This is a genomic window from Micrococcus lacusdianchii, from assembly GCF_023155805.1.
Lineage (GTDB): Bacteria > Actinomycetota > Actinomycetes > Actinomycetales > Micrococcaceae > Micrococcus > Micrococcus lacusdianchii.
In genome coordinates, this window is the sequence record NZ_JAKNUW010000002.1 from 87080 (window position 1) to 141840 (window position 54761).

55 protein-coding genes, 1 tRNA gene and 1 pseudogene (1 of these 57 cut by a window edge) are annotated in these 54761 nt (G+C 73.7%); 35 read left to right on the forward strand and 22 right to left on the reverse strand.

What is annotated here, in order from left to right; genetic code table 11:
- From MA879_RS01740 to MA879_RS01750, 3 genes and pseudogenes are all read left to right on the forward strand, one after another.
- Nucleotides 1-252: pseudogene (locus MA879_RS01740) on the forward strand (hypothetical protein); the annotation flags it as partial.
- Nucleotides 219-734, forward strand: a complete 516-nt coding sequence (locus tag MA879_RS01745) for a hypothetical protein (RefSeq protein WP_248122833.1) — start codon at nt 219-221, stop codon at nt 732-734. The pseudogene MA879_RS01740 and the gene MA879_RS01745, both read left to right, overlap by 34 nt.
- 7 nt (nt 735-741) lie before the next feature.
- Complete coding sequence (locus MA879_RS01750; RefSeq protein ID WP_248122835.1) at nt 742-1272, forward strand: hypothetical protein; 531 nt, start codon at nt 742-744, stop codon at nt 1270-1272.
- Nucleotides 1273-1346: 74 nt separating this feature from the next.
- Here the strand turns inward: MA879_RS01750 and MA879_RS01755 are convergent, their stop codons facing one another.
- From MA879_RS01755 to sdhC, 4 genes are all read right to left on the reverse strand, one after another.
- Nucleotides 1347-2171: a succinate dehydrogenase iron-sulfur subunit gene (locus MA879_RS01755; protein ID WP_248122837.1), complete on the reverse strand. Its 825-nt coding sequence runs from the start codon at nt 2169-2171 to the stop codon at nt 1347-1349.
- Entirely contained in the window at nt 2171-3958 is a 1788-nt protein-coding gene (sdhA, locus tag MA879_RS01760; RefSeq protein ID WP_248122839.1) for a succinate dehydrogenase flavoprotein subunit, read from the reverse strand. The genes MA879_RS01755 and sdhA overlap by 1 nt, the downstream gene beginning before the upstream one ends.
- An 82-nt stretch (nt 3959-4040) precedes the next feature.
- Entirely contained in the window at nt 4041-4517 is a 477-nt protein-coding gene (locus MA879_RS01765; RefSeq protein WP_167736938.1) for a succinate dehydrogenase hydrophobic membrane anchor subunit, read from the reverse strand.
- A gap of 2 nt (nt 4518-4519) precedes the next feature.
- The gene (gene sdhC, locus MA879_RS01770; RefSeq protein ID WP_248122841.1) at nt 4520-4924 is read right to left on the reverse strand and encodes a succinate dehydrogenase, cytochrome b556 subunit; all 405 of its coding nucleotides are present in this window, start codon (nt 4922-4924) and stop codon (nt 4520-4522) included.
- Between the two features lie 248 nt (nt 4925-5172).
- On the opposite strand from sdhC, the gene MA879_RS01775 reads away from it, so the two are divergent.
- The 20 genes from MA879_RS01775 to ilvA all read left to right on the forward strand — a co-directional run bounded on the left by MA879_RS01775 (nt 5173) and on the right by ilvA (nt 28296).
- Complete coding sequence (locus MA879_RS01775; protein WP_248123077.1) at nt 5173-6249, forward strand: mannose-1-phosphate guanylyltransferase; 1077 nt, start codon at nt 5173-5175, stop codon at nt 6247-6249.
- Between the two features lie 64 nt (nt 6250-6313).
- Complete coding sequence (locus tag MA879_RS01780) at nt 6314-7570, forward strand: amidohydrolase (RefSeq protein ID WP_248122843.1); 1257 nt, start codon at nt 6314-6316, stop codon at nt 7568-7570.
- Between the two features lie 192 nt (nt 7571-7762).
- Nucleotides 7763-8914: a BMP family lipoprotein gene (locus tag MA879_RS01785; RefSeq protein ID WP_248122845.1), complete on the forward strand. Its 1152-nt coding sequence runs from the start codon at nt 7763-7765 to the stop codon at nt 8912-8914.
- 111 nt (nt 8915-9025) lie between these two features.
- On the forward strand, nt 9026-10555 hold the full coding sequence (locus MA879_RS01790) for an ABC transporter ATP-binding protein (RefSeq protein ID WP_248122847.1): 1530 nt from the start codon (nt 9026-9028) through the stop codon (nt 10553-10555).
- A complete protein-coding gene (locus MA879_RS01795; RefSeq protein ID WP_248122849.1) occupies nt 10552-11928 on the forward strand; it encodes an ABC transporter permease in 1377 nt (458 codons plus the stop codon). Before MA879_RS01790 ends, MA879_RS01795 begins: the two co-directional genes overlap by 4 nt.
- A 38-nt stretch (nt 11929-11966) precedes the next feature.
- On the forward strand, nt 11967-13262 hold the full coding sequence (locus tag MA879_RS01800) for an ABC transporter permease (protein WP_248123079.1): 1296 nt from the start codon (nt 11967-11969) through the stop codon (nt 13260-13262).
- A gap of 3 nt (nt 13263-13265) precedes the next feature.
- Entirely contained in the window at nt 13266-13691 is a 426-nt protein-coding gene (locus MA879_RS01805) for a cytidine deaminase (RefSeq protein WP_248122850.1), read from the forward strand.
- 96 nt (nt 13692-13787) lie between these two features.
- Nucleotides 13788-15149: a thymidine phosphorylase gene (locus MA879_RS01810; protein WP_248122852.1), complete on the forward strand. Its 1362-nt coding sequence runs from the start codon at nt 13788-13790 to the stop codon at nt 15147-15149.
- A gap of 4 nt (nt 15150-15153) precedes the next feature.
- On the forward strand, nt 15154-15801 hold the full coding sequence (locus MA879_RS01815; RefSeq protein WP_248122854.1) for a DedA family protein: 648 nt from the start codon (nt 15154-15156) through the stop codon (nt 15799-15801).
- Nucleotides 15802-15840: 39 nt separating this feature from the next.
- A complete protein-coding gene (locus MA879_RS01820; protein ID WP_248123081.1) occupies nt 15841-17055 on the forward strand; it encodes an adenosine deaminase in 1215 nt (404 codons plus the stop codon).
- A gap of 25 nt (nt 17056-17080) precedes the next feature.
- The gene (locus MA879_RS01825; RefSeq protein ID WP_248122856.1) at nt 17081-17860 is read left to right on the forward strand and encodes a MazG nucleotide pyrophosphohydrolase domain-containing protein; all 780 of its coding nucleotides are present in this window, start codon (nt 17081-17083) and stop codon (nt 17858-17860) included.
- Nucleotides 17861-17972: 112 nt separating this feature from the next.
- A complete protein-coding gene (eno, locus tag MA879_RS01830; protein ID WP_248122858.1) occupies nt 17973-19250 on the forward strand; it encodes a phosphopyruvate hydratase in 1278 nt (425 codons plus the stop codon).
- Between the two features lie 190 nt (nt 19251-19440).
- Nucleotides 19441-20217, forward strand: coding sequence for an FtsB family cell division protein (locus MA879_RS01835; RefSeq protein WP_248122860.1), 777 nt, complete (start codon nt 19441-19443; stop codon nt 20215-20217).
- A 38-nt stretch (nt 20218-20255) separates the two neighbouring features.
- Entirely contained in the window at nt 20256-21833 is a 1578-nt protein-coding gene (locus MA879_RS12355; RefSeq protein WP_282447489.1) for a DUF501 domain-containing protein, read from the forward strand.
- 52 nt (nt 21834-21885) lie between these two features.
- A complete protein-coding gene (locus tag MA879_RS01850) occupies nt 21886-23298 on the forward strand; it encodes an NAD(P)/FAD-dependent oxidoreductase (RefSeq protein ID WP_248122862.1) in 1413 nt (470 codons plus the stop codon).
- Nucleotides 23299-23376: 78 nt separating this feature from the next.
- A tRNA-Leu gene (locus tag MA879_RS01855) sits at nt 23377-23450 on the forward strand.
- Nucleotides 23451-23648: 198 nt separating this feature from the next.
- A complete protein-coding gene (locus MA879_RS01860; protein ID WP_248122864.1) occupies nt 23649-24542 on the forward strand; it encodes a Bax inhibitor-1/YccA family protein in 894 nt (297 codons plus the stop codon).
- A gap of 180 nt (nt 24543-24722) precedes the next feature.
- The gene (locus MA879_RS01865; protein WP_248122866.1) at nt 24723-25748 is read left to right on the forward strand and encodes an aldose 1-epimerase family protein; all 1026 of its coding nucleotides are present in this window, start codon (nt 24723-24725) and stop codon (nt 25746-25748) included.
- Entirely contained in the window at nt 25745-27007 is a 1263-nt protein-coding gene (locus MA879_RS01870; RefSeq protein WP_248122868.1) for an AI-2E family transporter, read from the forward strand. Before MA879_RS01865 ends, MA879_RS01870 begins: the two co-directional genes overlap by 4 nt.
- A complete protein-coding gene (gene ilvA / locus MA879_RS01875) occupies nt 27004-28296 on the forward strand; it encodes a threonine ammonia-lyase (RefSeq protein WP_248122870.1) in 1293 nt (430 codons plus the stop codon). The genes MA879_RS01870 and ilvA overlap by 4 nt, the downstream gene beginning before the upstream one ends.
- A 6-nt stretch (nt 28297-28302) precedes the next feature.
- On the opposite strand, the gene MA879_RS01880 is transcribed toward ilvA, so the two are convergent.
- The 3 genes from MA879_RS01880 to MA879_RS01890 form a co-directional block, all read right to left on the reverse strand.
- The gene (locus MA879_RS01880) at nt 28303-28947 is read right to left on the reverse strand and encodes a GPP34 family phosphoprotein (RefSeq protein ID WP_248122871.1); all 645 of its coding nucleotides are present in this window, start codon (nt 28945-28947) and stop codon (nt 28303-28305) included.
- Between the two features lie 73 nt (nt 28948-29020).
- Nucleotides 29021-29515: a transcription elongation factor GreA gene (gene greA, locus MA879_RS01885; RefSeq protein ID WP_248122873.1), complete on the reverse strand. Its 495-nt coding sequence runs from the start codon at nt 29513-29515 to the stop codon at nt 29021-29023.
- 180 nt (nt 29516-29695) lie between these two features.
- Nucleotides 29696-30133: a DUF4307 domain-containing protein gene (locus MA879_RS01890; protein WP_248122875.1), complete on the reverse strand. Its 438-nt coding sequence runs from the start codon at nt 30131-30133 to the stop codon at nt 29696-29698.
- Between the two features lie 134 nt (nt 30134-30267).
- On the opposite strand from MA879_RS01890, the gene mca reads away from it, so the two are divergent.
- Together mca and MA879_RS01900 are read left to right on the forward strand one after the other, a co-directional pair.
- Entirely contained in the window at nt 30268-31188 is a 921-nt protein-coding gene (gene mca, locus MA879_RS01895) for a mycothiol conjugate amidase Mca (protein WP_248123091.1), read from the forward strand.
- 57 nt (nt 31189-31245) lie between these two features.
- Nucleotides 31246-31647: a hypothetical protein gene (locus tag MA879_RS01900; RefSeq protein WP_248122877.1), complete on the forward strand. Its 402-nt coding sequence runs from the start codon at nt 31246-31248 to the stop codon at nt 31645-31647.
- 28 nt (nt 31648-31675) lie between these two features.
- On the opposite strand, the gene trhA is transcribed toward MA879_RS01900, so the two are convergent.
- Nucleotides 31676-32392: a PAQR family membrane homeostasis protein TrhA gene (gene trhA, locus MA879_RS01905; protein WP_248122880.1), complete on the reverse strand. Its 717-nt coding sequence runs from the start codon at nt 32390-32392 to the stop codon at nt 31676-31678.
- Nucleotides 32393-32469: 77 nt separating this feature from the next.
- Here trhA and MA879_RS01910 point away from each other — a divergent pair, with 77 nt between their 5' ends.
- Nucleotides 32470-33243, forward strand: coding sequence for an isoprenyl transferase (locus MA879_RS01910; protein ID WP_248122882.1), 774 nt, complete (start codon nt 32470-32472; stop codon nt 33241-33243).
- 31 nt (nt 33244-33274) lie between these two features.
- On the opposite strand, the gene MA879_RS01915 is transcribed toward MA879_RS01910, so the two are convergent.
- Nucleotides 33275-33931, reverse strand: a complete 657-nt coding sequence (locus MA879_RS01915; RefSeq protein ID WP_248122884.1) for a rhomboid family intramembrane serine protease — start codon at nt 33929-33931, stop codon at nt 33275-33277.
- A gap of 204 nt (nt 33932-34135) precedes the next feature.
- Here MA879_RS01915 and MA879_RS01920 point away from each other — a divergent pair, with 204 nt between their 5' ends.
- Together MA879_RS01920 and MA879_RS01925 are read left to right on the forward strand one after the other, a co-directional pair.
- The gene (locus MA879_RS01920; RefSeq protein WP_248122886.1) at nt 34136-35596 is read left to right on the forward strand and encodes a PhoH family protein; all 1461 of its coding nucleotides are present in this window, start codon (nt 34136-34138) and stop codon (nt 35594-35596) included.
- A 399-nt stretch (nt 35597-35995) separates the two neighbouring features.
- Entirely contained in the window at nt 35996-36499 is a 504-nt protein-coding gene (locus tag MA879_RS01925; RefSeq protein WP_248122888.1) for a prepilin peptidase, read from the forward strand.
- An 84-nt stretch (nt 36500-36583) separates the two neighbouring features.
- Here the strand turns inward: MA879_RS01925 and MA879_RS01930 are convergent, their stop codons facing one another.
- Nucleotides 36584-38005 carry a class II fumarate hydratase gene (locus MA879_RS01930; protein WP_248122890.1) on the reverse strand — a complete coding sequence of 474 codons (1422 nt, stop codon included), beginning with the start codon at nt 38003-38005 and terminating at the stop codon, nt 36584-36586.
- Between the two features lie 94 nt (nt 38006-38099).
- On the opposite strand from MA879_RS01930, the gene MA879_RS01935 reads away from it, so the two are divergent.
- A complete protein-coding gene (locus tag MA879_RS01935) occupies nt 38100-38726 on the forward strand; it encodes a methyltransferase (protein ID WP_248122892.1) in 627 nt (208 codons plus the stop codon).
- Between the two features lie 42 nt (nt 38727-38768).
- On the opposite strand, the gene MA879_RS01940 is transcribed toward MA879_RS01935, so the two are convergent.
- From MA879_RS01940 to MA879_RS01955, 4 genes are all read right to left on the reverse strand, one after another.
- The gene (locus tag MA879_RS01940; protein WP_248123093.1) at nt 38769-38987 is read right to left on the reverse strand and encodes a CDGSH iron-sulfur domain-containing protein; all 219 of its coding nucleotides are present in this window, start codon (nt 38985-38987) and stop codon (nt 38769-38771) included.
- Nucleotides 38987-39925, reverse strand: a complete 939-nt coding sequence (locus MA879_RS01945; RefSeq protein ID WP_248122894.1) for an iron-containing redox enzyme family protein — start codon at nt 39923-39925, stop codon at nt 38987-38989. Before MA879_RS01945 ends, MA879_RS01940 begins: the two co-directional genes overlap by 1 nt.
- Before the next feature lie 122 nt (nt 39926-40047).
- Nucleotides 40048-40722, reverse strand: a complete 675-nt coding sequence (locus tag MA879_RS01950; RefSeq protein WP_248122896.1) for a carbonic anhydrase — start codon at nt 40720-40722, stop codon at nt 40048-40050.
- Entirely contained in the window at nt 40719-41303 is a 585-nt protein-coding gene (locus MA879_RS01955) for a DUF4245 domain-containing protein (RefSeq protein WP_248122898.1), read from the reverse strand. The genes MA879_RS01950 and MA879_RS01955 overlap by 4 nt, the downstream gene beginning before the upstream one ends.
- A 110-nt stretch (nt 41304-41413) precedes the next feature.
- On the opposite strand from MA879_RS01955, the gene glpX reads away from it, so the two are divergent.
- On the forward strand, nt 41414-42430 hold the full coding sequence (gene glpX, locus MA879_RS01960; RefSeq protein ID WP_248122912.1) for a class II fructose-bisphosphatase: 1017 nt from the start codon (nt 41414-41416) through the stop codon (nt 42428-42430).
- Between the two features lie 41 nt (nt 42431-42471).
- On the opposite strand, the gene manA is transcribed toward glpX, so the two are convergent.
- The 4 genes from manA to MA879_RS01980 form a co-directional block, all read right to left on the reverse strand.
- Nucleotides 42472-43746, reverse strand: coding sequence for a mannose-6-phosphate isomerase, class I (gene manA, locus MA879_RS01965; protein ID WP_248122914.1), 1275 nt, complete (start codon nt 43744-43746; stop codon nt 42472-42474).
- 38 nt (nt 43747-43784) lie between these two features.
- The gene (locus tag MA879_RS01970) at nt 43785-45401 is read right to left on the reverse strand and encodes an LCP family protein (protein WP_248122916.1); all 1617 of its coding nucleotides are present in this window, start codon (nt 45399-45401) and stop codon (nt 43785-43787) included.
- A 4-nt stretch (nt 45402-45405) separates the two neighbouring features.
- On the reverse strand, nt 45406-45897 hold the full coding sequence (gene purE / locus MA879_RS01975; protein ID WP_248123095.1) for a 5-(carboxyamino)imidazole ribonucleotide mutase: 492 nt from the start codon (nt 45895-45897) through the stop codon (nt 45406-45408).
- A 62-nt stretch (nt 45898-45959) separates the two neighbouring features.
- A complete protein-coding gene (locus MA879_RS01980) occupies nt 45960-47138 on the reverse strand; it encodes a 5-(carboxyamino)imidazole ribonucleotide synthase (protein WP_248123097.1) in 1179 nt (392 codons plus the stop codon).
- 210 nt (nt 47139-47348) lie between these two features.
- Here MA879_RS01980 and MA879_RS01985 point away from each other — a divergent pair, with 210 nt between their 5' ends.
- Complete coding sequence (locus MA879_RS01985) at nt 47349-47924, forward strand: GtrA family protein (RefSeq protein ID WP_248122923.1); 576 nt, start codon at nt 47349-47351, stop codon at nt 47922-47924.
- Nucleotides 47925-47973: 49 nt separating this feature from the next.
- Here MA879_RS01985 and MA879_RS01990 read toward each other — a convergent pair whose 3' ends face one another.
- Entirely contained in the window at nt 47974-48630 is a 657-nt protein-coding gene (locus MA879_RS01990; protein ID WP_248122925.1) for a TIGR03089 family protein, read from the reverse strand.
- A 146-nt stretch (nt 48631-48776) separates the two neighbouring features.
- Between MA879_RS01990 and MA879_RS01995 the strand changes: the two genes are divergently transcribed.
- A complete protein-coding gene (locus MA879_RS01995) occupies nt 48777-49307 on the forward strand; it encodes a WhiB family transcriptional regulator (RefSeq protein WP_248122927.1) in 531 nt (176 codons plus the stop codon).
- 38 nt (nt 49308-49345) lie between these two features.
- Here MA879_RS01995 and MA879_RS02000 read toward each other — a convergent pair whose 3' ends face one another.
- Nucleotides 49346-49837, reverse strand: coding sequence for a hypothetical protein (locus tag MA879_RS02000; protein WP_248122929.1), 492 nt, complete (start codon nt 49835-49837; stop codon nt 49346-49348).
- Between the two features lie 73 nt (nt 49838-49910).
- Between MA879_RS02000 and MA879_RS02005 the strand changes: the two genes are divergently transcribed.
- From MA879_RS02005 to MA879_RS02015, 3 genes are read left to right on the forward strand one after another with little or no spacing between them, the layout of a single operon-like run.
- Nucleotides 49911-50156 (forward strand): DUF3499 family protein, encoded by a 246-nt coding sequence (locus tag MA879_RS02005; protein ID WP_248122931.1) that lies wholly within the window; start codon nt 49911-49913, stop codon nt 50154-50156.
- A gap of 55 nt (nt 50157-50211) precedes the next feature.
- Nucleotides 50212-51771: an adenosylhomocysteinase gene (gene ahcY / locus MA879_RS02010; protein ID WP_248122933.1), complete on the forward strand. Its 1560-nt coding sequence runs from the start codon at nt 50212-50214 to the stop codon at nt 51769-51771.
- A 43-nt stretch (nt 51772-51814) separates the two neighbouring features.
- A complete protein-coding gene (locus MA879_RS02015; protein WP_248122935.1) occupies nt 51815-52993 on the forward strand; it encodes a TIGR01906 family membrane protein in 1179 nt (392 codons plus the stop codon).
- 23 nt (nt 52994-53016) lie between these two features.
- On the opposite strand, the gene MA879_RS02020 is transcribed toward MA879_RS02015, so the two are convergent.
- Nucleotides 53017-54090 (reverse strand): alkene reductase, encoded by a 1074-nt coding sequence (locus tag MA879_RS02020; RefSeq protein WP_248122944.1) that lies wholly within the window; start codon nt 54088-54090, stop codon nt 53017-53019.
- 112 nt (nt 54091-54202) lie between these two features.
- A protein-coding gene (locus MA879_RS02025; RefSeq protein ID WP_282447511.1) for an AMP-dependent synthetase/ligase crosses the window boundary here: on the reverse strand, nt 54203-54761 show its final stretch. Its footprint extends 1232 nt past the window's final position; the window shows 559 of its 1791 coding nt (coding positions 1233-1791); its start codon lies off the right edge, out of view — the gene reads right to left on this strand; it ends in the stop codon at nt 54203-54205.

The following is a 54761-nucleotide window of genomic DNA, read 5'->3' on the forward strand; positions in this document are numbered from 1 at the left end:
GGCCTCGATCTGAGCAGCCCCCTCGGGATCCTCGGCGCCGTGCTCTCGCTGGCCGCCCTCGTGGTGAACATCCTGTGGCTCGTGAACGCCTTCAACAAGGATGTCGCCGCCTACACGCAGCAGGGCCGCCGTCGTGCCGGGGGAGGGGTGTTGCGCCGGTGGCGAGACCACGCGGCCGCACCTGGCCGGACCCCGTCCCGGACCGCCAGCATGGAGGCATGTCCCCCCAGACCCCGGTCCCGTCGCCCCTGACCGCCCCGTCCGCCCTCCCCACGACGCCGGACGAGGTCGCCCCGCGCGTGCGCCGCATCCGCAGCGTGCTCGCCGTGCTCACCGCCGTGATCGGGCTGGTCGCGGCGGCGCGGCTGCTGACGGCGCCCGGGGCGGGGATCGGCCCCGTGCCGCAGGATCCGTCCCGCGCCGCGCAGGCCTCGCTGCTCACCGCCGCGGGGATCCTCGTGGCGGTGCACGTCGGGCTGGCCGTCGGCGTGGCCCGGTACAGCGAGGCCGCCCGACTGATCGGGGCCTTCGTGGTCGGCGGCGTCACCCTGTCCACGCTGCTCACCACCATCCGGATGTTCGCCTTCCCGCCCGCGCAGTGGCCCGTGCTCGTGGCCCTGGCCGGGCTGCTGGCCGCCGCCGCGATCGGCTGGTTCGTCTGCGCCTTCCATCGTCCGTTCGGGGACGCCTGCAAGGGGATCAGCCGGGCCCGGGCCGGCCGCGGTGCGCGATGATGGACCCATGCCCTCCCGTCGTGACCCCATGATCCGTGCCGCCGAGCGGCCCGTCGGCCTCGACGAGCCCGCCGTCCGCGGCCCCGTCCGTCGGCTCCAGGTCACCACGCTCGGCACGGGGGCGGTGTCCGCCCTGGCCGCCGCCGGAGTGCTCGCGCTGCAGTCGGACCCCGGCTATGTCCGCGCCGTCCTGCAGGCGCGCTCGTGGGGTGCCGTCGAGGTGACGGACACGGACGTGGCCGCCTTCCTCACCCCCGCCGGCGGCGTGCCCGCGGCCGTTGGCGGGATCCTCGCGCTCACGGCGCTGCTGGTGTGGGGGATGCAGCGGCTGTGGCGGCCCTCGCGGTGGGTCGGCACGGCGGCGGCCGGCGTCGGCATGCTCTCCGCCGCGTTCTGGAACGTGGACGGCGGCCGCATGGTGGCCGCCGGGGCCGGGGGTGTCCTCACCCTGCTGGCCGTGTTCGCCATGCTCGTGCTCTGCGCGGTCTGGCTGCTTGTGGCGCACCGCCGCTCCACCCGGGACGCCTTCGACGGCTGACCCCCGCGGGCCTCTCCACGACGACGGCGGCCCGCCTCCCCGCGTGGGGGAGACGGGCCGCCGTCGTCGGTCGATCAGAAGGTGCGGGCCAGGATGGCCTGCTTGACCTCGGCGATCGCCTGGGTCACCTGGATGCCGCGCGGGCACGCGTCGGTGCAGTTGAAGGTCGTGCGGCAGCGCCACACACCCTCCTTGTCGTTCAGGATCTCGAGGCGCATGTCCCCGGCGTCGTCACGCGAGTCGAAGATGAAGCGGTGCGCGTTCACGATCGCGGCGGGACCGAAGTACTGGCCGTCGGTCCAGAACACCGGGCACGAGGACGTGCACGCGGCGCAGAGGATGCACTTGGTGGTGTCGTCGTAGCGCGCGCGGTCCGCCTGGGACTGGTAGCGCTCCGTCGTGGGCTCCTGGCCCTTGGCCACCAGGAACGGCATGACCTCACGGTAGGACTGGAAGAACGGGTCCATGTCCACGATCAGGTCCTTCTCCACCGGCAGGCCCTTGATGGGCTCCACCACGATGGGCTTGGACAGGTCCAGGTCCTTGAGCAGGGTCTTGCACGCCAGGCGGTTGCGGCCGTTGATGCGCATCGCGTCCGAACCGCAGATGCCGTGCGCGCACGAGCGGCGGAAGGACAGGGTGCCGTCGTGGTCCCACTTGACCTTGTGCAGGGCGTCCAGCACGCGGTCCGTGCCGTACATGGTCAGGCGCCACTCGTCCCAGTAGGACTCCTCGGAGGCCTCGGGGAGGTAGCGGCGGACCTTCAGGACGATGTCGAAGGACTCGATCCCACCGGCGCCGCCCTGGGAGGACTGGTCCGCCGGACGGGTGTCCGAGGTCTCCTCGGCCACCGGGGTGCCCGCGGCGGGGGCGGCGGTCTCGTTTGCTGCGTGGCTCATCAGTACTTGCGCTCCATCGGCTGGTAACGGGTGACGATCACGGGCTTGGTCTGGAACCGGTTGCCCTTGACGCCCTCGAACTCGGCGTTCTCATCACGGTAGATCATGGTGTGGGCCATGAAGTTGGCGTCGTCGCGGTCCGGGTAGTCCTCGCGGTAGTGGCCGCCGCGGGACTCCTTGCGGCCCAGTGCCGCGAGGGTCATCGCCTCGGCGATGTCGAGGAGGTACCCCAGCTCCATGCCCTCGAGCAGGTCGAGGTTGAAGCGCTGGCCCTTGTCCTGGACGGAGACGTTCTCATAGCGGCGGCGGAGCTCCTCGATCTTCGCCAGAGCACGGCGGATCGACTCCTCGTCGCGGAACACCTGCATGTCCGCGTCCATGGACTCCTGGAGCTCGGCGCGGATGTCCGCGACGCGCTCGTCGCCCGTGGCCGAGCGCAGGCTCTCGATGTGCCGGCGGGTGCGCTCCTCGCCGTTCTCCGGCAGCTCCACGAACTCGGCCTGCGCGGCGTACTCGGCCGCGTAGATGCCGGCGCGGCGGCCGAACACGTTGATGTCGAGCAGGGAGTTGGTGCCCAGGCGGTTGGAGCCGTGCACGGACACGCACGCGACCTCGCCCGCGGCGTAGAGGCCCGGAACCACGGTGTCGTTGTCCTGCAGGACCTCGGCCTTGACGTTCGTGGGGACGCCGCCCATGAAGTAGTGGCACGTCGGGAACACCGGCACCGGCTCGGTGTAGGGCTCCACGCCGAGGTAGGTGCGGGCGAACTCGGTGATGTCCGGCAGCTTCTCGTCGATGTGGGCCGGCTCGAGGTGCGTGAGGTCCAGCAGGACGTAGTCCTTGTTCGGGCCGGCGCCGCGGCCCTCGCGGACCTCCAGGGCCATCGACCGGGCGACGATGTCGCGCGGGGCGAGGTCCTTGATGGTGGGGGCGTAGCGCTCCATGAAGCGTTCGCCGTCCGCGTTGCGCAGGATGCCGCCCTCACCGCGGGCCGCCTCGGAGAGGAGGATGCCCAGGCCGGCCAGGCCGGTCGGGTGGAACTGGACGAACTCCATGTCCTCCAGCGGCAGCCCGGAGCGGTAGGCGATGGCCATGCCGTCGCCCGTCAGGGTGTGCGCGTTCGAGGTGGTCTTGTACACTTTGCCGGCGCCGCCGGTGGCGAACACCACGGACTTGGCCTGGAAGGTGTGCAGCTCGCCGGTGGCCAGCTCGTAGGCCACGACGCCGGCCACGCGCTTCTGCGCGTAGGGGGTGCCGTCCTGACGGGTGGCCTCCTCCTCGACCATGAGCAGGTCCAGGACGTAGAACTCGTTGTAGAACTCCACGTCGTGCTTGACGCAGTTCTGGTAGAGCGTCTGGAGGATCATGTGGCCGGTGCGGTCCGCGGCGTAGCACGCGCGGCGGACAGGGGCCTTGCCGTGGTCGCGGGTGTGACCGCCGAACCGGCGCTGGTCGATCTTGCCCTCGGGCGTGCGGTTGAAGGGCAGGCCCATCTTCTCGAGGTCGAGCACCGCGTCGATGGCCTCCTTGGCCATCACCTCGGCGGCGTCCTGGTCCACGAGGTAGTCACCGCCCTTGACGGTGTCGAAGGTGTGCCACTCCCAGTTGTCCTCCTCGACGTTGGCGAGGGCGGCGCACATGCCGCCCTGGGCCGCGCCGGTGTGGGAGCGGGTGGGGTAGATCTTGGTGAGCACGGCCGTGCGGGCGCGCTGACCGGACTCGATGGCGGCGCGCATGCCCGCGCCGCCGGCGCCGACGATCACCACGTCGTACTTGTGTACCTGCATTCAGGTGTCTCTCTCTCAGTGTCAGTGGCCGGCGTGCACGTGGGGCGTGCACGCCGGCGTCCGGGACGGCGGATCGGGCCGGTCAGCGGCAGATCGCGGGGGAGTTCTCGAGCAGGGCGCCGGTGGCGTCCACCATGCAGGGCTCGAAGGTGAAGATCACGAGGGTGCCGAGCACGATGATCGCGGCGGTGGCCACGTAGAGGATCATCGAGAGCCAGAAGCGCACGCCGTCACGCTCGGCGTAGTCGTTGATGATGGTGCGGACGCCGTTGGCGCCGTGCAGCATGGCCAGCCACAGGAGGGCCAGGTCCCAGAACAGCCACAGCGGGTGCGCCCACTTGCCGGCCACGAAGCCGAAGTCGATCCCGGAGATGCCGTCCCCGACCATCAGGTTCGAGAAGATGTGCACGAACACGAGCACGACGAGGATCACGCCGGACACCCGCATGAACAGCCACGCGAGCATCTCAAAGTTGCCCTTGCCCGACTCGCCGCGGGTGTACTTGGGATCGATGCGGCCGGTGCGCGGGGCCGCGATGGTGGTCTCAGGGGTGCTCATGATCAGTGACCTCCGAAGGCGAGCGTGAGGTGACGGACGGAGAAGCCGATCAGCAGGACCGCCCAGAGGGCCAGGACGACCCACAGGAGGGTCTTGTGGTGGCGGGTGCCGCCCTTCCAGAAGTCGACCAGGATGATCCGCAGACCGTTCAGCGCATGGAACAGCACGGCGGCCACGAGGGCGGTCTCACCCAGAGCGAAGTACCACGTCTTGTACGACTCCATGACGGCGTCGTAGGCCTCGGGCGACACGCGCACCATGGCCGTGTCCAGCACGTGGACGAGCAGGTAGAAGAAGATGACGACGCCGGTGACGCGGTGGCCCACCCAGGACCACATGCCTCCGTGGCCCCGGTACAGGGTCCCGCGGCCGTTCTTGGCCGGGGCCTGCGCAGTGGCGCTAGACACGGTTGATACCTCCAGGGGGAATGCTCCGAACGGGGGCGGGGTCGCGTGAGGGCCCCGACCGGGCGGATGCGAGTGGATTCCTGCTGTCCAGGGTAGACCCTCCACCGTGGTCGTGGGGCCCCGGGAATGCATGTGTCCGCGCCATTCCCTACGCTGAGCCCGTGAACACCGAATCCGCAGCGGCCACGGCCGCCTCCGCCCCCGCGCGCGACGCCGCGTCCGCGCCCGCCCTCGAGCGCTTCCACGCCGTGATCCCCGCCGGCGGCGTGGGCACCCGTCTGTGGCCGCTCTCGCGTGCTGCGGCGCCGAAGTTCCTCCACGACCTCACCGGGTCCGGCCAGACCCTCATCCGCGCCACGTGGGACCGCCTGGCCCCGCTCGCCCGCGGCGTCATGGTGGTCACGGGGGAGGCCCACGAGGACGCCGTCCGCCGGCAGCTGCCGGACCTGGAGGAGCAGGACCTCGTCCTCGAGCCCGAGCCCAAGGACTCCGCCGCGGCGATCGGCCTGGCCGCCGCGATCCTCTCGCTGCGTGACCCGGACACCATCATGGGGTCCTTCGCGGCCGACCAGGTGATCGGCCCCGTGGACGTGTTCCAGGATGCCGTGGCCCAGGCTGTGGCCACCGCGGCCACGGGCCGGATCGTGACCATCGGCATCACCCCCTCGCACCCGGCCACGGGCTTCGGCTACATCCGATCCGGTCGTCGGCTGCGCGTCGAGGGCGCCCCGGACGCGCACGACGTCGCCGCGTTCGTGGAGAAGCCCGACCAGCGCGTGGCCGAGCGCTACGTGGCCTCCGGCCGCTACCTCTGGAACGCCGGCATGTTCGTGGCCCCCGTGGCACTCATGCTGGAGCACCTCGCGGCCAACGAGCCGGAGCTGCACGACGGGATCATGGAGATCGCCCGCGCCTGGGACACCCCGCAGCGGGACGAGGTCATGGCGCGGGTGTGGCCGGGCCTGAAGAAGACCGCCATCGACTACGCGGTCGCCGAGCCCGCCGCGACCGCCGGCGACGTGGCCGTCATCCCCGGCACGTTCACGTGGGACGACGTGGGCGACTTCGCCGCGATCGCCCGCCTGAACCCCGCGCGGGACGCGTCCGGCATCACCGTCATCGGCGACACGCCCCGCGTCTACTCCTCGGACGCCTCCGGCGTCGTCGTCACGGACACCGACCGCGTGATCGCCCTGATCGGGATCGAGGACGTGGTGGTGGTGGACACCGGTGACGCCCTGCTGGTGACCACCACGGAGCACGCCCAGGACGTGAAGAAGGCGGTCGAGTCGCTCAAGGCGCGCGGCGCCGACGACGTCCTCTGACCCGCCCGGCTCCGCCCGCCCGGCTCCGCACGCGCCCGGGCGGGCCGGAGTAGGGTGCTGGGCCATGAGCACCTCCGAGTCCGTCGTCAGTGAGCCCGCTCCGCGCGTGGTCCTTCCGTCCGTGGCCTCCGTCGTGGCGCAGCTGGAGCGGGAGGTGACCGGGGTGCGGCGGGATCTGCACCGCCACCCGGAGCTGTCCTACGAGGAGTACCGGACCACGGACCGGATCGTGGAGGCGCTCGCCGAGCACGGGCTCTCCCCGGTGCGCCTGCAGGACACCGGTGCGTACGTGGACGTCGGGGAGGGGCCGATCGTGCTGGCCCTGCGCGCGGACATCGACGCGCTCCCGGTGGAGGAGGAGACCTCCCTGCCGTATGTCTCCGTGAACGACGGCGTGGCGCACGCCTGCGGACACGACATGCACACGGCCGTCATGGTCGGCACGGCCCTGACCCTCGCCCGGATCCTGCGCGGCGCCACCCCGGACCCCGCGCTGCGGGCCGCCGCGGACCGCGCCCATGGCCGGGTCCGCATCATCTTCCAGCCCGCCGAGGAGCGGCTGCCCGGCGGCTCGCTCGCCGTCATCCGCCAGGGCGTCCTCGAAGGCGTCCCGCGCATCCTGGCCGCGCACTGCGACCCGCACTTCGACGTCGGCACGATCGGCACCCGCATCGGCGCCATCACGTCCGCGGCGGACACTCTACGCATCACGCTCACGGGCCGCGGCGGCCACACCTCGCGTCCGCACCTGACTGAGGACATGGTCTTCGCCCTGTCCCAGATCGCCGTCAACGTCCCGGCGGTGCTCTCCCGGCGCATCGACGTGCGCTCGGCGGTGTCCGTGGTGTGGGGGCAGATCGCGGCCGGGTCCGCGCCCAACGCGATCGACAACACCGGCTACCTCGCGGGCACCATGCGCTGCCTCGACGCCGGCGTGTGGGAGGAGGCTGGCGCCCTCCTGGACGAGGTCGTCGGCCAGGTGGCCGCGCCCTACGGCGTGGACGTCCGGATGGACCACATCCGCGGCGTGCCCCCCGTGGTCAACGCGGAGGCGGAGACCGCGCTGATCGAGGCCGCCGCGCGTCGGGAGCTGGGGGCCCGGGCCATCCAGCTCACGCCCCAGTCCATGGGCGGGGAGGACTTCGCCTGGATGACCCAGGAGGTCCCTGGCTCCATGCTCCGCCTCGGCACCCGCACGCCGGGCGGCACCACGTACGACCTGCACCGGGGCGACTACGCCCCGGACGAGCGGGCGATCGGGGTGGGCATGCGCGTGTTCGCCGCCGCGGCCCTCGACGCGCTGACCGCTGGCGGGGAGTGACGGGGCCGCGGGGACCGGACCGGCGGGGGGCTCCCGAGGCCGATCGGCACCACGCGCCAGGCGAACTTTGGGTAAACTCCCACCTAGGATGCCTGTGACCCGTCCCACGCCCCGTGCCGGTCGGGGACACGGCATCGGCCCTCCGCCTCCGGAGGGACCTTCGCACCGCGCCTTCTCGAAATGAGGATCCCCATGGGCATCGTCTCCCCGTCGTCTGAGCGTCGCCGCTCCCTCCTGCTCCCCGCCGCGCTCCTGGGCGCCTCCGGCCTGCTGCTGGCCGGCTGCGGCGCCCCGCCCGCCGAGTCCGGCTCCTCCGCCTCGGGCGGCTCCGCCGCCGTGACCGCCGACGCCGCCGCCGGCTCGGACAACGAGGACTACAAGGCCTGCATCGTCTCCGATCAGGGCGGCTTCGACGACCGCTCCTTCAACCAGTCCTCCTACGAGGGGCTGAAGGCCGCGGAGGAGGCCTACGGCATCGAGACCAACGAGGCCGAGTCCCAGGACCCGGGCGACTTCACCCCGAACGTCAACTCCATGGTGCAGGCCGACTGCGACTCCGTGATCGGCGTGGGCTTCCTGCTCGGCGACGCGATCAGGCCGATCGCCGAGGCCAACCCGGAGACCCACTTCCTCGGCGTGGACGTCACCGACGACGGCTTCTCCGACAACGTCAAGAAGCTCACCTACGACACGGCCCAGGCCGCGTTCCTGGCCGGCTACGCCGCCGCCGCGACCACCGAGACCGGCACCGTGGCCACCTACGGCGGCATGGAGATCCCCACCGTGACGATCTTCATGGACGGCTTCGCCGCCGGCGTGGAGCACTACAACGAGACCAAGGGCGAGGACGTCAAGCTCCTCGGCTGGGACCGTGAGGCCAAGACCGGCTCCTTCACCGGCGACTTCGAGAACCAGGCCAACGGCAAGACCAACACCGCCAACTTCATCAACGAGGGCGCGGACATCGTGATGCCGGTGGCCGGGCCCGTGGGCCTGGGCACCATCGACGCCGCCAAGGAGGCCAACGCCGCCGGCAAGGACGTCAAGGTCATCTGGGTCGACTCGGACGGCTACGAGTCGACCGAGGCCGGTGACATCATGCTGACCTCCGTGGTGAAGAACATGGGCCAGTCCGTGACCGACGTGCTCGGCCAGGACGTGCAGGGCGAGTTCGACAGCACCCCGTACGTGGGCACCCTGGAGAACAAGGGCGTGAAGCTGGCCCCGTTCCACGACTTCGAGGACGAGGTCTCCCAGGAGACCAAGGACGAGCTGAAGACGCTGCAGGAGCAGATCATCTCCGGCGAGCTGACGGTCGACTCGGAGTACTCCCCGACGTCCTGACCCTCTGCCGCTCCGGACTCCGGCAGACTGGGGCCGGCGCCGACCCTCCACAAGGGGGACGGTGCCGGCCCCGGCCCGCGTCCGACGCACCCCGCCACAGGAAGGCCCCCCATGAAGCTCGAGCTGCGCGGCATCACCAAGCGCTTCGGCTCCTTCGCCGCCAACGAGGACGTCCATCTGACGGTGGAGTCCGGCCGCGTCCACACCCTGCTGGGTGAGAACGGCGCCGGCAAGTCCACCCTGATGAACGTCCTCTTCGGCCTCTACGAGCCGACCGAGGGGGAGATCCTCCTGGACGGGCGGTCCGTGCGCTTCTCCGGCCCCGGGGAGGCCATGCGCGCCGGCATCGGCATGGTGCACCAGCACTTCATGCTCGTCCCCGTGTTCACCGTGGCGGAGAACGTGGCGCTGGGCGACGAGCACACGCGCGCCGCCGGCATCCTCGACCTCGAGGCCACCCGCCGTCGCATCCGGGAGATCTCGGACCAGTACGGCTTCCACGTGGACCCGGACGCGGTGGTGGAGGACCTGCCCGTCGGCGTCCAGCAGCGCGTGGAGATCATCAAGGCCCTCGTGCGGGACGCCCGCATCCTGATCCTCGACGAGCCCACCGCCGTGCTCACGCCCCAGGAGACGGACGAGCTGTTGGAGATCATCCGCCAGCTGCGCGCGGACGGCACCGCGGTGGTCTTCATCTCCCACAAGCTGCGCGAGGTCAAGGCGATCTCGGACGACATCACCGTGCTGCGCCGCGGTCGCGTGGTCGGCACCGCCGACCCCACCGCCGACGCCGCCGAGCTGGCCGCGCTCATGGTGGGCCGCGACGTCGTGCTCCACCGCGCCAAGGCCGAGCCGCGCCTGGGCGAGGAGACCTTCCGGGTGGAGCACCTGACCGTGGTGGGCCCGACCGGCCAGGTGCTCGTGAACGACGTGTCCTTCGGCATCCGTCAGGGCGAGGTGCTCGCCGTGGCCGGCGTCCAGGGCAACGGCCAGACCGAGCTCACCGAGGCGATCATGGGCCTGCAGCCCAAGGCCACGGGGTCCGTCCGGCTCGACGGCGAGGAGCTGCTGGGCCGCAGCACCCGCAGGATCATCCGCACCGGCGTGGGCTACGTGCCCGAGGACCGGTCCACCGACGGCCTCGTGGGCTCGTTCTCCGTGGCGGAGAACATGGTGCTGAACCGCTTCGACACCGCCCCGGCGGGCACGGCCGTGCAGCTGCGCCCCCGCGCCATCCGCGAGCTCGCCGAGCGCCGGGTCGCCGAGTTCGACGTGCGGACCCAGGGCGTGGACCTTCCCGTCTCCTCGCTCTCGGGCGGCAACCAGCAGAAGGTCGTCATGGCCCGAGAGCTCGTGGACGGGCTGCGCCTGTTCATCGCCTCCCAGCCGACGCGCGGCGTGGACGTGGGCTCGATCGAGTTCCTCCACGACCGGATCATCGCCGAGCGGGACGCCGGCACCCCCGTGCTGATCGTGTCCACCGAGCTGGACGAGGTCATGGAGCTCGCCGACCGGATCGCCGTGATGTACCACGGCCGGATCGTGGACATCGTGCCCGGGGACGCCTCGCGCGACCGCCTGGGCCTGCTGATGGCGGGGCAGACCGCCGGGGACACCGACCAGGAAGGACCGCGCGCATGAGCACCGCCGTGGCCGAGCGTCCCGCCGGGACGTCCACACCCCGGGGGGAGTCCGCGTTCCGGCGGATCGTCTCCGGCAACGGGATGGTCACCCTGCTGGCCGTCCTCCTGTCCCTGATCATCTCCGCCGTCCTGATCGTCCTCACGGACGAGGACGTGCAGGAGTCCGCCGGCTACCTCCTCGCCCGGCCCGCGGACGCCCTGGGCGCGGCCTGGGAGGCCGTCTCCGGCGCGTACGCCGCCCTGTTCCGCGGCTCGATCCTGAACTACCGGGCGGACACGGCCGCGGACATGGTCCGGCCCCTCACCGAGACCCTCACGGTGGCCACCCCGCTGATCATCGTCTCCCTCGGCGTGGCCATCGCGTTCCGCGCGGGGCTGTTCAACATCGGCGCGCAGGGCCAGTTCATCTTCGGCGCCATGTTCGCCACCTGGTTCGGTGTGCACCTGGACCTGCCCCTCGGCGTCCACCTGCTGCTGGTCATGACCATGGCGGTCCTCGGCGGCGTCCTGTGGGGCGGCGTCGTGGGCATGCTGAAGGCCTGGACCGGGGCGCACGAGGTGATCCTCACCATCATGCTCAACTACGTGGCCGTGAACCTCCTGGCATACCTGCTGAACACGCCGGTGCTGCGCCGGGCGGGCACCACGAACCCGGTCTCCGAGTTCCTGCCGGCCACCGCGATGTTCCCGAAGCTGCTCGGCGACGGGTTCCGCCTGCACGCCGGCTTCCTCGTGGCCCTGCTGGCCACCGCGTTCGCGTGGTGGCTGATGTCCCGGTCCACGCTCGGCTTCCGCCTGCGCGCCGTGGGCGCCAACCCCGACGCCGCGCGCACCGCCGGCATGTCCGTCAAGGGCACGTACGTGGCCGCCATGGCCCTCTCCGGCGGCCTGGCCGGCCTGGCCGGCATGGCGCACGTCTCCGGCACGGAGGGCTCCCTGAACACCTCGGTGGCCGGCTCCTTCGGGTTCGACGCGATCACGGTGGCCCTGCTCGGCCGGTCCCATCCGGTGGGGGTGCTCTTCGCCGGCCTGCTGTTCGGCGCCCTGCGGGCCGGCGGCGTGACCATGCAGACGGAGACGGGTGTGCCGATCGACATCGTCCTCGTGGTGCAGTCCATGATCGTGCTGTTCATCGCCGCCCCGCCGCTGGTGCGCGCGATCTTCCGCCTGCCCGCCCCGGGTGGGGCCCGCGCCCGCGGCACCGCTGATCCCGTGACCCAGCCGGCCGTGGCCGGCGCGGCCGTCACCGGCGCCGCCGGCCAGGCCGTCGCCCCGTCCGCCCAGACCCAGGACGCCGCCGTGTCCGCCACCGCCGCCGCGGCGGGGGAGCAGGACGGCGACCCGCACCGTGAGAAGGGACAGGCCCTGTGAGCACCGCCGCCCCCCAGCCCGTGACGCCCCGGCCCGCCGTGTCCGGCGCGGACCGGACCGCCGTCCGGCCCGCGGCCGCCGAGCCGCAGACCGTGGCGGTCCGGAACTGGTCCGTCCCGATCCTGCTGAGCGTCTTCACCCTGGTCTCCCTCCTGGTGTTCTCCCTGAACGCGCCGGCCGAGACCGCCACGTTCCGCATCTCCAACCCCTCGGACGCGGTCGTCCTGCCGGACCTGGCCGCGCCCGCCGGGCCCACGGCGTGGGTCCTCACCGCCGTGCTCGCGGCGGCCACCGCCGCCGCGTGGCTGCTCACGGTGCGGGGGCGCCGCGTGCCCGGCTGGCTGGCGGGGCTGTTCGCCCTGGCCTTCGTGGCGGCGTTCCTCGTGTGGGTGGTGGGCTCGGCGGACAACACCACCGTGTTCCTCACCGGACTGATCGCCGGCTCGTTCACGCTGGCCGTGCCACTGATCTTCGGCTCCATGGCCGGCATCCTCTCCGAGCGATCCGGGGTGGTGAACATCGCGATCGAGGGCCAGCTGCTGGCCGGCGCGTTCCTGGCCGCCGTCGTCGGGTCCCAGACCGGCAGCGTGTGGGCCGGGCTGATCGCCGCCGTCGTGGCCGGTGTGCTGGTGTCCTGGCTGCTGGCCGTGTTCTCCATCACCTACCTGGTCAACCAGGTGATCGTGGGCGTCGTCCTCAACGTGCTCGTGGCGGGGCTGACGAGCTTCCTGTTCTCCACGGTGCTCTCGGACAACTCGTCCACGCTGAACTCCCCGCCGCGGTTCCCGCAGATCCGCATCCCGGGGCTGGCCGACATCCCCGTGATCGGTCCGATCCTGTTCGACCAGACGATCCTCGGGTACGGCATGTACCTGATCGTGGGCCTGCTCTGGTTCGGCCTGTTCCGCACCCGCTGGGGCCTGCGCGTGCGTGCCGTGGGCGAGCACCCCAAGGCCGCGGACACCGTCGGCATCGCCGTGAACCGCACCCGGTACCTCAGCGTCCTGCTGGGCGGCGCGGTGGCCGGCATGGGCGGCGCGTTCTTCACGCTGGTCTCCGCCTCGTCCTTCTCCAAGGAGATGACGGCGGGCCAGGGGTTCATCGCCCTCGCGGCGGTGATCTTCGGACGGTGGAACCCGATCGGCGCGTTCTTCGCGGCGCTGCTGTTCGGCTTCGCCACCAACATGCAGTACGTCCTGGCGATCCTCGGCACGCCCGTGCCGAGCCAGTTCATGGCCATGCTCCCGTACCTGGTGACGGTGTTCGCCGTCGCCGGCCTGGTGGGACGCTCCCGCGGGCCCGCCGCGGCGGGCGTGCCCTACGTGAAGGAGTGAGGGATGGCCGAGGCGGGCGCCGTGCCGGCGCATGAGGTGACGGAGGCGGACTGGGGGCGCCTGCGGGCGGCCGCGGCCGACGCGCTCGAGCTGGCGTACGCGCCGTACTCGGGCTACCGGGTGGGTGCCGCGGCGCTCACGGAGGACGGGCGGACCGTGCGCGGCTGCAACGTGGAGAACGCCTCCTTCGGCGTGACCCTGTGCGCCGAGTGCGCTCTCGTGGGGGAGCTGCACATGGGCGGCGGGGGCCGGTTGACGGCCTTCGTGTGCGTCGGCGGGGACGGGCGGCTGATCATGCCGTGCGGCCGCTGCCGGCAGCTGCTCTGGGAGCACCACGCCCCCGGCATGGTGCTGCTCACCCCGGCCGGGGTGCGCGGGATCGAGGAGGTCCTCCCGCAGGCGTTCGGCCCGGGGGACCTCGAGGCCTGACCGGCCCGTCCAGCGGACGCCCCGGGTCCGTGGCTAGGCTGGGGCCGCCGACGGCGCGCGCCGTCGGCGAGCCACGACGCCGGAAGGGACCCTCCCATGACCATCTCCTCCCCGTCCGCCGCGGGCGGCGCGGCCGCGCCCGAGTCGTTCGACGCCATCGAGGTCATCCGCCTCAAGCGGGACGGCCACCGGATCGACGACGCGCGGATCGACTGGGTGGTGGACGCGTACACCCGCGGCGTGGTGGCCCCCGAGCAGATGTCCGCCCTGGCCATGGCCATCCTGCTCAACGGCATGGACCGAGACGAGATCTCCCGCTGGACCGCCGCCATGATCGCCTCCGGTGAGCGCATGGACTTCTCCGGCCTCACGGCCCCCGACGGCCGACGGCTGGCGACTGCGGACAAGCACTCCACCGGCGGCGTGGGGGACAAGATCACCCTGCCCCTGGCCCCGCTCGTGGCGTCCTACGGCGTGGCCGTCCCGCAGCTCTCCGGCCGGGGCCTCGGCCACACGGGCGGCACCCTCGACAAGCTCGAGGCCATCCCCGGCTGGCGCTCGGACCTCACCACCGAGGCGATGCTGCGCCAGCTCTCCGAGGTGGGCGCCGTGATCTGCGCCGCCGGCTCGGGCCTGGCCCCGGCGGACAAGCGCCTGTACGCCCTGCGCGACGTCACCGGCACGGTGGAGGCCATCCCGCTGATCGCCTCCTCGATCATGTCCAAGAAGATCGCCGAGGGCACCGGCGCCCTCGTGCTGGACGTCAAGTGCGGCTCGGGCGCGTTCATGAAGGACGAGGCGTCCGCCCGCGAGCTGGCCCGGACCATGGTGGACCTCGGCCGGGACGCCGGGGTGGACACCTCGGCGCTGCTCACGGACATGTCCGTGCCCCTGGGCCGGACGGCCGGCAACGCCCTCGAGGTCCGCGAGTCGGTGGAGGTGCTCGCCGGCGGCGGCCCGGCCGACGTCGTGGAGCTCACCGTGGCGCTCGCCGCCGCGATGCTCGCCGGCGCCGGGGTCACGGACGTGGACCCGGCCGAGCACCTGGCCAACGGCCGGGCGATGGACGTGTGGAACCGGATGATCGAGGCCCAGGGCGGCGACCCGCGCGCGGCCCTCCCGACGGCGGCCCACACCGAGGACGTCGTCGCGGAGACGGACGGCGTCCTCACCGAGCTGGACGCGATGGCCGTGGGCCTGGCCGCGTGGCGCCTCGGCGCCGGGCGCGAACGTCAGGGCGAGGCCGTGCAGGCCGGGGCCGGCGTGGAGCTGCACGCCCGCCCCGGCGACCGCGTGGTCAAGGGCCAGACGCTCATGACCCTGCACACGGACACCCCCGAGCGGTTCGACCGGGCCCGCCAGGCCCTCGAGGGCGGCTGGGCCGTCTCCGCGGCGCCGGACGCCGCCGCCGCGGCGGCCCTGCGCGAGCGCTCCGTGGTGCTGGACCGGATCGGCTGAGCGCGTGCTGGAGCAGGTCGAGGCCCTCATCCTGTCCGCGGCGTCCCAGCCCTGGGTCCTGCCGCTGGCGGCCGCGCTGTGCCTGCTCGACGGCGTCGTGCCCGTCTTCCCCTCGGAGTCCGTCCTCGTGGCACTGGCCTCGATCGTCCGCGACGGGGAGCCCTTCCCGCTCGCCGCGCTGTGGCTGGCCGGGTTCGCGGGGGCGTTCCTGGGGGACCTCAGCGCCTACGGGATCGGACGGGCGGTGGGGACGTCGCGCTTCGCGTGGATGCGGCAGCCGCGGGCGCAGGCCTCCGTGGCCGTGGCCCGCCGGAACCTGGACGCCCACGGGGCGTTGCTGCTCTTCACCGCCCGGTTCATCCCCGGGGGCCGGGTGGCCGTCAACCTCACCGCGGGAGCGATGCGCTATCCGCTGGCCCGCTTCATCCCGCTGGACCTGGTGTCCACGGGGCTCTGGGCGGCCTACTCGATCGCCATCGCGCGCCTGACGGCCGGATGGCTGGACAACGCGGTCCTGCAGATCGCCCTCTCGGTGTCCGGCGCAGCCCTCGTCGGGCTGTTCCTGGACCGCGGGGTCAAGGCCGTGCTGCGCCGGCGGCTGGCCCGCGCCGGCGGGACGCTGGGGCCCGCCGAGCACGCGGTCCTGGACTGAGGCCGGCCGTGGCCCTGCCGTAGAGTGAGGCCCGTGACCATGACCTCCCCGCAGCTCTCCGCCGACGCCCCCTCGCCCCTCGAGACCGACCTCGGCTCCCTGCCGAAGGTCTCCCTGCACGACCACCTCGACGGGGGCCTGCGCGTGGCCACCGTCCTCGAGCTGGCCCGCGAGGCCGGCGTCGAGGTCCCCGCCGACACCGTGGACGGCCTGGCGGACTGGTTCGCCGAGCACGCCAACGGCGAGTCCCTCGAGAAGTACCTCCAGACCTTCGCCCTGACCACCTCCGTGATGCAGACCCGCGAGCAGCTGCGCCGCGTGGCCCGGGAGTTCGTGGAGGACCTCGTGGCGGACGGCGTGGTCTACGGCGAGATCCGCTGGGCCCCCGAGCAGCACCTGGCCGGCGGGCTCACCCTGGACGAGGCAGTCGAGGCCGTCCAAGAGGGGCTCGACGAGGCGGTGGACGCCGCCGACGCCGACGGCCACATCATCCGCGTGGGTCAGCTGGTCACCGCGATGCGCCACGCCGACCGCGCCCAGGAGATCGCCGAGCTGGCCGTGCGCCACCGGGACCGCGGGGTGGTGGGCTTCGACATCGCCGGCGCCGAGATCGGCTTCCCGCCCTCTCGCTTCGCGGACGCCTTCACGTACCTGGCCCAGCAGCACCTCCCGGTCACCGTGCACGCGGGCGAGGCCGAGGGCCTGTCCTCCATCCAGGACGCGCTCGTCTCCGGCCGGGCGCTGCGCCTGGGCCACGGCGTGCGCATCGCGGATGACATCCGGGTGGAGTTCGGCGGCCTGGACGAGGACGGCGTCCCCGTGGACGCGGACACCGGGATCGTGGACCTCGGCCCCACCGCCGCGTGGGTGCGCGACCGCCAGATCGCCCTGGAGGTCTGCCCGTCCTCCAACCTGCAGACCGGGGCGGTGGACGCCGAGTCCGGGATCGCCGGCCACCCGATCGACCTGCTCGTGCAGCTGGGCTTCCGCGTCACCGTGAACACGGACAACCGCCTGGTCTCGGACGTGTCCCTGACCGACGAGCTGTACCTGCTGGCCGAGACCTTCGGCTACTCCCTCTCCGAGCTGCTGGACCTGCAGCTCAACGCCGCCGAGGCCGCCTTCCTGTCCGTGGACGAGCGCGAGGAGCTCGCCGAGATCCTCGTGGCCGGCTGGAGCGAGGCGATCTCCGGCGCGTCCGGTCCCGTCCTCGAGGCGCTGCCGGCCGAGGACGACGACGAGGCGGACGCCTGATCCGCATGCGGCGGACGGGGACGCGGTGAGCGACGCCGTCGACCGCCTCGTGGCCACGGTGGAGGCGCTGCGCACCCACTGCCCGTGGACGCGCTCGCTCACCCACGGCGCCCTCACGGAGTACCTCGTGGAGGAGGCCTACGAGGCCGTCGAGGAGATCGGCGCCCGCACGGACGCGCAGTGGGCCGACACCGCCGCCCGTCGCGCGGACGGGGCCTACGCGGCACTCGCGGGGGAGCTGGGCGACGTCCTGTTCCAGGTGGTCCTGCACGCCGCGGTGTCCCGGCATCCGGACGCCCCTGCGTCCGAGGCCGGATTCCGCGTGGCCGACGCGGCCGAGGCGCTCACCGCCAAGATGGTGCGCCGCAACCCGCTCGTGTTCACCCCGGACGGTCGCGTGCGCCCGGCCGAGGAGCTCGCCGGGATCACGCCCGAGGACGTGGAGCTGGCCTGGGAGCGGGCCAAGCGGCGGGAGCGGGCCACGGCGGACGCCCCGCACGGCGACGCCGCCCCCGCCTCCCCGGCCGACGCCCCTGACGCCGGGTTCGGCGGGATCCCCGCCCGCCTGCCGGCCCTCGCCGCGGCGGCCGCGGTCGTGGACCGCGCCGGGCGCCAGGAGGCGGACCCGCTGGCCGCCCACGCGCCGGTGTCGGACACCCCGGCCGCGTGGGCGGACGAGGCCGCCCTCGGGGCGGAGCTGTTCGCCCTCGTCCGCCGGGCGCGCGCCGCGGGGCTGGACCCGGAGCGGGCGTTGCGCGACGTCGTCGCCCGGGTCCGTACGGGGGACTGGGGCGCCCTCGGCTGAGCACGGGGCGGGCGATCAGCAGGCCCCGCGACGGGGTGCGGACGCTACGCTGAACGCGTGCCGCGACGACGCGCGCACGCGACGTCGACCTCGACTGAAGGAGACCCGTTCCATGGCCCTCATCGACGCCATCCACGCCCGCGAGATCCTGGACTCCCGCGGCAACCCCACCGTCGAGGTGGAGGTCCTGCTGACCGACGGCTCCCTGGGCCGTGCCGCGGTGCCCTCCGGCGCCTCCACCGGCGAGTTCGAGGCCGTGGAGCGCCGCGACGGGGACACGGAGCGCTACCTGGGCAAGGGCGTGCTCGACGCCGTCGCCGCGGTGGAGGAGATCGCCGAGGAGCTCGAGGACGAGGTCGCCGCGGACCAGCGGGCGATCGACCGCCTCATGCTGGACATCGACGGCACGGAGAACAAGGGCAAGCTGGGCGCCAACGCGGTGCTCGGCGTCTCCATGGCGGTGGCCGTGGCCGCCGCCCAGTCCGCCGACCTGCCGCTGTACAGGTACCTGGGCGGCCCGAACGCCCACGTGCTGCCCGTGCCGATGATGAACATCCTCAACGGCGGCGCCCACGCGGACTCCAACGTGGACATCCAGGAGTTCATGATCGCCCCGATCGGCGCCCCGTCCTTCCGTGAGGCCCTGCGCTGGGGCGCCGAGGTCTACCACACGCTCAAGAAGGTCCTCCAGGAGAAGGGGCTGTCCACCGGCCTGGGAGACGAGGGCGGCTTCGCCCCCTCCCTCGAGTCCAACCGCGCGGCCCTGGACCTGATCTCCGAGGCCGTGAAGAAGGCCGGCTACACCCTGGGCGAGGACATCGCCCTGGCGCTGGACGTGGCCTCCTCCGAGTTCTGCGAGAAGGGCTCCTACACCTTCGAGGGCGAGAAGCGCTCCTCCGAGGACATGGCCGCCTACTACACCGAGCTGGTGGACAACTACCCGATCGTCTCGATCGAGGACCCGCTGGACGAGAACGACTGGGAGGGCTGGCGTCTGCTCACCGAGGCCCTCGGGGACCGTGTGCAGCTCGTGGGCGACGACCTGTTCGTCACCAACGTCTCCCGCCTGCAGCGCGGCATCGACGAGCGCTCGGGCAACGCCCTGCTTGTGAAGGTCAACCAGATCGGCTCGCTGACCGAGACCTTCGACGCGATCGCCCTGGCCCAGCGCCACCAGTTCCACTGCATGATCTCGCACCGCTCGGGCGAGACCGAGGACACCTTCATCGCGGACCTCGCCGTGGCCACCAACGCCGGCCAGATCAAGACCGGCGCCCCGGCCCGCTCGGACCGCGTGGCCAAGTACAACCAGCTGCTGCGCATCGAGGAGGACCTGGGCGACGCCGCCGTGTACGCCGGGCGCTCCGCGTTCCCGCGCTTCCGCGGCTGACCGCCCACCACGCCGCCGCGGGCCCGTCCGGACATGCTCCGGGCGGGCCCGCAGCGTCCGGGGGTCGGCGCCGCCCCGCAGTCTCCGCCCAGGCGGGGCGACTACCCTGGGAGGGCACGCCCGTCGCCTCCGACGGCGGACCGTCCCGTCCGTCCGCCGAGGACGGCCGCCCGACCCGAAGGAGCCCGGCATGAGCCCTCGCCGCCCCCGTGTGCCCCGTGTGGCGGCCGCGGAGTCCGAGGCCGGCGCCCCCGCGCCGCAGCGCCGCCCCGCAGCCCGTCCGGCGCCGGAGCCGCGCCCCGCGGTCGTCGAGCCGACGACGTCGGCCCCCGAACCCGACGAGGCACCCGTCACGCCCGCGTCGCGGGACGGCGGCGAGGTCATCGACCTGCGCCGCGCCCAGCGGCGCCGCGAGGAGGAGACCGCCCGGCATGCGGAGGCGCACCGGCGGATGCAGGAGCGCCGGGCGGCGGCCCGGGCGGCCCGCAGCCGCCTCGAGGACGACCGAGCGGAGGATCGGGCGCGTGCCGCGCGCGCGGCCGAGGCCCGGCGTCGGGCTCCGTTGCCCGAGCCCGTGCCCGCCCGGCAGATCACCGGCCGCTCGCTCGTGGTGGTGGCGGTGCTGCTGATCGCGGCCGTCCTGGTGGCGCCCACCGCGCGGCTCCTGCTCAACCAGCGGCTGGAGATCGCGGCCACGGAGCAGGACATCGCCGAGCAGGAGCGGCTGCACGCGGAGCATGAGGAGCAGATCCGCCGCTGGGACGACCCGCAGTACGTGGCCCAGCAGGCCCGGGAGCGGCACGGCCTGGTGATGCCGGGTGAGACCCTCTACACCGCCACGCACCTGCCCGAGGAGGAGCCCGCGCCGGAGGAGCCCGCCGGGAGCCCCACGGCCGACGGCGTGAACGCGCGCCTGCCGTGGGTGGAGGGCCTGTGGGACTCCGCCGTCCGTGCCGCCACCGAATGACCCGACCGCAGCCAGCCCCCCCCGACCCGGAGGACGTCATGACCGAGAACCCCCGCACCGTCACCGAACAGGATCTGGACACGCTGTCCCGCCAGCTCGGCCGACCGGTGCGCGACGTGGTGGAGATCGGTGCGCGCTGCGTGTGCGGGAACCCCCTCGTGGCCACCACCGCCCCGCGCCTGTCCAACGGGATCCCCTTCCCCACGACCTTCTACCTCACCCACCCCGTGCTCACCTCCGCCGTGTCCCGGCTCGAGGCCGCGGGGGTGATGGCGGAGATGAACGAGCGCCTCGCGCAGGACGAGGCCCTCGCCGCGGCCCACCGCTCCGCCCACGAGGCGTACCTGGCCGAGCGGGAGCGGGTGGGCCGGGAGGCCGGCACCGGAGAGGTCCCGGAGATCGCCCACGTCTCCGCGGGCGGCCTGCCCGAGAGGGTGAAGTGCCTCCATGCGCTGGTGGGCCACGCGCTGGCCGCGGGCCCCGGCGTCGACCCGCTCGGCGACGAGGCGCTGGCTGCCGTCCGGGAGTGGTGGACCCCCGAGGCGTGCGCGTGCGCCGGGGCGTGGGACGAGTCCGCCCCCGTCCCCTCGAAGGACCTGTCCCGGCATGTCCGGCACTTGGCCCGGGTCGAGGCCCTGGAGAGGGTCACCGTGGCCGCGGTGGACTGCGGCACCAACTCCCTCCGTCTGCTGATCGCCCGCCCCGCGGGCGCGGAGGACGCCGACGGCCCGGCGCCGGACGCCCCGCTGGAGGACGTGGTCCGGGAGATGCGCGTGGTGCGCCTGGGTGAGGGCGTGGACGCCACCGGCGCCTTCTCGGCCGCCGCGCTCGAGCGCACCTTCGCCGCGGTGGACGAGTACGCCCATCTCGTCAAGCGGCACCACGCCGGGACCGTGCGCTTCGTGGCGACCTCCGCCAGCCGCGACGTCTCCAACCGGGAGGCCTTCGTGGCCGGGGTGTCCGAGCGCCTGGGCGTGGCGCCCGAGGTGGTCTCGGGCGACGAGGAGGCGCGTCTGTCCTTCGCGGGCGCGGTCTCCGCGGTGGACGTCACCGCGCTCGGCGCCGAGGACCTGGTGCTGGTGGTGGACCTCGGCGGCGGCTCCACGGAGTTCGTGGTGGGCACCCCGGACGGGCGCGTGGCGGACGCGGTCAGCATGGACATGGGGTGCGTCCGCTACACCGAGCGCTTCGCGCTCTCCGACCCGCCCGCGGAGGACGAGCTCGCCGCCGCGCGCGCGTCCGTGTCCGCCGTCCTGGACGACGTCGCCGCCCGGCTGCCGCTGGAGCGGGTGCGGGCCGTCGTCGGGGTGGCCGGCACGGTCACCACCGTGACGGCCGAGGCCCTCGGGCTCGCGGAGTACGACGCGACCGCCCTGCACGGGGCCGAGCTCTCCGTGGCGGTGGTCCGGGCGGCGGCGGACCGGCTCGTGGCCGCCACCCGGCAGGAGCGGGCCGCGCGCGGCTTCATGCACCCCGGGCGCGTGGACGTGATCGGCGCCGGCGCGCTGATCTGGTCGCAGGTGGTGGAGCGGGTGGCGGAGGTCTCCGGCACGGACCGGGTGGTGACCAGCGAGCACGACATCCTGGACGGGATCGCCCTGTCCCTGCGCCGCTGACGGGGCCGCCGGGCGTGGGACCGCCCGGGGCCGCGGGCATAGGATGGGCCCCATGTCTACCACTCCTGATCTGTCCCCGAAGCCGCGCCTGCTGATCGTCGGCGGCGGCTACGCCGGGTTCCATGTCGCCCGCGAGCTGCAGAAGAAGGTCGCCGAGCGCGGCGGCATCGTGACCGTCGTCGACCCCCGCCCGTACATGACGTACTACCCGTTCCTGCCCGAGGTCGTGGGCGGCCACATCGAGGGCCGCCACGTGAACGTGGACCTGCAGACGCACCTCAAGGACGCCGAGGTCGTCCGCGGCGCCGTCGTGTCCGTGGACCACGCCGGCCGCACCGCCGTGGTGCGCGGCGAGGGCGGCGACGAGTTCGAGATCCCGTACCAGGACATCGTGATGACCGCGGGCGCCGTGACCCGCGTGTTCCCGATCCCGGGTCTGGGCGAGCAGGGCATCGGTCTGCGCTCGGTCGAGGAGGCCGTCCAGCTGCGCAACCAGATCCTGGAGCGCCTGGACGCCGGTTCCCTGATGACGGACGCCGAGGAGCGCAAGCGTGCCCTGACCTTCGTGGTGGTGGGCGGCGGCTTCGCCGGGATCGAGGCCATCGCGGAGATGGAGAACCTCATCCGCAACGCCGTGGAGCGCAATGAGCGCCTCTCCCAGTCGGAGATCCGGATCGTCCTCGTGGAGGCCATGGGCCGGATCATGCCCGAGGTGTCCGAGGAGCAGGCCGCGGGCGTGGTGGAGCACCTGAAGTCCCGCGGCATCGAGGTGCTGCTGAACACCTCCCTGGGGGACGCCACCGACGGCGTCATGAAGCTGGTGGCCATGCCCTCCAAGGAGGAGGCGGACACCTTCGCCGCGGACACCCTCGTGTGGTGCGCGGGCGTGGTGGCCAACTCCGTGGTCAAGAGCACCGACTTCCCGGTGGACGACCGCGGCCGCGTGGAGGCCACCCCCACCCTGCAGATCAAGGACGGCGAGGCCGGCGCGCTCGAGGGCGCGTGGGCCTGCGGCGACGTCTCCGCGGTGCCGGACCTCACCGGCGCCGGCCCGGGCGGCTTCTGCGTCCCGAACGCCCAGCACGCCATCCGTCAGGCCAAGCGCCTGGCCGCCAACTACATGGCCGTGCGCCACGGCGAGGGCGAGGTGCAGGAGTACGTGCACAAGTCCCTGGGCACCGTGGCCGGCATGGGCTTCGGCCGTGGCGTGGGCAACCCGCTGGGCACCAAGATCTCCGGCATCCCGGCGTTCCTGGCCCACCGCGGCTACCACGGCTATGCGATGCCCACCCTGGAGCGGAAGTTCCGCATCCTCTCGGGCTGGGTGGCCGAGACGCTGTTCGGCCGCGACTCCACTTCCATCGCCGCGCAGGACACCCCGTTCAACGAGTTCCGCGCCGCCGCCGGCGTGGAGCTGGAGCCGGGCAGGTTCACCAAGCCCGAGCTCGAGGCCGCCAAGGCCTGACCTCCGTACCGCACGGCCCCGCCCGCGATCCCTCGGGCGGGGCCGTGCGGCACCCCCGGCGTCCGAGGGCGCCGGCCAGCCCCCGTAGCCCAATCGGCAGAGGCATCCGACTTAAAATCGGCGTGGTGCGGGTTCGAGTCCCGCCGGGGGCACGCACGGGACCCGTCGCTCTCAGTGTGTCCCCAGGAAGTCGGCCCTGCGTGAACAGGGGGCCGGGAACGGCTCCGGGGCGGTGCCTACCCGTGGCGGGCCGGGGCCGCCCCGGTAGACTGGACCGCGACCCCCGGAACACGAGTGAAGTGCACCTCACGCCGTGTGTTCGGGCCGATCATGACCCGAAGGAGCGAGCCGTGGCCAACCCGGTGATGAACTCGAAGAACTTCCAGCAGCAGATGCACGCCGGCGCCCCGCAGCCGGGGTGGTACCAGGGCGGCGGCCAGCAGACCGCCCCCGGCCCGTACGGGCAGCAGCAGAGCCCTTACGGCCAGCAGAGCCCCTACGGCCAGGCCCAGGCGTTCGGCGCGGGCCAGGCCGCCCAGCAGGCGGCGCACCAGCAGTCCTTGGAGGACGCCTTCCGCGCGCCCGCCGCGGGCGCCGGCCAGACCGGCCGCATGACCTACAACGACATCGTGGGCAAGACCGCCCTGATGCTCGTGCTCGTGGTGGCCGGCGGCGTCGTCGGCTGGTCCTCGCCGGGGCTGATGATCATCGGCGCCATCGTGGGCCTCGTGCTCGGCCTGGTGAACTCCTTCAAGCGGGAGCCTTCGCCGGTGCTCATCATGGCCTACGCCCTGGCGCAGGGCCTGTTCCTCGGCGGCATCTCCGCCGTGTTCGAGGCCTCCTACCCGGGCATCGTGGTGCAGGCCGTGCTCGGCACCTTCTCCGTGTTCGCCGTGATGTTGGCGCTCTACACCTCCGGCAAGTTCCGCCCCACCCCGCGCATGACCAAGATCGTCCTGGCGGCCATGGTCGGCTACATGCTCTTCATGCTGCTGAACCTGGTCCTGACCTGGACCGGCGTGGCCAACCTGCGTGAGGGCGGCCTGGGCCTGGTCGTCGGCGCGATCGCCGTGCTCCTCGCCGCCTACTCGCTCACCCTCGACTTCGAGATGGGCGCCCAGGGCGTGAAGAACGGCGCCCCCCAGAAGTATTCCTGGACCGTGGCCTTCGGCCTGACGGTCACCCTCATCTGGCTGTACGTCGAGATCCTGCGCATCGTCGCGATCTTCCGCAGCAACGACTGACGCCCCCGGCCCTCCCGGGCCGACCCCGACGACGCCCCCGGGCGCCGGTGGACTCCACCCCGGCGCCCGGGGGCGTCGCCGTGTCCGAGTCTGGCGCCCCGAGCGGCGTAGATTGGGAGCGATCCCCGTCCGGCCCGTCCGGCCCCCAGCCCGACGCCCCCACCGCAAGGAGACCCGCGCATGAGCGTGCCGCCCGAGGCGTCCGCCGCCGACGCCGCTCCCCGCCCCGCCGGCGCCGCCCTCCCGGCCGCCGAGGACGCGCGCTTCGGCGCGCCCGCGGCCTCGGGCGCCCAGTTCCGTCTGGCCCGCGGCGGCGCGGAGGCCATGGTGGTGGGGCTGGCCGGCGCGCTGCGCACCTACCGGGTGGACGGCGTCGACGTCACCGAGCCCTACGGCCCGGACACGGTCCCGCCCGCCGGCAACGGCATCCAGATGAGCCCGTGGCCCAACCGGGTGGCGGGCGGCCGGTGGAGCCTCGACGGCGCCGAGCAGGTGCTCGACGTCACCGAGCCCGCCCGCGGGAACGCCATCCACGGCCTGTTGCGCAACACGCACCTGGTGCCGGAGGAGGTCTCCGGGCACGCCGTCACGCTGCGCGGGGAGATCCACCCGCAGCACGGTTGGCCGTTCCGCCTCACCCACCGGGTGACGTACGCCCTCGCGGAGGACGGCGCGCTCACCGTGACGATGGCCCTGCAGAACCACGCCGACGCCGTCGCGCCCGTGGCCTTCGGGGCGCACCCGTTCCTGCGGATCGGGGACGTCCCCACGGAGGAGCTCACCCTGCAGGTCGCGGCGGAGTCCTGGATCCGCGCGGACGAGCGCCTCATCCCCGTGGGGGCCGAGCCCGTGGCGGGGTCCGAGCACGACTTCCGCGGCGGGCGTCGGGTGGGCGCGGACGCACTCGACGTGGGACTCACGGACCTCTCCCCGGACGACGACGGCCTGCACCGTGCCCGCCTGTCCGCCCCGGACGGACGGTCCGTGACCCTCTGGAGCGAGCCGGCGTTCACGTGCACCCACGTGTTCGTCACCGACCGCCTGCCCGGCCGCACGGCGGCCGTGGCCGTGGAGCCCCTGACCGCCCCCGCCGACGCCCTGAACTCGGGCGTCGGCCTCCATCGCCTGGCGCCCGGGGAGCGGTTCACCGCCTGCTGGGGCCTGACCCCCCGCCTCACCCCCGCACCGAAGGAGGACGCCGCATGAGCGCCACGCTCTCGACCGACACGAAGATCAACAAGGACGTCCCCTACGGGCTGATGGTCGCCGCCGCGTGGTCGTGGCGCGTGATCGCGATCGCCGTCATGGCGTGGGTCGTCTGGCGCGTCTGCGGCTACGTCAGCCTGATCATCATCCCGGTGATCGTGGCGGCCCTGCTGGCCGTGCTCATGGCCCCGGTCTACCGGGCCCTGCGCCGGGCGCGCGTGCCGGGCGTGCTGGCCGCGCTGCTGTCCATCCTCCTCCTGCTGGCCGTCGTGGCGGGCCTGGCCTTCCTGGCGGGTCGGCAGCTGGTCACCGGCTTCGCCGACCTCTCCGCTCAGCTCGGGCAGTCCGTGACCCAGCTCGTGGCGTGGCTGCAGGGACTGGGTCTCGACCTGCAGTTCGACGCCGCCGCCCTGGACAACGTCTGGAACACCGTCCGGGAGAACTCCTCGACGCTGCTGGACGGCGCCCTGGCCTTCGGCTCCACGGCCGCCAACGTGCTGACCGGCACCTTCATCGCCCTGTTCACGCTCATCTTCTTCCTGTATGACGGCGACCGCATCTGGCGCTTCCTGCTGGCCTTCGTCCCCAAGCACAACCGGGACCGCGTGGACGTCGCCGGGCGCTCCGGCTGGGAGTCCCTGGGCGCGTTCGTGCGCGTGCAGATCCTGGTGGCGGCCATCGACGCCCTCGGCATCGGGCTGGGCGCCTGGCTCCTGGGTGTGCCCCTGGCCTTCCCCCTCGCGGTCCTGGTGTTCCTGTTCTCCTTCATCCCGATGGTCGGCGCCTTCGCCTCCGGGGCCATCGCCGTGGTGATCGCCCTGACCGCCAACGGCCTCGTCAACGCGCTGCTCATGGTCGGCGTCGTGGTGCTCGTGCAGCAGCTGGAGGGCAACGTGCTCCAGCCGCTGGTGATGGGCAAGGCCGTGTCCCTGCACCCGCTGGCCGTGTTCCTCGCCGTGGCGGCCGGCTCCGTGGCCATGGGCCTCGTGGGCGCCGTGTTCGCGGTGCCGCTGCTGGCGTTCATCAACGCCTTCGTGCAGGCCCTCCAGGCGAAGGTCCCGGACGAGGAGATGCGGGCGGGCGAGTCCGCCTTCCGCCTCAAGCCCGAGATCATCGAGGGGGCGCGCAAGAACGCGCATCTGGACCCGGACCGCGACCCCCATGTGTTCGACGCCTACCTCCCGGACTCGGAGTCGGCCCGCCCGGACAGGGGCGACGATGAGCGCACCGGCTCGACCGCGTCCGACGTGCACCCGTGAGCGCCCCCCGCATCTGGGCGCGGCCGTCCGGGGCGGCCGGGCCGGCCACGGACGGCCTCGGGGTGCGGCTGGAGGACGTCGAGCGCGCCCGCGAGGTCCTGGACGGCGTCGCCGAGACCACGCCCCTGCAGTTCTCCCGCGCCCTGACCCGGGACCTGGGGACGCCGGTGCACCTCAAGTGCGAGAACCTGCAGCGCGCCGGGTCCTTCAAGGTCCGCGGCGCGTACGTCCGGATGGCGCAGCTGTCCGCGGAGGAGCGCGCCCGCGGCGTGGTGGCCGCCTCCGCGGGCAATCACGCCCAGGGCGTGGCCCTGGCCGCGGCCAAGCTGGGCATCCACGCGCGGATCGTGATGCCGCGGGGCGTCGCTCTGCCCAAGCTCCAGGCCACCCGGGACCACGGGGCGGAGGTGCAGCTGTTTGGCTCCACGGTGGACGAGGTGCTCGCGGAGGCCCGGCACTACGCCGAGCGGACCGGCGCGGTCTTCATCCCCCCGTTCGACGACCCGGCGATCGTGGCCGGCCAAGGCACGGTGGGCCTCGAGATCATGGACGCCCTGCCCGCGGTGGACACCGTGGTGGTGGGCATCGGCGGCGGCGGGCTCATCGCGGGTCTGGCCGTCGCGATGAAGGAGCGGGCCCGGCAGCAGGGCCGCACCGTCCGCGTGGTGGGCGTGCAGGCGGCCACCGCCGCCGCCTACCCGGTCTCCCTCGCCGAGGGGCGCGTGCAGGTCCTCGAGAGCGTGTCCACCATCGCGGACGGCATCGCCGTCGGACGGCCCGGAGACCTGCCGTTCGGGATCGTGGCGGAGCTCGTGGACGCCGTCGTGACCGTGACGGACGATGAGATCGCCGCCGCCATGGTGCACCTGCTGGAGCGCTCCAAGCTGGTGGTGGAGCCGGCCGGCGCCGTGGGTGTGGCCGCGTTGCTGTCCGGCCGTGTGGCGGACCTGGGGCAGGAGCTCGGCACGACCGTGGCGGTCCTCTCCGGCGGCAACATCGACCCGATGCTCCTGCTCAAGTCCGTCCAGTCGGGTCTGTCCGCGGCGGGGCGGTACATGACGGTGCGCATCCCCTTGCCGGACCGTGCCGGCGAGCTGGCCACGATCTCCCGGATCATCGCGGAGACGGACGCGAACGTGGTGCGCGTGGACCACACGCGGGTGGGTCCGGAGCTGTCCATGGGCGGCGTGCACATCACCATCGACATGGAGACCAAGGGCTGGGAGCATTCGGACGCCGTGCTCACCTCCCTCCGCGAGGCGGGCTACGCCCCGCTGCGCCTCACCTGAGCCCGGTCAGCCGTGCTGGACGGCTGTGGCGGCTGCGGTGGCCGAGGTCAGGTCCACGGCGCGCCCCACGGACTGCACGAGCAGGTCGTCCCGGGTGAGGCGCTCGAGTCGGCGGGTGAACTCGCGGCGCGAGGCCTCCTCCTCGCGGGCCTGGGGCAGCAGGTGGCGGGCGACGTTGAGGCGATGCAGTATGCCGAGGAGGAGCAGGTCCTCGTCGCAGGGGTCCCCGCCCTCCGTCAGCACGCGGGAGAGCCGATCGAGGATCTGCTGACGGGCCGTGGGGGAGGTGGGCACGTGACGGGTGTTCAGGAGCGCCTTGTGCTCCTCGAGCTCGCCGGTCTCCGTGAGGTGCGCGACCACGGGCTTGCGGGCCCGGGGGCGGCCCTTGCCCACGACCGCGGCGACCTTCTCCCCGGACAGCGTGTCCGCTTCGGGGAGGAGGGCGTCCAGGACGGGATGGTCCGTGGTGCCCGCGGACACGACCGTGACCCGGGCACGGTCCACGCCGGCCGTCTCCCCGAGGTCCGCCACTCCGGCCTGGCGCAGGTCCGCGAGCGCGGCCGCGGCCAGGGCCACGCTGTGGTGGGCGGGGACGAGGGAACGGCCGTCCTCGGCGGTGAGGACCAGGTGCATCTTCTCGGCGGTCAGCATGCGATCAGCGTAGCAACGCACAGCGGCCGCGCCCCGGGGTGGGGGCGCGGCCGCTGTGCGGGCGGGGCCTGCGTCAGGCCGTGTAGGGCTCGACCTCCGTGACCGTGACCTCGATCTGCTTGCCGTTGGGGGCGGTGTAGGAGACCGCGTCCCCCTTCTTGGCGCCGTTGATGGCCTCGCCGAGCGGGGAGCGCTCAGAGTAGACCTCGAGGTCCTCGCCGTCGGCGGCGATCTCGCGGTTGCCGAAGAGGAAGGTCATCTCGTCACCGGCCACGACGGCGGTGACCACGGTCCCGGGCTGGACGGTGCCATCCGCGGTGCCGGTCTCGCCCACGCGGGCGGTCTCGAGCAGCTGCTTGAGCTCGGCGATGCGGCCCTCGTTCTTGGACTGCTCCTCGCGGGCGGCGTGGTAGCCGCCGTTCTCCTTGAGGTCGCCCTCGTCGCGGGCGGCCTCGATGCGCTCGATGATCTCCTGGCGGCCGGGGCCGGAGATGTGCTCGAGCTCCTTGCTGAGGCGGTCGTAGGCCTCCTGGGTCAGCCAGGGGGCGTCGGAGGGGGTGGTGGCCATGGGCGATGTCCTCTCGGGTCGGGGCGGCCCGGGGGCCGCCGGGGATGCGAAGCGCCCCGCCGGCCGGGTGGGCGACCCCCGCGGTACGCGGAGGATCGGCAGGCCCGGGGTGGCGGGGCGGGGGAATCCGTGGTCCAGTCTACCGAAGCGACGCACGTCACCCCAACCGGGGGCGGCAGGTCAGGCGGTGCGGCAGCCGTCCACCAGGCCGGTGACGCCGCGGACCACGGTGCGCACGTCCACGGTGTACATGGCGTCCCGGCCGGGGTCCACCTCCGGGCCGGGGTCGATCCGCACGGTGCGGAAGCCCACGGGCGCCGCCTGGGCGTCCAGGACGACCACGTCGCACTCGGCGGCGACCCCCTCGGGGACCGACACCTGGAAGGTCACGGAGGCCGAACCGGCGTCGTGGATCTGGTAGCCCACATCCTTGGCCCGGACCTGGCCCACCGAGACGTTGAGGCCGATCATCACGGCCAGGGCGACGGCGACGGCCAGGGCGGGTGCGCCCAGGGCCATCCGCAGGTGCCGGCGAGAGGCGCGGCGGTGTGCCACCCCGTAGCGGTTGGCTAGGGTGTTCTCCGGCGCGTGCGCGTCATGGGCGGGGGTCGAGGACATCCCCTCCAGCCTATCCGCCGCGCCCCGCCCCCGAGGCGTTCGGGGGACCGTCTCCCGGAAGGAATCCCGACGCCGTGTCCGAGCCCTCCCCCGCCGCCTCCGCACCCCTGCCCGACTCCACGGGCCTGCGGCTCATGGCCGTCCACGCGCACCCGGACGACGAGGCCTCGAAGGGCGCCGCCATGATGGCCGCCTACGCCGCTGCCGGGGCCGAGGTCCTGGTGGTCACGTGCACCGGCGGCGAGGCCGGCTCGCTTCTGAATCCGTCGTTCGCCGACCTGGTCCGGGCCGAGCGGGACATCACCGCCGTCCGCCGGGAGGAGATGGCCCGCGCCGCCCAGGCGCTGGGCGTGCAGCAGGTGTGGCTGGGCTTCCTGGACTCGGGCCTGCCCGAGGGCGACCCCCTGCCGGCCCTGCCCGATCACTGCTTCGCCCAGCTGCCCCTGCAGACCGCGGCGGCCCCCCTGGTGGCGCTCGTCCGACGGTTCCGGCCCCACGTGCTCATCTCCTATGACGAGGCCGGCGGCTACCCGCACCCGGACCACATCCAGGCCCACCACGTCACCCTCGAGGCGTGGCGCCGAGCCGGCGACGCGGACGCCTACCCGGGCACGGGGGAGCCCTGGGAGATCAGCAAGCTCTACTACGACCGGGCGTTCAACCCGGACAAGTTCCGCGCCCTGCACGAAGGGTTCCTGGCCCTGGGCCAGGAGTCGCCGTTCGAGGCCCGGCTGACCATGTACGCCCGCATGGACGCCATGCGGGAGGTGCTGCGCCGACGCGATGCCGGCGAGGACATCTCGGATCCGGAGCACCTGCCCCCGTTCGTGCCCCCGCACCACGAGGTCACCACCCAGGTCCCCGTGGCTGACTTCCTCGACGAGCGGGACGCCGCCCTGCGTGCGCACGCCACGCAGGTGGACCCGGACGGCCCGTTCTTCGCCGCGCCCAACGACCTGCTGCGCACCACGTGGCCGTGGGAGGACTACGCGCTGATCGAGTCGCGGGTGCTCGCGCCGACCCCCGAGGACGACCTGTTCAACGGGCTGCGGTGATCCTCCCCGGCGTGGACTGAGCGCAGCCGGGCCACGCCGGTAGGATCGGACGTCGTGATGCTCCTGAACCCCCTCGCCCTGCCCTCCGCGCTCGCGGCCGCCGTGTCCGCCGCCCCCGCGCCCGCGGTGCCCGAGCCCACGCTGAAGCCGGGTCTGACCGAGGCGGACATCACCCCGGGCATCGAGGGCTTCCTCTTCACCGCCCTCATGGTGGCCATGGCCATCCTGGTGATCCGGCTCATGGTGCGCTCCGTGCGCCGGGTGCAGCAGCGCTCCCCGGAGGCCGAGGCCATGCTCGTGGAGCGCCACCAGGGGCACCTGCCGGCGCAGGTCCGTGCCGGCGGCGAGCCGCTGGACAGCGACGCCGAAGACCGTCTCAGGCGCCTGCAGCGCACGTACCCCGGCTACCTCCAGGACCCCACCCCCGAGCCCGAGGCCCCGGACACCGGCCGCGACTGAGGGCGGCCGCGCGTCGTTCCGGCCCGGGTCAGCGGGCCAGGTAGGCCAGGAACACCGCGATGCAGTGGCACACGAACCCGCCCACGGTGAACACGTGGAAGAGCTCGTGGAAGCCGAACCACTCACGGTGGATCGTGGGCGCCTTGAGGGCGTAGAACACGGCGCCCACGATGTACGCGGCGCCGCCGGCGCAGATCAGCACGGCCGCCGGGACGTGCGCGGCGAAGAAGTCGCCCAGGTACAGCAGGGCCGCCAGGCCCAGGGCCACGTACACGGGGGTGTAGAGCCAGCGCGGGGCGTCCGTCCACAGCAGCCGGAACGCCACCCCGAGGAGCGCCCCCACCCACACCACGGTGAGCAGGGTCATGCCCTTGTCCCGGGGCAGGAGCGCGAGGGCGAGGGGCGTGTAGGTGCCCGCGATCACGAGCATGATGTTGGTGTGGTCCAGGCGCTTGAGCACCCGGGAGACCGATTCGTTCCACTGCACCAGGTGGTAGGTGGCCGAGACGCCGAACAGCAGCATCCCCGTGACGGTGTAGACCACGGCGGCCCACCGCAGCGTGGTGGTGGGCGCCAGGACGATCAGCACGATCCCCGCCGCGAGCACCAGGGGTGCCATGACGGCGTGGACCCAGCCGCGCAGCCGCGGCTTGTACAGGGGGTGGTCGGGGTCCCGGACGCGTTCGATGCGCCAGCGCAGGGGCTGGTCGGTCCGGTTCGTCGGCGCGTGGTCGGAGAGTGGCATGCCCCCATTCTCGCCGATGGGCGGAGGCGGCCGCGTATCCTGATCACCCCGGCCCCACCTGGAGAGCGAGGTGCCCCGTGCGTCGACCCGAGGCGTTCTACCGCCTGTACGAGCGTCGGCTCGCGCGCCGCCTGGACCCCGAGCGCCTCCCGCACCACGTGGGCGTGCTGGTGGACGGGAACCGACGCTGGGCGCGCGCGTTCGGCGCCACCACGGAGGAGGGCCACCGGGCCGGAGCGGAGCGCATCCTGGACTTCATCGGCTGGTGCGACGAGGTCGGGGTGCCCGTGGTGACGCTCTACATGCTCTCCACGGAGAACCTGGCCCGGCCGGCGGCCGAGCTCGCACCGCTGCTGGAGATCATCATGACCACGGCCGAGCGGCTCGCCGAGCCGCGGGAGGACCGTGCGCCCGTGCGCGTGCAGCCCGTGGGCGCCGTCGACCTCCTGCCCCCGCGCATGGCCCGGTGCCTGCGCGACGTGGCCGAGCTGACCCGGCAGAACACCGGGGTGCACGTCAACGTGGCCGTGGGCTACGGGGGGCGGCTGGAGATCGTGGACGCCGTCCGGGAGCTGCTGCGGGAGGTGGACGCTGCCGGCACGAGCGCCGGGGACGTGGCCGACGCCCTGACCGTGGACGCCATCTCGGACCGGCTCTACACGCGCGGCCAGCCGGACCCGGACCTGGTGATCCGCACCTCCGGCGAGCAACGGCTCTCCGGGTTCCTCACCTGGCAGTCCGCATACTCCGAGTTCTACTTCTGCGAGGCCATGTGGCCCGCCTTCCGCCGCACGGACTTCCTCCGGGCGCTGCGGGACTACGGCCGCCGGCAGCGCCGCTTCGGGGCCTGAGCGCCGCCCGGGACGGGGGCGCGGACTCGGGTCAGAGCGCGGGCAGGAGACGACGCGCGGCCCGGTCCGCCCGCCCCCAGGCCAGGGCCAGGAGAACCCCGGCCGCGGCGCCGGAGAGGTGGCCGGTCCAGGAGACGCCGGGCTGGGGGAGCAGGCCGATCAGGGACGAGCCGAGGTAGGTCACCGCCACCACCAGGGAGACGGCCACCGCGAGCAGGCGTCGGGCCACAGCCCCGTACACGAGCAGGAACGCCGTGAGGGCGTAGACGATCCCCGAGGCGCCGATGTGCACCCCGGGCGTGCCGATCAGCCACGTGAACACCCCGGAGAGCAGCCAGGCGGCCCCGAGCAGGGCGAGGGGGCGGCGGGAGACGAGCGCCGCCGTCGGGCCCAGCACCAGCAGGGCCGTGGTGTTGCCGATCAGGTGGCGCCAGCCGCCGTGGAGCAGCGGGGAGAACAGGATCCCGTCCAGGCCCGCGGCGCTGCGCGGGACGAGCCCGAGCCCGCCGATCAGCGGGCGACCGGCCACGATCGCCACCAGGAACATCGCCCACATGAGCGCCACCAGGAGCGCGGTGGGGGCGACGGCCCGCAGCAGCCCACGGCCGGCGCGGTCCGCGAGCGTGTCCATGGGGCGGGGCCGGCCCGCGGTGAGGCCGGTCTCCCGGTGCGGCGGGGTCAGGGACATGGCGGGCTCCTGGGCGGGGTGCGGGGGTCGCGGCCAGTCTAGGACGCGGCCGGGGTCATCGTCCGGAGGAGGCGATCCGTCGGCCCGGTGCCCGAGGGCTTCACCCGCCGTTCACGGGGCGCTCCCCGGGCGGTCCAGGGGACCCGCCTAGCGTGGGTCGGGAGCGGGCGGCCCCGCCCGTGGGTGCTCAGCGAGGAGGATGGCATGACGACGACGGCGACGGGTCCGCAGGACGATGCGGTGCGCGAAGGTGCGGCGCGAGACGGGGCGGTGTCCGGTGCGACGGAGCCGAGCGGGGCCGGGCGGGCCTGCGGCCGACGGACCTACGTGGTGGACACCTCCGTGCTCCTCTCGGACCCCCGGGCGCCGCTGCACTTCGCCGAGCACGAGGTGGTCCTGCCGCTCGTGGTGGTGACCGAGCTGGAGGCCAAGCGCGCGGACCCGGACCTGGGGCACACCGCGCGGGCCGCGCTGCGCCTGCTGGACGAGCTGCGCCGTCGCCACGGCCACCTCGACCGGCCCGTCCCGCTCACCGCTGAAGGCGGCACCCTGCGGGTGGAGCTGAACCATGTCTCCACGGACGTGCTGCCCTCGGGGATACGGGGCACGGACAACGACTCACGGATCCTGGCGGTCGCGGCCGCGCTCGCGGAGGAGGGGGCAGACGTCACCGTGGTGTCCAAGGACCTGCCGATGCGTGTGAAGGCCGCCGCGATCGGACTGGCCGCGGACGAGTACCGCCACGAGCTGGTGCGGGACTCCGGGTGGCGCGGCCTGGTGCCCGTGGCCGTGGAGGACGCCTGGCTGGACGGACTGTACGAGGACGGCCAGGCCCCCCTGGCCGGGCTGCCGCTCCAGGACGTCGCCGGGTCCGGCATCGAGGTCGGCCCCGGCGATCCGGTGCCGACGGCAGAGCGGCTGCCCGTCAACACGGGGCTGCGCCTGACGTCCTCCCGCGGGGCCGGTCTGGCCCGCGTGCGGGAGGGCGGTGTGGCGCGGATCGTCCGCGGGGACCAGGAGGTGTTCGGCCTGCACGGGCGGTCCGCGGCCCAGCGGCTGGCCGTGGACCTGCTGCTGGACCCGAGCGTCGGGATCGTGTCCCTGGGCGGGCGCGCCGGCACAGGCAAGTCGGCGCTCGCGCTGTGCGCGGGCCTGGAGGCGGTGATGGAGCGGCGGGAGCATCGGAAGGTGGTGGTGTTCCGGCCGCTGTACGCGGTGGGCGGGCAGGACCTCGGGTACCTGCCGGGCGGCGAGGGGGAGAAGATGGGCCCCTGGGCGCAGGCGGTCTTCGACACGCTGGGCTCGATCGTGTCCGCGTCCGTCATCGACGAGGTCGTGGACCGCGGCATGCTCGAGGTGCTCCCGCTCACCCACATCCGCGGCCGCTCCCTGCACGACGCGTGGGTGATCGTGGACGAGGCGCAGTCGCTCGAGCGGACCGTGCTGCTGACGGCGCTCTCCCGCATCGGACGGAACTCGAAGGTCGTCCTGACCCACGATGTGGCCCAGCGGGACAACCTGCGGGTGGGGCGGCACGACGGCGTCGCGGCCGTGGTGGAGCGGCTCAAGGGGCATCCGCTGTTCGGGCACGTGACCCTGACGCGGCCGGAGCGCTCGCCGATCGCCGGGCTGGTCACCGAGCTCCTGGAGGACGGCGGGGCCTGAGACGGGAGGCCCGTGGTCCCGACGGAAGGATCGTCCTGGGCGGGGTGGACGGTCCGACGAATCCGCCCCGGCGCCGTCGTGGAGCCGACGCGTCCGGTTCGAGGTGACGGGGAAAGAGAAGGGGGGCCGCTGCGAACAGCGGCCCCCGGCGGGGGTGCTCGGCCCCGCGGAGGGGGTTGGGGGCCGAGGAAGCCCGCGTCCATGGCCCCTTGAAACGGGATCGAGGCCATGGGTCTATGGATCGGCTCTACTCACACGAGTGGCCGATGTGGGGAGTCTACTCCTTGGTTGCGGACCATGCAACTGCACCTTTGATGGGTGGCCATGGGGGATGGTGCTGTGATAAACGGCTGTGGATTGGTGCTGCGCGGCCGGCGTGCGGCTGCCTAGCCTGGGCCTATGATGTGGTGGCAGGGGGCGTGGCAGGCGGGCGCGTGGGGCACGCTGGCGCTGTGGGGCGTGGGGCTGGTCTGGTTCGCCGCGTGCACCGCGGTGCTGGTACGGACGGACCTGCGGGAGCATCGGCTGCCGAACCGGTGGACGCTGCGGCTGTGGGCCGGCGGGCTGGCGGCCATGGGTGGGGGAGCGGTGCTGGCGGGCCGATGGGACGTGCTGGGCTCCGTGCTGCTCGGCGGCCTCGGCTACGCGGCGGCGATGCTGGTCCTGCACGTGCTCAGCCGGGGTGGGCTCGGCATGGGTGACGTGAAGTTCGCCGGCGGGCTCGGCTCCTATGCCGGCGTGGCGGGGCTGGACGCGGCGGTGGCCGCGGGCGTGCTGGCCATCCTGCTGGGCGGGCTGACCGCCCTGGTGCTGCTCGTCCTCCACCGGGCGACGCGGGCCACCGCCCTGCCCTTCGGCCCGGCGATGGTGGCGGGGGCGGCCGTGGCTCTGGCCATCGGGTGATGTGGGCGGGCGGGCCGGCCTCCCACAGGAGGACGGCCCGCCGTCGTCGGCAGTGCCGGCGGCCGCGTCAGGCGCGGCCGGGAGTCACTCGCCCGGGTGCGTCATGGACATGGTGTCCAGCGCCTTGTCCAGCTGGTCCTCCGTGACCTCGCCGCGCTCCACGTAGCCGAGGTCCACGACGGCCTCACGCACGGTCATCTTGTTGGCCACGGAGTGCTTGGCGATCGTCGCGGCGGCCTCGTAGCCGATCACCTTGTTCAGCGGGGTGACGATGGACGGGGAGGCGCCGGCCAGGAAGGTGCAGCGCTCCTCGTTGGCCTCGATGCCGTCGATCATCTTGTCCGCCATCACCCGGGAGGTGTTGGCCAGCAGGCGGATGGACTCCAGCAGGTTGGCGGCCATCACCGGGATGCCCACGTTCAGCTCGAACGCGCCGTTGGTGGAGGACAGGGCCACGGTGGTGTCGTTGCCGATCACCTGGGCGCACACCATGATGGCGGCCTCACAGATCACCGGGTTCACCTTGCCCGGCATGATCGAGGAGCCCGGCTGCAGGTCCGGGATGGCGATCTCGCCGAGGCCGGTGTTGGGGCCGGAGCCCATCCAGCGCAGGTCGTTGTTGATCTTCATGAGCGAGTAGGCCACGTTCCGCAGCTGGCCGGAGGCCTCCACGAGCCCGTCACGGTTGGCCTGGGCCTCGAAGTGGTCGCGCGCCTCGGTGATCGGCAGGCCGGTCTCCTCGGCGAGCAGCTCGATGACGCGGGCGGAGAAGCCCTTCGGGGTGTTGATGCCGGTGCCCACGGCGGTGCCGCCGAGGGGGACCTCGGCCACGCGCGGCAGGGAGGACTGCACGCGCTCGATGCCGTAGCGGACCTGCGCCGCGTAGCCGCCGAACTCCTGGCCCAGGGTCACCGGGGTGGCGTCCATGAGGTGGGTGCGGCCGGACTTGACGATGCCCTTGAACTCGTGGGCCTTCCGCTCCAGGGACTCCGCCAGGTGCTCGAACGCCGGGATCAGGTCGTTCACCAGCGCGCCGGTGACCGCCACGTGCACCGAGGTCGGGAACACGTCGTTGGAGGACTGAGAGGCGTTCACGTGGTCGTTCGGGTGCACCTCCTCCGCAGAGCCCGCGTCCTTGAGGCGGCGGGTGGCGAGCGTGGCGAGGACCTCGTTGGTGTTCATGTTCGAGGACGTGCCGGAGCCGGTCTGGAACACGTCGATCGGATACTCGCCGTCGTGCTTGCCGGCGATGACCTCGTCCGCTGCGGCCACGATCGCGTCGGCGCGCTCCTGGGAGAGGATGCCGAGCTCAGCGTTGGCCTTGGCGGCGGCCTTCTTGATCTGGGCCAGGGCGTGGATGTGGGCCGGCTCGAGGGTCTTGCCCGAGAGGGGGAAGTTCTCCACGGCACGCTGGGTCTGGGCGCGGTAGAGGGCGTCCGCCGGCACCTTCACCTCGCCCATGGTGTCGTGCTCGATGCGGAACTGCTGATCGTTGTTCTCTGCCATGCGGCTCATCCTAGGCCGACGGCGGCGGCTCGGCGTCGTCCCGTCGTCGTCCCTCCCGCGCCTCCCCGTGCCCCCAGTGGGGCAGGATGGGGACATGAGCGAGACCGCCCCCACCACCCTGCGCTTCCGCGGCCTGACGATCTCCTACGACGACCGGGTGCTCGAGCCCCGGCCGTGGACGCAGGCGCAGTCCGCGTGGGCGGCGGAGCTGCTCGCCCACGCCGCACCCGGGGCGGTCCTGGAGCTGTGCGCCGGGGCCGGGCAGATCGGCCTCGGCGCGGTCCACGGCACGGACCGGCGCCTGGTGATGGTGGACTCCAGCCCCGCCGCCGTCGACGTCGCAGCCGCCAACGCCGCCGCCAACGGCATGGGGGAGCAGGTCGACGTGCGGCTGGCGCGGATCGAGGAGGCGCTGGCGGAGGGCGAGCGCTTCCCGCTCGTCATCGCGGACCCGCCGTGGGTCCGCTCCACCGAGACGGGCGGGTTCCCCCGGGACCCGGTCGCCGCCATCGACGGCGGCGCGGACGGCCTCGACCTCGCCCGCACCTGCGTGGAGGTCATCGACCGCCACCTGGCCGCGGGCGGCTCCGCGCTGCTGCAGCTGGGGGACGCGGATCAGGCCGAGCGCATCGCCGAGCACGTCCGGGCGCTGCCCGGAGGGCTGAGCCTGACGGAGACGCGCCAGTACGACGGTGGCGTGGTGGTCCGGCTGCAGCGCTGAGCGCCCCCGCGCCCAGGCCCGACGCCGCGCAGGCGCCCGGGCTCAGCGCCGCTGGGCGCGCTGCACCGCCTTGTGGTTGCCGTCGCACCACGGCTTGATCGCGGAGGTGCCGCACCGGCAGACCGCGCTCACGGGCCGCCATGTGCGGTGCTCCACCCCGTCCTCGTCCAGCACCACGTGATCGCCGCGCAGCAGGATCGGCCCATTCGGGCAGAGGACCACATCCGGGTGGGCGGGGGGCTCGTCCGCGTGGTCCGCCATCAGGCCCACGCCGCCAGCATCCGCTCCGCGTAGCGGTCGTCCAGGTGCAGGCTGGCCCACCCGCCGAAGAACACGTCCTCCCGCAGGTGCGGCTCCTCCTCGAGCAGGGCCCCGCAGATGGTGCGCACGGCCAGCTGCTCGTGGACGGCGTCCGCCTCCACGTGCTCCGTGTAGTACCCCACCAGCTCGGCGGGGAAGCCCAGCCGCTCCAGCCCGCCGGCCATCCGCCGGGACGGCCCGGAGCTGGTCGCCTCGAAGGCCGCGAGGAACCCGATGGAGGCCCCGCGCAGCCGCCGGTTCAGCCCGAACAGGGACATCACGTTGTTCTGCTCGAGGATCTCCACCGGCGCCTCGTCGATGTACGCGCCGTACTCGGCGGACAGCCCGCTGGCGGCCAGGCCCCGCGCGAACAGCTGCGCGTGGAGCCGGTTCGGGTCCCCGCCGCCGTACTCGTCGTACTGCAGCTCCACGACGGCCGCCTTGACCCGGTCCGAGACCCGCGGGACCACCCACGAGGTGTGGTCCGCCTCCTTCAGGTGGTAGATCGACTTGTGGCGCAGGAACTCGCGGACCTGCTCGTGCGTGGCCGAGCGCTGGATGTGCGCGGCCAGCGACGGGCCGTCATGGTCCGCGACGAACGCGAAGAACTCCGCGGCGAAGTCCTCCCCGTCCGGGAACGCGGGCGCCCGGCCGCGCAAGTCCTCCTCGAGGTCCCGCTCCAGGCCGCGGCGCACGCGGATCAGCTCGGGGTCCCACTCGAGCTCGTCGGCCACGCCCGCGAACCCGCGGTAGTGCAGCTCATACAGCGCCCACAGGGTCACGTGGGCGTCGTTGGCGTCCTGCGGCGGCGGCGCGTCGGCCAGACCGGCCGTCCGGCCCGTGGGCAGGGCGGCGAACACGCGCTCGCTCAGGGACCCGCGCGGGGCGGGGAGGGTCATCGGCACCATCCATCCAGCGTGCGGCATGCCGCCGCACCCGGTCCAGGGATGCGGGACCGGCACCCGCCCGACGCTGAGCCGGGACCGGGCCGTCAGGGTCGCCTCCTGACGGGTCGGCGGCCTCAGATCTCGAGGTCGCCCAGCACCCGCCCGGGCTGCGCGGTGCCCTCGTGCAGCGAGTAGGTCAGCCCGACGACGGCGGTGCGCCCCTCCGCCACGGCGCGCGCCACGGACTGGGAGGTCTCCATGAGGCGGTCGCACGTCTGGTCGACGTGCTCGGCCACGAAGTCGTCGATCTCCTCCACGCCGCGGCGGCGGCCGGCGAGCACGGACGGGGTGATGCGCTCCACGAGCGAGCGGATGAACCCGGGCGGCATGGAGCCGGAGATGTAGGACTCCACGGCCGCGGTGACGGCGCCGCACGAGTCATGGCCGAGCACCACCACGAGCGGGATGTCCAGGACGTCCACGGCGTACTCGAGGGTGCCGAGCACGGCGTCGTCGATCACCTGGCCGGCGGTGCGGATCACGAACACGTCGCCCAGGCCCACGTCGAAGATGATCTCCGCGGCCAGGCGCGAGTCGGAGCAGCCGAAGATCGCGGCGATCGGCTCCTGGCCCGCGGTCAGCCCGTGGCGGCGCTCGGCGTCCTGGTTCGGATGTCCGGGCGTGCCGGCCACGAACCGGCGGTTGCCGGCGGAGAGGATCTCCCACGCCTCCGCAGGAGTGGGGCGGCGCGGCGCCTCGTCCTGCGGCGCGGCGGCGCCGGCGGGGCTCGGGTCGGGTGTGACGGTCATCGGATCTCCTTCGCGACGGCGCGGGCCAGGTCCTCGAGCACCGCGCGGTCCCCGGTGGTGGTCAGCACCACGGTGCCGCCCTCCGTCCGGGTGACCAGGTGCTGCTCGTCCGTGCCCTGGGGGGTGAAGTGCTCCCACGTGACCCCGTCCGTCTCCACGCTGCCCACGGCGGGGGCGGTGCCCACCCGCAGCGTGGTCCACGTGCGGTCCGCCTCGGCCGACTGGCGCAGGCCCGCGAACACGGTCTCGGTGACCACCCAGCCGACCTCCCACGTGGGCAGGCCGTCCAGGCGGGTCAGCCGCGCGTAGTTGGAGGTCCAGCCCTCGGGCACCTGCGGCGCGAGCGCGGGCAGGTCCCCCTCCTCCTGCGGCACGGTGGCCGCCGCGGCCGCCACGTCCACGCGGTCCGCGCGCGGCGGGGTGGCCGGGGACTGGTTTATCATCAGCACGGCCGCGGCGATCCCGAGCACCATCAGGGTGGACAGCACCATGGCGATCCAGGGTGCGCGGGCCCGCTGGGCCTGCTTGACGGTCAGGACCGGCCGCGGAGCGGGGGCGTGGGTGGGGGCGGGGGAGCTCATCAGAGGGCATTCTGCCACCGTCCGGCTCGCCCCCATAGGATGGGCCCGGGGCAGAGTGGCCCCGGCGTCCGCCGTGCGCGGCGCATCGAGCTCAAGGATCGGAGAGCAGGATGACCAGCGCGTCCTCGGAGAAGACCGGCTACGAGAACCACGTCCCGGACCGCAACCTCGCCATGGAGCTGGTGCGGGTGACGGAGGCGGCGGCGATCGCCGCGAGCCCCTGGGTGGGCGGCGGGGACAAGAACCGGGCGGACGGGGCCGCGGTGGACGCGATGCGCGCCTTCATGGACACCGTCTCCATGGACGGCACGGTGGTGATCGGCGAGGGCGAGAAGGACGAGGCCCCCATGCTGTTCAACGGCGAGTCCGTGGGCGACGGCACCGGCGCCCCCGTGGACGTGGCCGTGGACCCGATCGACGGCACCCGTCTGACCGCCATGGGCTACAACAACGCCCTCTCCGTCTTCGCGGTGGCTGAGCGCGGCACCATGTTCGACCCCTCCGCCGTGTTCTACATGGACAAGCTCGTGGTGGGCCCGGAGGCCGCGGACTTCGTGGACATGCGCCTGCCCGTCAAGCAGAACGTCACCCTGGTGGCCAAAGCCCTGGACAAGCCCGTCTCCCAGGTCACCGTGTGCGTGCTGGACCGCCCCCGCCACGAGGACCTCGTCCGCCAGATTCGCGAGGCCGGCGCCCGCGTGAAGTTCATCCTCGACGGGGACGTGGCCGGCGCCATCGCCGCCGCCCGCCCGGACACCGGCGTGGACATGATGATGGGCGTCGGCGGCACCCCGGAGGGCATCGTCACCGCGTGCGCCATCAAGGCCACCGGCGGCGTGATCCAGGGTCGCCTGGCCCCGGTGGACGACGCCGAGAAGCAGAAGGCGATCGACGCCGGCCTGGACCTGGACGCGGTGCTCACCACGGACGACCTGGTGTCCTCCGAGCACTGCTACTTCGCGGCCACCGGCATCACCGACGGCGACCTGCTGCGCGGCGTCCGCTTCCGGCACGGCCGGGTGCACACCCAGTCCATCGTGATGCGCTCCAAGTCGGGCACCGTGCGCACGGTGGACGCCGAGCACGACGTGCAGAAGTGGTCCAAGTGGCTCGAGGGCCGCGCGTGACCGCCCGCTGAGCCGGGCCCGCAGGGGGCCGGCTCCGGCTGTCAGGCCGAGGGCAGCGCCGCCACGAACACGGTGGCGCGGCCGTGCCCCTCGGCGCTCAGCGCCAGGGGGGCCTCGGCGGTCCGCGCGGCCGGGATGAACACGGACTGGCCGGGGGTAAGGCGGACGGCCTCGTCCCCGCCACGCAGGACGGCGGTGCCCTCGGTGGCCACGGCGATCGCCGGGCCCGCGACGCGTGCCCGCGCCCCGGCGTCCGTGACGTCCCCGGACGGGCCGTCCGGACAGGCGTCGGTGCTGAGGCGGGTGAGCTCGAACTCGTCGAACGGCGGACGGTAGCGGGTGACGCCGTCGCCGTCGGCCTCGGGATCCGTGTGGGGCACGGGCATCGCCTCGAACTCCACCACGGCCCGCAGCTCCGCCAGGTCCACGTGCTTGCCCGTGAGCCCGCCGCGGAGCACGTTGTCCGAGGCCGCCATGACCTCCACGCCGAGGCCGCGCAGGTAGGCATGCACGTTGCCGGCGGGCAGGTGGACGGCCTGGCCCGGCAACAGGTCCACGCGGTTGAGCAGCAGGGTGACCACCACGCCCGGGTCCCCGGGGAAGTGCTCGGCCACCTGGAGGGCGGTCTCGAGGGCCTCGTCCTGCCGGATCAGGTCCGGCATGCCGCGCAGGGCCTCCACCAGCTGGTCCACGCCTCCCTCAGCGGTCCACACCGAGGCGGGGTCGAGGATGTCGGTGAAGGTGCCCTCCAGGTCCTCGTCCGCGAGCAGCATGGCCATGCGGCGCGCCGCCACCGCCACCTGCGTCGAGTCCCCGTCCGCCCACTCGGTGAGGGCGAGGGCCACGCGCTCGAAGGTGGCGGTGGCCTCCTCCGGCCGGCGGAACCCGCACAGTGCGGAGAAGGGCGTGAGGGCCACGATCATCTCCGGCTTGTGGTTGTCGTCCTTGTAGTTGCGGTGGGGGGCGGCGGCGGGCACGCCCGCCGCCTCCTCCCGGGCGAACCCCTCCCGCGCCCTGCCGAGGCTCGGGTGGGCCTGGATCGACAGGGGCTGCCCGGCCGCCAGCAGCTTCATCAGGTAGGGCAGGCGGCCGAAGCGTCGGGCTGGTCCCAGCATGGCCTCGGGGTCCGCCGCGATCACCTCGTCCAGGCCGCGCCCGTCCCCGTCCGGTCCCACGACGACGCTCGGCGCCCCCGGGTGCGCGCCGAGCCACTTCTCCGCCTCCGGGGCGCCCGTGGGCTCCCGGCCCTCGAGCCGCGGCAGGAGGGTGCGGGATCCCCAGGCGTAGTCGCGGACGGTCGCGTCGAGCAGATGCATACCCCCAGGGTAGGCCAGACCGGCCGAGGGGCCGCGGGTCAGGCGGGGGCGCACAGGTCGTTTGTCGAGGCGATCCTCACGAGCTCGGCCTCGTGCCCGGCGTCCTGCAGCGCCATGAGCTCCTCGGCCGAGTACGGCCGGCCGTCTGTGTGCGAGGGCGCGTCCGGCCAGGTGTCCGGGTCGTCCACGTCCACGCCGTCCTGCCGGCCTGTGGCCGGGGCGGCGAGCACGGTGAGGACGGGGACCGCGCCGGCGGCCGTCGTCGTCGGGGCGGTCCGGGCGCCCCCCGCCTGGGCGCGCGCCTCCGGCTCGGCGTCGAGCGTCTCGGCCACGCGCCGGTGGACGAGGTCGTAGTCCGGGCCCGCGGTGAAGTGGTCCGCGGCGGTGCCGAAGTCGGGGGCGCCGATCGTCAGACGGGGCATCTCGTACCTCCGGGACCCCTCCGCGAGGTCCACGAAGGTGCCCAGCTGACGCTGGGGGAGGTTCGTGGTGACGATCTGCTGGCCGGCGTCGAGGATGCCCTGGAAGCGGGTGAGCACGGTGGCCGGGGTGAACTGCTCGAGCATCGCCGCCTGCATGCACTGCTGGCGGCGGATGCGGGCGTAGTCCGTGGCGAACTTGCGGGAGCGGGCGAAGGCCAGGGCGTCCTCGCCGTCGAACCGGTGGGTGCCGGGGGCCCACCAGATGTCCCCCCACTCGCCGTCGGGGCGCTGGCCGCGGTGGGTGACGTAGCCGCCGGAGACCACCTCCACCCCGCCCATCGCGTCGATCAGCTGGGCGAAGCCGGCCATGTCCATCATGGCGTAGCCGTGCACGTCGATCCCCAGGATCCCGCCTGCGGCGTCCATCATGGCCTCGGCGCCCGGGTGCTCCGCGTCGGGGTACAGACCAGGGTGCTTCTGCTCCACGTCCGTGTAGAGGGAGTTGAGGATGCACTCGTCCCCGCAGTCGTAGCCGGTGGGGTACGCCTGCCACAGGGGAGAGCCCTCCGAGAAGGGGGCGTTCTGCAGGTTGCGGGGCAGGGAGAACAGCGCCGCGGCGCCGGTGTCGGCATCCAGGGAGACCACGTGCATGGAGTCCGGGCGCAGGCCCGTGCGGCCCTCGCCGGCGTCCCCGCCCATGACCAGCACGTTGTACCGGCCATCCGCCGCCGCGAGGGCCGGGCCGTCCCCGAACACGCTGCCCAGCGCACCACGGCCGGCCTGGGAGGCCCAGCCGCCGTAGAGCAGTCCGCCGCTGGTGACCAGCACGGCCGCGGCGGTGGCGGCGGCCGTGACGGCGCGCGCCCGCGGTGCCAGCAGGCGCGCCTGGATGAGCCGGAAGGTGTCCAGCCACAGCCATGCCCAGCCCAGGCCCAGTGCCACGAGGGCGGCGCCGAGGCCGATCAGGACGACGTCGTTCGCCAGCAGGGAGATCAGCGTGGCGCGGGAGGCCAGGGACACCGCGAGCGCGGCGGCCAGCACGGCCCACACGGTCAGGGTGACGCGCAGCGCGGCGCGCCCCAGCCGGCGGCTGCCGGCGACCACCTGGGCGCCGCCGGGCACGAGGGCCGTGAGCAGCAGGAGGATCCCCGCGCGGCGGCGGCGCTCGGCGGGGGAGGCCGCCCGCGCGTCCCGCAGCGGGTCCGCGGTGCTGTACAGGGGGGAGGAGGGCACGGTCTCAGGCCTCGGCGGTCAGGCGGTCCCGGAGCCTGGCCCCCTTCGCCTGGGCCTGCGCGTTGAGGTCCGCGGCATGGGCCGTCAGGGCGTCGCGGAGCCGGACGGCCTCGTCCGAGTCGCCCGCGGCGAGGATGCGCGCGGCCAGCAGGCCCGCGTTCGCCGCCCCGTCCACGGAGACGGTGGCCACCGGGACGCCCGAGGGCATCTGCACGATGGACAGCAGGGAGTCGAGGCCGTCGAGGGACTTCAGCTTGACGGGCACTCCGATCACGGGCAGCGGGGTGACCGCGGCGAGCATCCCCGGCAGGTGCGCCGCACCCCCGGCCCCGGCGACGATCACGCGGATCCCGCGCTCATGGGCCGCGGCGCCGAACTCCACCATCTCGTGCGGCATGCGGTGCGCCGAGACCACGCCGACCTCGACCGGGACCCCGAGTGCGCGCAGAGCCTCGGCGGCCTGGCGCATCACGGGCCAGTCGGAGTCCGAGCCCATGACCACGGAGACCACGGGGGCCTCATCCTGGAGGGGCTGGGTGAAGGGGGCGTCGGGAGCGGTCACGGGCGGGCCTCCGTGGCGGTGTCGAGGGGGCGGGGGTCGAGCGGGTGGGGCGCGGCGCCGTCGCGCAGGACGGCGGCGGCGGAGTCGGCGGCGCGGGCCGCGTCGGCCAGGCTGAGCCCGCCTTCGGCCACCACGTTCACGTGGCCGACCTTGCGGCCGGGGCGCACGTCCTTGCCGTAGGTGTGGACCTTGGCCCGGGGGTGGGCGGCCATGGCGCCGACGTAGCCGGCGTGCAGGTCCTCGCGGGCCCCGCCGAGGACGTTCTTCATGACGGTGCCGCGGCCGTGGGGTGAGGTGTCCCCCAGCGGCAGGTCCAGCACGGCGCGCACGTGCTGCTCGAACTGGCCGGTCACGGCGCCGTCCATGGACCAGTGGCCGGAGTTGTGCGGGCGCATGGCCAGCTCGTTCACCTGGAAGCCGGGGCCCACGCCTGGGGTCTCGAACAGCTCGACGGCGAGCATGCCGGTCACCCCGAGCTGCTCCGCGATCCGGGCCGCCGCCGCGGACGCGGCCTCGGCCACCGCCGGGTCCAGGTCCGGGGCGGGGGCGGTGACGACGTCGCACACCCCGTCCGTCTGCACCGACTCGACCACGGGGTAGGCGGCGATGCGGCCGGAGGGCGTGCGGGCCACCTGCGCGGAGAGCTCGCGGGAGAACGGCACCATGGCCTCGGCCAGCAGCGGCGCGATGCCCGCGCCCAGCCACGTGGCGAGGGTGCCCTCCTCGGCGCCGGCGCGGGCGGCCTCGGCGGAGTCCAGCTTCAGGACCCCCTTGCCGTCGTAGCCGCCGCGGGCGGTCTTGAGGATCATCGGCCAGCCGTGCCGGTCGCCGAACCCGAGGACCTCCTCGAGGGAGCTCACGGGCGCCCAGGCCGGGTTCGGCAGGCCCAGGCGCTCCACGGCCTGCCGCATCAGGAGCTTGTCCTGAGCGAACTGCAGGGCGTCCGGGCCCGGCCGGACGGCCACGCCCTCCGCCTCCAGCGCGCGCAGGTGCTCCGTGGGCACGTGCTCGTGGTCGAAGGTGACCACGTCCACCGTGACAGCGAACGCGCGCAGGTCGTCCAGGGAGGCGTGGTCGCCCACCACATGGGGGGCCACCTGGGCGGCAGAGGCGTCCGGGGCCTCTGCGAGCACGCGGAAGGGGACGCCCAGCTCCGCGGCGGGGCCCGCCATCATCCGGGCCAGCTGGCCGCCGCCGATCACACCGAGTCGAGGGGAAGTCACGGCACCAGGCTAGTGGCGCAGGCTGGGAACTCCGTCAGGATCGCCATCGTGCCGCCCTGTGCGGGCCGGTGCCGGTCCCGGCCAGCACTACAGTGTTCCCCAGCCGTCGGGCGGCCGTACCGCCGCCCGGACCCCGCCGTCCGAACCGAGGTGTCCCAGCCCATGCCGTCCGATCTCTGGCGCCGTGCCACCGGTGTCGTGTCCATGCTGTGGCGCGAGGTGGCCAAGTTCGGCACCGTGGGCGCCGCCGCGTTCGTGATCGATTCGCTGGTGTTCTGGTGGATGATGACCGGTCCGCTCGAGGGCTCGAACGTCAAGGCGAAGATCGTGGCCGGCGTGGTCGCCACGATGTTCAGCTGGGTGGCCAACCGCTACTGGACCTTCCGGGACAAGCGCTCCACCAACAAGGTGCGCGAGCTCGTGATGTTCCTGCTCATGAACGCGATCGGCCTGGGCATCCAGGCCGGCTGCGTGTTCATCGCGCAGTACGGCATGGGCGTCACCGACCCCGGGGGCCTGTTCATCGCCGGCAACGTGGTCGGCCTGTTCTTCGGCACCGTGTTCCGGTACTTCGCCTATCGCTTCTGGGTGTTCAAGGAGGAGCTGGACGAGGAGCCCGGCTTCGCCGACGACATCGCCGTGATCACCGGCCAGGTGCCCGTGCTCCACGGCCACGCCGAGCGCGGCCCCGGCGGGGTCCACCGCCACCGGCCGCACCCCGAGGACGACGCCCGCTGACCGCTGCCGCCCCGGGGGGGCGGTGACCCCGAGGCGCCCCGTGCCGGGCTCAGGCCGGCACGACGGCGCAGCGGCCCGCGTCCCACTCCTCCAGGGTTCCGCGCACGACGTCGGCGCCCAGCCGCGCTCGTCCCTCGCCCTGGCCGTCGCCCGTGCCGGCACCGGCCGCCCGGACCGCGTCCGGCACCACGTGGTCCACCGGCCCGGGCAGGGTGTCCGGCTGGGCTCGGATCTCCGCGGCGAGGTCCACCACGGCCGGGTCCGCGGAGCCGTCCCCGAAGTCCGGCTCGAGCCCGCGGGGCAGGCGCACCGCCACCACCGTCAGCGCCGGGTCCTCCCACGCCTCCGGGCGGTCCGTGAGCACGGCGGCCGCCGCGGGGTGCTCGGCGGGCGAGGCGGCGCCCGAGGCCGGGTCCAGCCGCGCGCCGGCCACGAGCACGCCGAGCGCGAGGGCACGGGAGAGCCAGTGGTCCGGAAGGTCCACGAGGACCGCCTCCCCGGGGCCCACGCCCTCGTCCAGCAGCAGACCGGCGGCCTTGGCCGCCCAGTTCACGACCACGGCGCCGGACAGCTCGATCCGCTGGTCCACGCAGCCGTGGCCGCCGCCGGCGTCCGGCGCGGGATCCTGCCGCAGCGCGGGGCGGGGGGAGGCGGCCAGCCGGGTGACCAGCGGGCCCTGGGTGCGGGGCGCGGAGAGGGAGACCATGGCCTCAGTGTGGCACTCCGCGGCGCCGCAGGGACCGGCTGGGGAGTGAATGACAACCGTGTAATCTGGTGGGAGTCCGGGGGCCGCGCCGCGCGCCGTCCCCTGCCACGGGACCGTCGAGCAAGGCCCACAGGAGGGTGTTGACCATGCAGGACACGCAGCGGATCGAGGACGCCGGCCGCGCGGAGCGCGCGCAGGCCGCCTCCCGCTCCCGCGCCGTTCCCAGCGACTGGTTCCTGGACCCCGCCGACCCCGCCGCCGGCGTCGGGGACGCCCCCGGCTCCCTCGAGGACGCGGCCTCGGCGCTGCTCGCCGCCCATGACCTTCTGGGCGACGACGACGCCGGCACCCCGGCCGCCACCGTCACCGAGCTGGCCCCGCGCCGAGAGGCCGCCCGCGCCGAGGGGACCGAGCGCGGGGAGCCGGTGCCCGGCGTCGTGATGGAGCCCGTGGAGGGCGAGCTGGCGTGGCAGGTGGACGCCCTGTGCGCCCAGACCGATCCTGAGGCCTTCTTCCCCGAGAAGGGCGGGTCCACGCGGGAGGCCAAGCGGGTGTGCGCCGCGTGCCTGGTGCGTCAGGAGTGCCTGGACTACGCCATGGACAACGACGAGCGGTTCGGCATCTGGGGCGGTCTCTCCGAGCGGGAGCGCCGCCGCCTGCGCCGCGAGCGCGGCTGAGCTGTCCCGGGTCCGGCTGGTCCGGTCGTCCCGGTCGGTCAGACCCGGCCCCACGAGGGGTCGAGGGTCTGCGGGTCCACGCCGAGCGCTGCCGCACAGCGGCTGAGGGCCACCCCGTAGACGGCGTCCTCGAGGTCGGCGGTCTCCACGGTCTCCCGCAGCGGGCGCTCGAAGAGGGTGAGCACCACCCCGTCCGGCCCGTCGGTCGCCGCGCGCCCGAACAGCTCCTCGTCGTCCCCGTCCGCGCGGGCGTGGAGCAGGGCCAGGCGGTCGTCGAGGCGGTCCGGGATGCGCTCCACCCGCGCGGTGACCCGGCGCAGGCCGGGGACGCCGAGGCCGGCGAGGCGCTCCACGGAGGACTGCACGGCGTCCACGAAGGCCTCCACGCGCCCGCGCGGACTGCGCACCCCGAAGGGCAGGGGGTGGCGGAGGCCGCGGCCGCGCACGTCACGGCGCCGGCCCGGCCGGCGCCCGTGGCCCGGCGCGCGCGGGGGCGTCGGCGGCAGGGGGGCGAGGGGATCGGCGGACATGGGCCCATGCTAGGCCAGCGGGCACAGGACGCCCGGCCCCGCGGGGCGGGTAGGGTGATCTGCCGTGGGAGCCATGCGACGCTGCAGCAAGACGCCGTGCCAGGAGCCTGCCCTGGCCACGCTGACGTACAACTACGCCGACTCCCAGGTGGTGATCGGCCCGCTGTCCCAGCTCGCCGAGCCCCACGCCTACGACCTCTGCGCCGCGCACGCGGACCGCATCACCGCCCCGCGCGGCTGGGAGGTCCTGCGCATCGATGTCCCGGCTCCGGAGGCTCCCGCGCAGGGTCCGCTCCGCGCCGTCGACGACGCCCGGTGACCTGCGCGCTCCCGGCCCGCCGTCGGCGTCCGGGCGCCTCGGTAGGCTGGGGCCCATGACCACCACCCCCTCCGCACGTCAGACCCCCGACGTGGACCCCGCGTACGCCAACCGCACCACCGTGCCCGGCGCGCGCTTCGACTTCGCGGTCCGCGACCTTTCCCTGGCCGAGGCCGGCCGCCACCAGATCCGCCTGGCCGAGCACGAGATGCCGGGCCTGATGTCCCTGCGCGAGGAGTACGGCGAGGCCCAGCCCCTGGCCGGCGCCCGGATCGCCGGCTCGCTGCACATGACCGTGCAGACCGCCGTGCTGATCGAGACCCTCACGACCCTGGGCGCGGAGGTCCGCTGGGCCTCGTGCAACATCTTCTCCACGCAGGACGAGGCCGCGGCCGCCGTCGTGGTTGGGGAGGGCACCCCGGAGGACCCGCAGGGCGTGCCGGTGTTCGCGTGGAAGAACGAGTCCCTCGAGGACTACTGGTGGACCGCCTCGCAGATCCTCACGTGGCCCGGCGCCGCGGAGGACCCGGCCCTGGGCCCCAACATGATCCTGGACGACGGCGGTGACGCCACCCTCCTGGTGCACAAGGGCGTGGAGTTCGAGGCAGCCGGCGCGGTGCCCTCCGCCACGGAGGAGGACCCGGAGGAGTACCGGATCATCCTCGAGACCCTGCGCCGCTCGCTGGCGGAGGACCCGCAGCGCTGGACCCGCACCGCGGGCACCCTGCGCGGCGTCTCCGAGGAGACCACCACCGGCGTGATGCGCCTGTACCAGCTGGCCCAGGCGGGCACGCTGCTGTTCCCGGCCATCAACGTGAACGACGCCGTCACCAAGTCCAAGTTCGACAACAAGTACGGCATCCGCCACTCCCTGCCGGACGGCATCATGCGCGCCACGGACGTGCTGATCGGCGGCAAGGTGGCCGTGGTGTGCGGCTACGGCGACGTCGGCAAGGGCGCCGCCGAGGCGCTGCGCGGCCAGGGCGCCCGCGTGATCGTCACCGAGATCGACCCGATCTGCGCGCTGCAGGCGGCCATGGACGGCTACCAGGTGGCCCGGCTCGAGGACGTGGTGGAGCAGGGCGACCTGTTCATCACCACCACGGGCGGCAAGGACATCGTCATGGCCGAGGACATGCTCCGCATGAAGGACAAGGCGATCGTGGGCAACGTGGGCCACTTCGACAACGAGATCGACATGGCCGGCCTCGCCCGCGTGCCCGGCGTGGTGAAGACCGAGATCAAGCCGCAGGTGCACGAGTGGACGTTCGACGCCGGCACCGAGTCCGAGCGCTCGATCATCGTGCTCTCGGAGGGCCGCCTGCTGAACCTGGGCAACGCCACCGGTCACCCCTCGTTCGTGATGTCCGCGTCCTTCACCAACCAGGTGATGGCACAGATCGAGCTGTTCGGCGGCTCCACGGGCACCGGCGCACTCACCGGCGAGCACTACGAGAAGCAGGTCTACGTCCTGCCCAAGGTGCTTGACGAGAAGGTGGCCCGCCTGCACCTGGACGCCCTCGGCGTCGGGCTGACCGAGCTGTCCAAGGTCCAGGCCGAGTACCTCGGCGTGGACGTGGCTGGCCCCTACAAGGCGGACCACTACCGCTACTGAGCCCGTGCCGCCCTCCGCGGCGGCCCGGCAGGAGAGGACTCCCATGGCTTCCCAGACCCCCGGGGGCGGGCGCGCGGACCGCGCCGGCTCCGACGACTTCGAGTCCGGGCTGGACTACGGCGCGTTCGTGGAGGACGACGCCGACACCACCCAGGCACTGCCCCGTCAGCGCGTGGGCGGCCCCGGCGCCGGGGACCACCCGACCCTGGTGATGGACCGTGGCGGCATCGCCGCGGCCGGCGGGTCCGGTGCCGGGGCCCACGCGGCGGGGGCGAGCGAGGACATCGCGTTCACGCGGGCCACCCCGGCGGCCTCCGCCGCGCCCGCGGGAGTGCTCGGCGGCGCGGCGGCCCGCCTGCCGGTGCGCGAGAGCGCCCCGGCGGGCGGATACGCGCCGGACCGCTATCCGGGGGAGGCCGGCGTGGCCGGCTCCCGCGGCGTGGCCGAGGCGGACGGGCCCACCCCGGAGGAGCAGGCGCGCCTGCCCAAGGCGGGGCCGCGCATCGCGCAGGTGCTGCTGGCCGTGCTGGCCCCGATCATGCTCCTGCTGGGGGCCGTGCGCCTGGTGGCCAGCCCGCTCTTCCTGTGGCTCGAGTACCACCGGCCGGGGTTCCCCGAGGACGACTACGGGTTCACCACGGCGGACCGGATGCACTACGGCTCCGCCGGCCTGGACTACCTGGGCAACGCGGCGGGCTCCCGGTACCTGTCCTCGCTGACGCACGAGGGGCAGCCGCTCTTCACCGCGGCGGAGGTCTCCCACATGACGGACGTGAAGATCGTCATGCTCGCGGCCACGGCCGCCCTGGTGGTGCTCACCCTGGTGTGCGCCGCCCTGGCCTGGTACCTGCACCGCACCAGCCCGGGCGGGGTGCGCCGCGCGCTGTTCGCCGGCGCGGTCTGGCTGCTGATCGCCCTCGTGGGGCTCGGCGTGCTGGCCGCCACCGGGTGGGAGGCGTTCTTCGCCGGGTTCCACTCGCTGTTCTTCGCGGACGGCACATGGACCTTCTCCACCGCGGACTCCCTCATCCGGCTCTACCCGGGCCAGTTCTGGGTGGACGCGGCGTTCGCCGTCGCCCTGCTGACCCTGGCGGGCGCGCTCCTGACGCTCGTGCTGGGCTGGCCGAGCCGCCGCCGGCGGGAGCTGACGCAGGACCGCCGCGCCCAGCTCGAGGCCACCCGCCTGCGCTGGGTCCGGGAGGACGCCTACGGGGCGCGCTGAGCGCGCCCCGCAGGCCCCGCGGCTCAGTCGGCCAGGGGGTAGTCCGTGTAGCCGCGCGCCCCGCCCACGTAGAACGTGGCCGGGTCCGGTTCGTTGAGCTCGAGGCCCTCGCGCCAGCGGCGCACGAGGTCCGGGTTGGCGATCAGGGCCCGGCCCACCACGGCGGCGTCGGCCCGGCCGTCCTCCACGATGTGCCGGGCCTCGGCGAGGTCGGTGGGGGAGGCGAAGCCGCTGTTGAGCAGGAGCGTGCCGTCGAAGCGCTCGCGCAGCTGCGCCACGAGGTCGCCGTCGACGTCCCCGTGCAGCACGGAGAGGTAGGCCAGGTCGAGGTCGGCCAGGCCGTCCAGGATCGCCCCGTAGGTGGCGAGCACGTCCTGGCGGTCCGGCTCCAGGACCCCCTGGACGTCGTGCTCGGGGGAGATCCGCAGGGCGGTGCGCTCGGCGCCGATCTCCGCGGCCACGGCGCGCACCACCTCCACGGTCAGGCGGGCCCGGTTCTCCGGGGAGCCGCCGTAGGCGTCCGTGCGGCGGTTGCTGGAGGCCGCCGTGAACTCGTGCAGCAGGTAGCCGTTGGCGCCATGGATCTCCACGCCGTCCACGCCGACGTCCACCGCCCGGCGGGCGGCGGTGCGGAACTCCGCCACGATCCGCGGGATCTCCTCGGTTTCCAGGGCGCGCGGGACGGAGCCCTCGAGCTTGCCGGAGAAGCCGCGTACAGGCACGCCGGGGTCGATTGCGCTGGGGGCCTCCGGCTCGGCACCGCGCAGCAGGTCCGGGTGGCACATGCGCCCGCCGTGCATGACCTGCAGGAACAGGCGCCCGCCGTCGCCGTGGACCGCCTCGGCCACCCGCGCCCAGCCGGCGGCCTGCTCTGCGTCCGCGATCCCGGCCTGGCCGGGGAAGGCGCGGCACGTGAACGCCGGGAAGACGCCCTCGGTCATCACCAGGCCCGCCGAGGCACGCTGGCGGTAGTACTCCACGTGCAGGTCTGTGGGCACGCCGTCCTCGCCGGCGCGCTGCCGGGTCAGGGCGGCCATGGCCACGCGGTTGTCGAGGCGCAGGGCGCCGAGGTCCAGGGGGTCGAACAGGGAAGGCATGGGATCCCGTCGGTCGGATCGGTCGAGGTCACCTCCGTAACGGGCGGGCGGGCCGCAGATATTCCGCGGTCCGCCCGGTGCCCTGCTCCTGCGTCCGTCCGACGCCGTCCGCTCAGCGGCGCTGGTAGAGCGCGTCCACCTCGTCCGCGAAGTCCTCGATCAGCTGGCTGCGCTTGAGCTTCTGGGACTGGGTGAGGTGCCCGGACTCCTCCGTGACCACGTGGTCCAGCACGCGGATGCGGCGGATGGCCTCGGCGCGGGACACGGTCTCGTTGGCCTCGTCCACGGCCTCCTGCAGCGCGGCGAGGACCTGCGGGTCCTCGGCTGCCTCGGCCAGGGTCAGGCTGCGCTCGCGGTCCAGGGCCCAGCTGGTCAGCTCGTCCTCGTCCAGCACGATCAGGGCGCCCACGTAGGGGCGGTCGTCGCCGACCACCACGGCGTGGTCCACCAGGCGGTGGCGGCGGAGGATGTCCTCGAGCGGCGTGGGGTACACGTTCTTGCCGCCGGCGGTGACGATCACGTCCTTCTTGCGCCCCGTGATGCGCAGGTAGCCGTCCTGGTCCAGGGAGCCCAGGTCGCCCGTGCGGAAGAATTCGCCGTCGAAGCTCTCGGCGGAGGCCTCGGGGCGGCCGTGGTAGCCGCCGAACACCACGGGACCGGCGATCAGGACC

What these genes read in the sequence shown, in the direction of transcription:
- MA879_RS01745 (WP_248122833.1), top strand. Translation starts at nt 219, where the DNA reads ATGTCCCCCCAGACCCCGGTCCCGTCGCCCCTGACCGCCCCGTCCGCC.
- MA879_RS01750 (WP_248122835.1), top strand. Translation starts at nt 742, where the DNA reads ATGCCCTCCCGTCGTGACCCCATGATCCGTGCCGCCGAGCGGCCCGTC.
- MA879_RS01755 (WP_248122837.1), bottom strand. Translation starts at nt 2,171, where the DNA reads ATGAGCCACGCAGCAAACGAGACCGCCGCCCCCGCCGCGGGCACCCCG.
- sdhA (WP_248122839.1), bottom strand. Translation starts at nt 3,958, where the DNA reads ATGCAGGTACACAAGTACGACGTGGTGATCGTCGGCGCCGGCGGCGCG.
- MA879_RS01765 (WP_167736938.1), bottom strand. Translation starts at nt 4,517, where the DNA reads ATGAGCACCCCTGAGACCACCATCGCGGCCCCGCGCACCGGCCGCATC.
- MA879_RS01780 (WP_248122843.1), top strand. Translation starts at nt 6,314, where the DNA reads ATGAGCACCTCCGAGTCCGTCGTCAGTGAGCCCGCTCCGCGCGTGGTC.
- MA879_RS01785 (WP_248122845.1), top strand. Translation starts at nt 7,763, where the DNA reads ATGGGCATCGTCTCCCCGTCGTCTGAGCGTCGCCGCTCCCTCCTGCTC.
- MA879_RS01790 (WP_248122847.1), top strand. Translation starts at nt 9,026, where the DNA reads ATGAAGCTCGAGCTGCGCGGCATCACCAAGCGCTTCGGCTCCTTCGCC.
- MA879_RS01795 (WP_248122849.1), top strand. Translation starts at nt 10,552, where the DNA reads ATGAGCACCGCCGTGGCCGAGCGTCCCGCCGGGACGTCCACACCCCGG.
- MA879_RS01805 (WP_248122850.1), top strand. Translation starts at nt 13,266, where the DNA reads ATGGCCGAGGCGGGCGCCGTGCCGGCGCATGAGGTGACGGAGGCGGAC.
- MA879_RS01810 (WP_248122852.1), top strand. Translation starts at nt 13,788, where the DNA reads ATGACCATCTCCTCCCCGTCCGCCGCGGGCGGCGCGGCCGCGCCCGAG.
- MA879_RS01820 (WP_248123081.1), top strand. Translation starts at nt 15,841, where the DNA reads ATGACCTCCCCGCAGCTCTCCGCCGACGCCCCCTCGCCCCTCGAGACC.
- eno (WP_248122858.1), top strand. Translation starts at nt 17,973, where the DNA reads ATGGCCCTCATCGACGCCATCCACGCCCGCGAGATCCTGGACTCCCGC.
- MA879_RS01835 (WP_248122860.1), top strand. Translation starts at nt 19,441, where the DNA reads ATGAGCCCTCGCCGCCCCCGTGTGCCCCGTGTGGCGGCCGCGGAGTCC.
- MA879_RS12355 (WP_282447489.1), top strand. Translation starts at nt 20,256, where the DNA reads ATGACCGAGAACCCCCGCACCGTCACCGAACAGGATCTGGACACGCTG.
- MA879_RS01850 (WP_248122862.1), top strand. Translation starts at nt 21,886, where the DNA reads ATGTCTACCACTCCTGATCTGTCCCCGAAGCCGCGCCTGCTGATCGTC.
- MA879_RS01865 (WP_248122866.1), top strand. Translation starts at nt 24,723, where the DNA reads ATGAGCGTGCCGCCCGAGGCGTCCGCCGCCGACGCCGCTCCCCGCCCC.
- MA879_RS01870 (WP_248122868.1), top strand. Translation starts at nt 25,745, where the DNA reads ATGAGCGCCACGCTCTCGACCGACACGAAGATCAACAAGGACGTCCCC.
- MA879_RS01880 (WP_248122871.1), bottom strand. Translation starts at nt 28,947, where the DNA reads ATGCTGACCGCCGAGAAGATGCACCTGGTCCTCACCGCCGAGGACGGC.
- greA (WP_248122873.1), bottom strand. Translation starts at nt 29,515, where the DNA reads ATGGCCACCACCCCCTCCGACGCCCCCTGGCTGACCCAGGAGGCCTAC.
- MA879_RS01890 (WP_248122875.1), bottom strand. Translation starts at nt 30,133, where the DNA reads ATGTCCTCGACCCCCGCCCATGACGCGCACGCGCCGGAGAACACCCTA.
- mca (WP_248123091.1), top strand. Translation starts at nt 30,268, where the DNA reads ATGGCCGTCCACGCGCACCCGGACGACGAGGCCTCGAAGGGCGCCGCC.
- MA879_RS01900 (WP_248122877.1), top strand. Translation starts at nt 31,246, where the DNA reads ATGCTCCTGAACCCCCTCGCCCTGCCCTCCGCGCTCGCGGCCGCCGTG.
- trhA (WP_248122880.1), bottom strand. Translation starts at nt 32,392, where the DNA reads ATGCCACTCTCCGACCACGCGCCGACGAACCGGACCGACCAGCCCCTG.
- MA879_RS01915 (WP_248122884.1), bottom strand. Translation starts at nt 33,931, where the DNA reads ATGTCCCTGACCCCGCCGCACCGGGAGACCGGCCTCACCGCGGGCCGG.
- MA879_RS01920 (WP_248122886.1), top strand. Translation starts at nt 34,136, where the DNA reads ATGACGACGACGGCGACGGGTCCGCAGGACGATGCGGTGCGCGAAGGT.
- MA879_RS01925 (WP_248122888.1), top strand. Translation starts at nt 35,996, where the DNA reads ATGATGTGGTGGCAGGGGGCGTGGCAGGCGGGCGCGTGGGGCACGCTG.
- MA879_RS01930 (WP_248122890.1), bottom strand. Translation starts at nt 38,005, where the DNA reads ATGGCAGAGAACAACGATCAGCAGTTCCGCATCGAGCACGACACCATG.
- MA879_RS01935 (WP_248122892.1), top strand. Translation starts at nt 38,100, where the DNA reads ATGAGCGAGACCGCCCCCACCACCCTGCGCTTCCGCGGCCTGACGATC.
- MA879_RS01940 (WP_248123093.1), bottom strand. Translation starts at nt 38,987, where the DNA reads ATGGCGGACCACGCGGACGAGCCCCCCGCCCACCCGGATGTGGTCCTC.
- MA879_RS01945 (WP_248122894.1), bottom strand. Translation starts at nt 39,925, where the DNA reads ATGACCCTCCCCGCCCCGCGCGGGTCCCTGAGCGAGCGCGTGTTCGCC.
- MA879_RS01950 (WP_248122896.1), bottom strand. Translation starts at nt 40,722, where the DNA reads ATGACCGTCACACCCGACCCGAGCCCCGCCGGCGCCGCCGCGCCGCAG.
- MA879_RS01955 (WP_248122898.1), bottom strand. Translation starts at nt 41,303, where the DNA reads ATGAGCTCCCCCGCCCCCACCCACGCCCCCGCTCCGCGGCCGGTCCTG.
- glpX (WP_248122912.1), top strand. Translation starts at nt 41,414, where the DNA reads ATGACCAGCGCGTCCTCGGAGAAGACCGGCTACGAGAACCACGTCCCG.
- manA (WP_248122914.1), bottom strand. Translation starts at nt 43,746, where the DNA reads ATGCATCTGCTCGACGCGACCGTCCGCGACTACGCCTGGGGATCCCGC.
- purE (WP_248123095.1), bottom strand. Translation starts at nt 45,897, where the DNA reads ATGGGCTCGGACTCCGACTGGCCCGTGATGCGCCAGGCCGCCGAGGCT.
- MA879_RS01980 (WP_248123097.1), bottom strand. Translation starts at nt 47,138, where the DNA reads ATGATGGCGGGCCCCGCCGCGGAGCTGGGCGTCCCCTTCCGCGTGCTC.
- MA879_RS01985 (WP_248122923.1), top strand. Translation starts at nt 47,349, where the DNA reads ATGCCGTCCGATCTCTGGCGCCGTGCCACCGGTGTCGTGTCCATGCTG.
- MA879_RS01990 (WP_248122925.1), bottom strand. Translation starts at nt 48,630, where the DNA reads ATGGTCTCCCTCTCCGCGCCCCGCACCCAGGGCCCGCTGGTCACCCGG.
- MA879_RS01995 (WP_248122927.1), top strand. Translation starts at nt 48,777, where the DNA reads ATGCAGGACACGCAGCGGATCGAGGACGCCGGCCGCGCGGAGCGCGCG.
- MA879_RS02000 (WP_248122929.1), bottom strand. Translation starts at nt 49,837, where the DNA reads ATGTCCGCCGATCCCCTCGCCCCCCTGCCGCCGACGCCCCCGCGCGCG.
- MA879_RS02005 (WP_248122931.1), top strand. Translation starts at nt 49,911, where the DNA reads ATGCGACGCTGCAGCAAGACGCCGTGCCAGGAGCCTGCCCTGGCCACG.
- ahcY (WP_248122933.1), top strand. Translation starts at nt 50,212, where the DNA reads ATGACCACCACCCCCTCCGCACGTCAGACCCCCGACGTGGACCCCGCG.
- MA879_RS02015 (WP_248122935.1), top strand. Translation starts at nt 51,815, where the DNA reads ATGGCTTCCCAGACCCCCGGGGGCGGGCGCGCGGACCGCGCCGGCTCC.
- MA879_RS02020 (WP_248122944.1), bottom strand. Translation starts at nt 54,090, where the DNA reads ATGCCTTCCCTGTTCGACCCCCTGGACCTCGGCGCCCTGCGCCTCGAC.